Genomic DNA, 55,506 nt, shown 5'->3' with positions numbered 1-55,506 from the left:
TAAAAGACTGCGATCGCTCAGCGCCACTATCCAGCCATTTTTTAGACTTTTTTTGCCTATATCGGCTGAATTAGCTGGTTTGTAGGTTTCGCCGATCGCGATCGCAACTACCGCAAACAGCACTAAAAACGAGATACCATCAATAATAAAGAGCGATCGATAATTACCCGTTACCTCAATCAACAAACCGCCCAAAATAATCCCAACTTGCAAACCCAAATTATCCGCCAGTCGTGTCAAAGCAAAAGCTTCCTGCCGCTGTTCGCCCTCAGTTAAATCCGCCACCATCGTCTCCGTTGGAGGCCAATACAAACCCACACCAAAACCCATCAGTAAATTGCCCGCAATTAAGTCAGCGAAATCATTAGTCGCCGCCAGTACAAAAGAAGCGGCAGCCGAAATAATTGTCGCCAGCAGTAAAGTTCGGCGCCTTCCCCAAAATTTGGAATCGCAAAAAGAACCGCCCAAAATTCTGCCGAATATTCCTGAAACTGAACCGCTACCCAAACCAATCCCAACAGCAGTAGCAGATAAACCGACGAGATCGACAAAAAATATCGGCGCGTAAAATAAAGTAAAACCGGTGCCGCTTTGGGAGAGGAATCTGCCAGCGGCAAGAATCCAGACTTGAGGGGGGAGACGGGGCAACCAAGAGGATAATTGAAATTTAGGCATATACACTTAAATTAGGAGTTATTTCTGGACGCTGAAACCTGGTTTTTTATAAAAAATACGTTACGGTGTTTAATCAGGATCAAAACCAGATGTCTTTGGTCGCAGTGCATAAGTCCTATGAGGAATTATTAATTTATTCCGTACTTTTTCGGAATTAGTATTAATTAACCGAGGTGAGGACAAACATAAGTGAGCTTAACAATTCTTCAGCGTCTGTTACAGAAAAGTTACCATTAATTTAAAAATACTTAACACGATTTGATAAAAAAGTTAGTTAAACTCTAGAAAAGGCAGAAGAAAATTTTAGAGGGTCTAATTATATGACAGCTATTACAACATCAAGAGTGGAATCAATCAAACCGCGCTGGCAAGCAATTGTCATGGTTGCTCTAATTTTCTGGCTCAGCGTTAGCCTGATTTTGGATCTAGTAATTATGCCCAGTCTCTACGTATCTGGCATGACGACATCTGCCGAGTTTGCAACTGCCGGGAATTTAATGTTCTGGGGATTCAACCGCGTTGAGTTAATCTGTGCGGGCCTGGTGGCAACGGGTTTGATGGTTTTGAGCAATTTAGTTGGTGACTTCGGCAAGCGCAGCCGCACAGCAATCTTATTATCATTGGTACTTCTGACGATCGCCCTGATTGACACCTACGCCCTGACACCCCAAATGAGCGCCTTGGGAATGCAGCTAAATCTGTTCGATTCCGCAGCAGAAGTCCCGGCTGGGATGAATCTACTGCACCAAGGCTATTTTGCCTTGGAAGCGCTGAAGTTGGCTGTCGCCGGTACGCTGCTGGGCTGGTGCTACCAAAACCAAGTTTAATCGACATAATACTCAGAGGTTGAGTGGAGAAAAAAGACTCAACCTCCAGCGGGGGGCGTGAATTCACGCCCCCCGCTAATTTTTAAAATTTTAGCGATCGTAAACACCGGATTTGATATTCATCGGCGTTAATCTGTGTTGATCTGCCCTAATCTGCGGTTCAAAAAAGAGAATTTCTTGGGCCGCAGATGACAATGGATTGACGCTGATTCACGCAGATGAAGATCAGAGAGATATAAATAATCTCCGATGCTAACTGATTTGATACAACTATACGGTCAAGTTTCCTGAACCAGCGCAAAAACGGATACTTGCGAACTCCTCCCGTGGAGAAAGCAAAATTTTAGACTCTTGTTCACCCTCCCAGATTCATCTGTAGAGTAAATCTAAAATCTAAAATCTAAAATCTAAAATCGACTGCCCTACTCGGATGCTTCCGGTAAATCTGCTTTTGGCCACAGCAAGCGCAAGCCCATTACCGCAAATCCGATCGCCGCGAGTCCCTTTACCAGTCGTTCCGGCAACACCTCTGCTGTGCTAAAGCCAATGGCCACGCCGATTAAACTCGCCAGCAGCAGCGCCGACGCCGTACCGAAAAATACAGCCCGCGGCGAGTTACAACTACTGCCCAGGGCGATCGCAGCTAATTGACTTTTGTCTCCCAATTCTGACAAAAACACTGTAATAAAACTGATGCCCAAAAGTTGCCAGTCCATGTTTTTTTAGTTTTTAGTTAGGTATTGTAGAAATCTAGGACTTACCGACAAGGCAGACAGTTAACCCAGCACTTCCCACAGCAGAACCGCCGAAATCGCCAGTAAAATCACTCCGGCTGCTCTCTCCAAAGTTCTCGGAGCAATCCGACTAGCCAGCCACCTTCCCAGCAACACCCCCAGCAAACTGGTTGCTATCAAAGCCGAACCCGCACCTGCAAAAACGATCCAAGGATTTCGAGATTCAGCCGTCATCAGCAAAATCGCGAGCTGAGTTTTGTCTCCAATTTCAGCTAAAAAAATAGTTGCAAAAGTCGAAGCAAAAATTGCCCAGTGCTTGGGCTTCAGTTTCTTTTGTTCTTGACAAATATCGGGATTTACAGTCACTGAGAGTTCAGCGGGCTCCGGGGTTAAAGCAGCACAAATCTCAGTAACCTCTTTTATTTGTAGTTGTACCTGTTGTGGCAAATCATAATTGAGGTTTACTGAGTCAGAAGCAGACAAGCTTGGCGGAACAGAATCAAGTTTCACGGGCAATGAGTGCTAAACGCTATTTATTTTTGACTTGTACTTTTGATTCTAACTCTCTCTGTGGCTGGTTTTAGCAAACCAGGGTCAATCGATTTTAGATTTTAGATTTTAGATTTTAGATTAAAGAATTGAAGCATTAACCCCACGGATAAATTCGGGGGGCAAGTTTTATCGGATACAGGTTTTTTATTCCTCCAGGGATGAATCCGGGGGCTTGTATCCTAGATGCTTTCGGTCATCTTTTTCCCCGGAGATTTCAGCAACTCATTCCTGAAACACCTCACCGCGCCCAAAAAGGGATACAAGCCCCCAGATTAATCTGTCGAGTCAATCTAAAATCTAAAATCTAAAATCTAAAATCTAAAATTGACTGACTGACTGGTTCATGTGCCGTAAGTTCGATCGCCCGCATCTCCCAAACCAGGTACAATAAAGCCCTGTTCGTTGACTATTTCGTCGATCGTTGCCGTGTAAATCATCAAACTCGGGTACTCTGCACTCAGCCTCTTCAAAGCCGGAGGAGCAGCCACCACAGAGATAATCCGAATCAAGCTCGGATCAATTCCCCGTGCAGTCAATTCCTGCATAGTCGCTATAATCGTCCCGCCAGTCGCCAGCATCGGCTCGCTAATTATCACCCGCGTTTGCGGGATAAACTGCGCCGGCAATTTGTTCAAATAACAAGTCGGTTCCAGCGTCTCCTCATTTCTTGCCATGCCGAGGTGGTAAACCGAAGCCAGCGGTACAACCGTCTGAATTCCTTCGAGCAGCGCCAAACCCGCCCGCAAAATCGGTACCACAACTAACGGAGCTTCCGGGTTGATAAAAGCCGCCGGACATTCGCCCAAAGGAGTCTGCACCGTTGTTTCCACTGTCGGCAGCCATTCTCGAATCGCCTCGTAAGCCAGCCACCTTCCCAATTCTGTCATCGCAGAACGAAAAAGTACCGAGGGGGTGGCGGCGTCGCGGGCAACAGCCAGCCAGTGTTTAATTAATGGATGCGGAGGAACGTAAACGCGCAGTTGCAGGGACATTAGGAAATTGGGGAGATTGCTAGGTTTGAGGGATTTTATGCGGTGCGATCGATCTTCTTCGAGGGCTTCGCCAACCCGCGATTGATCGCTCTGTGCAACTTATCACATCCTTGAGGGCGCATACAAGCCAGAGATTGAGAATCGACCGAAGAGCACTATTTTTAAGATTGCCATCACAGGCTCAAACCCCCGCCGGACTGCCGGACTATTGCGACAACCACCAGCCGTCGGTTAGAACTGACATCTTGCACCATTATTAATAAGCCTTTCACGGGCGGGCTCTATGCCCACCCCACAAGAAAACTCACTCTTTGTGGAACAGGCATCTTGCCTGTTCTTGAGAATTGTGCAACATATGAGTTAGAACCCGTTTGCCGATCGACCTCCATTAGCTTATTGAAATATTTTTCCAATAGTATTGACATTAATTAGCAACAAGGATATAGTGATTTTTAGTGTTCTCCTCTCAAAGGATCGGCAGACGGGGGCAGTCGGCAATGGTAGACTGTTCCCGCATTTTTTTGGGAAGCAGGGGCATCGGGCGTTGGGCATCGGGCATTGGGCATCGGGCATTGGGCATCGGGCATTGGGCATCGGGCATTGGGCATCGGGCATTGGGCATCGGGCATTGTCGAACTTCGGTCTTCCTGACATCCGCTACAGCCGCTACATAATCCGTTGCCGAACTTCTTGCTTCTGGAGCGATCGACTGTAAAATCATAGAAATATTAAGATTTTTAACCGAATGTCAGCTCCTACCCAATCCCAGTTATTTTCTCCCAACTCCCGCCCAACAGAGCAAGAGTTTGATGTAATTGTCATCGGTTCCGGCATTGGTGGACTGGTGACAGCCACCCAGCTAGCCGCTAAGAAAGCCAAAGTTTTAGTGCTCGAAAGCTATACAATTCCGGGGGGTAGCGCGGGATATTTCGATCGAGAAGGCTACAGATTCGATGTCGGCGCTTCTATGATTTTTGGTTTCGGACAGCGCGGCACCACCAACCTCCTCACCCGCGCCCTGAAAGCAGTCAACGTCACCTTAGAAACCATTCCCGACCCCGTACAGCTTCACTATCACTTACCCAGCGGCTTGGAACTTGAAGTTCCCCAAGCTTATGACAAATACTTGCAAGAATTAACTGACAGGTTCCCTCACGAACGCGAAGGAATCCACAAATTTTACGGCGAATGTTGGAGCGTCTTCAACTGCCTCAACGGCATGGAATTGCTATCTCTAGAAGAACCTGGATATCTCGTTCGAGTCTTTTTTCAGAATCCTTTAGCCTGTTTGGGATTAGTAAAATATCTGCCTCAAAATACTGGCGACATTGCGCGGCGCTACATAAAAGACCCTACTTTGCTGAAATTTATCGACATGGAATGCTACTACTGGTCTGTAGTACCTGCCGATTTGACCCCGATGATTAATGCCGGAATGGTATTTTCCGACAGACATTATGGTGGCATAAATTATCCTAAAGGCGGAGTCGGTCAAATCGCCCAAAAGTTAGTAGAAGGATTAGAAAAATGCGGCGGAAAAATTCAATATAAAGCTAAGGCTAAAAAAATTATCACAGAAAACGGCCGCGCTGTCGGAGTCGAGCTAGCAACCGGCGAAGTTTACCGGGCAAAGCGCATAGTTTCTAACGCCACGCGGTGGGATACTTTTGAGAAATTGCTGCCGGCAGAAGAGATGCCCGCTAGCGAGAAGAAATGGCAGCAGCGCTATCAAAAAGCCCCCAGTTTCTTGAGTTTGCATTTGGGAGTGGAAGCAAGCGTAATCCCTGCTGGTAGCGCCTGCCACCACATTTTGTTAGAAGAGTGGGACAAAATGGAAGCGCCGGAGGGAACAGTTTTAGTGTCAATTCCGACCGTACTCGACCCGGATTTAGCTCCCGCAGGATATCACATCGTTCACGCTTTTACTTCGAGTTGGATGGAAGAGTGGGAAGGACTTTCGCAGCAGGAATATGAGGATAAAAAAGAAGAGGCGGCAGGGAGAATTATTGAAAGATTAGAAAAGATTTTTCCCGGTTTAGACGCCGGTTTGGATTATATGGAAGTTGGGACAGCGCGTTCTCACCGCCGCTTTTTGGGGCGCGAAGATGGAACTTACGGGCCGATTCCGCGACAGAAGCTAATGGGTTTGCTGGGAATGCCGTTTAATCGAACTTCTATGCCTGGTTTGTATTGTGTGGGCGACAGTACGTTTCCCGGACAGGGTTTAAATGCGGTGGCGTTTTCTGGGTTTGCTTGCGCGCACCGAATAGCGGTTGATTTGGGTTTTTAGTGGTAATGGTAGGGTGCGTCAATCGATTTTAGATTTTAGATTTTAGATTTTAGATTGACTTGCGCGAGATAAATGCGGGGGGCTTGAGGATTTTCGATTTTCGATTTTGGATTGATTCCACGGATAAATCACGTGGTGGGTACCACCTTTGAAATTCGTGGTCAGATTGTTCGCTTGAAATACGACATAAAATGTGAGGCTCCGGGGCAGCCTACAAAAAGACTAAAAACCCGGTTTCTGGGGAGAAACCGGGTTTTTAACCTCAAAATTGGTGTTTTCCATTCTTGTTAATGAGTTTACTGGTCGTAGCTGCCGCCGACGCCGATTTGGGTATTGTAGATTTTCGCATCTGTGATGGTCATATCTTCCATTGAGGCGCCGGATACGTCAGCGGTGTTAATGATTGCTGCGGTCAGATCTGCCCGATCGAGGTCTGCGTCATTTAAACTGGCATTAGTCAGGAAAACTGCGGTTAAGTTAGCACCCGTCAAGTTAGCACCCGTCAAGTCAGCACCTTCGAGGTTGGCCTGAGATAGGTTTGCTCCTTGCAAATTTGCTTCTCTCAAATCAGCACCAATTAAATGAGTTCCCCTTAAATCTGCTCCAGACAAGTCGCACTTAAAACATTGCCCGGTTGACAATAACTGTTCGACGTGAACGGGATTTTCAGCGCGAGCCGGGCCAGCCAATAGTAGGGGAGTAATTAAAAAAGTAGCGGCTAATAGATTGCGTTTCATAATCCTTTTTTCCTCACCAGACTCTGTATTTAACTTCTTGTGTTGATATCTACAATCTTACCACGGTTGTTTTCGCAAGTTGCGATCTAATTCACAGATGGGCTGTGATATCGATTGCCCTCAACAACGCATAGATGGTCTCGACAAGCTAGCAAAACATAATTTCGCAAAACTTAACACTGCCGAACTTTATAAAGTGCACTTTTGTAGTAACCTTTTCTAGGTTAGCTAATATAGCCAACCGATGTGTCTTTCTGAAGATGGAGATAATTCGCAATACGAGGGATGATTTTAGGGATGATCCTATCGCAAAAAGTTTACATAAAATACTTTGTTTTTAATAAAAGTGTCACGAGACTGAAAAATTAATTTAAAATAAAGATAAGCTTATACCTTTATAGGTAGAGGAAAAGCAGTCACTGGCTTGATCCCCAGTCCAATCTCGGCTGCATTTTTAACAATAAATTTTAATTAGGTCTCAGCAGCGCCGTAAAAATCCACCTAGTGCTTGGAAATCAGCACTTTTTTGGAATGTCGCAGAGTCCACGCGATCGCAAAACTCAATTAAATATGCTCAAAAACGATTCATCCAAGTATCTGCCAACCTTAGCTCAAGTAATAGACCGCTACCCCTTGACAGTGGCGCCCGATACCCCACTAGCAGACGTAATTACCCTGATGGGCCAACGACGCCCAAGTTGCTCTCTAAACGCAGAGATTCCACCAACCGATATCTATCAGCAACTAACAGAAATCGCAAATCTCCCCACTAAGAGTGCATTCAGAGACGCGACAGGTGTCTGCGTCTTTGTCGTGGAAAAATCACTCTTAAAATTATCCTCGCACTCTGATCCACATTCTCAATTGCAAGGAATCTTCACAGAAAGGGATCTTGTCGATTTGATTGCCTCGGGCAAAAACTTAAAAGGTGTCACCATCGCACAAGTGATGAGGCAGCCGACAGCAACTCTGACAAAATCCGAGACTCAAGACATTTTCAGCGCCCTAATTCTGCTGGGGCAACGAAGAATTAAGCATTTGCCAATATTGGATAGTGAAGGTCAACTATTAGGAGTAATTACGCCGGAAAGCATTCGCCAAGCCATGCTCAAACCGGCAAATATCTTAAAAATGCGGCGCGTGAAAGAAGTAATGACCGCACAAGTCATTCAAGCGCCTCGCTCCGCGTCAGTTAGGAGTTTAGCCGAGTTGATGGCGCAGCACCGCGTTAGCTGCGTAGTAATTACGGAATCAACAGAATTATCGAGGGATTTACCGTTCCCAATTCCAGTAGGTATAGTCACAGAACGGGATATTGTCGAATTTCAAGCTTTAGATATAGATTTGTCGCAAACGATCGCCCAAACTGTGATGAGTACCCCCTTATTTAGCCTCAAGCAAGAAGACTCGCTGTGGGTAGCTCATCAGGAAATGCACCAGCGTTTAGTCCGTAGGTTGGTAGTAACGGGGGAACAGGGAGAACTCCTGGGAATAGTTACTCAAACCAACATACTGCGCGTACTTGACCCGATGGAAATGTCCGGGGCGATCGATGTTCTGCACGATTCAGTGACAGAAAGAACTAGGGAATTGCAACAAGCGATCGCCTCCCTCAGCTTGACTAACGCCAGACTAGAAAGCGAAATTGCTATCCGCGTTAGGGCCGAGGCCAGACTCCACCTTTTAGAATCTGCTGTAGTGAACGCTAACGACGCAATCGTGATTATGGATGCCGGAGACAGCGATATCTCCGACCCCACCATCATCTATGCCAACGAAGCTTTTACCCAAATGACGGGCTACCTACCCGAAGAAATCATTGGACAAACCCCCAGTTGCTTGCGCGGCCCAGAAAGCGACCCCACCCAAGTCGCTAAAATTCGCCGTGCTTTCTCTCGCCGAGAACCCCTACGCCTGGAATTGATTAACTACCGCAAAGACGGTTCAACTTATTGGGTGGAACTCAACAGTGTACCCATTGCCGATACCTCCGGGAACGTTACCAACTGGGTGTCTGTGCAGCGAGATATTACCGATCGCAAGCGCATGGAACAAGCATTTTTTGAAGAAAAAGAACTCGCTCAGGTAACACTACAATCGATCGGCGATGCCGTCATTACTACTGACGCCGACGGCTGCATTTCCACCCTGAATCCAGTTGCCGAAACACTCACGGGTTGGTCTACATTGGAAGCTAAAGGTTTGCCCCTCGCCAGGGTGCTGAGAATAGTTGACGAAACTACCAGGCTGCCGATCGAAAATATCGCCGAAATCGCTTTGTCCGAAGGTCGGATTGTTGACCAAGGGCGCAACAATTTGCTGATTGCCCACAACAACAGCGAATTTGCGATCGACCACTGCGTCGCCCCCATCCACGCTAGCAGCGGCGAAATTGTCGGCGCCGTCGTTGTGTTCCGAGATGTCACACAAGTGCGAACTCAAGCGCGGCAACTCACCTGGCAGGCAACTCATGACCCCCTGACGCAATTAGTCAACCGCCGGGAATTTGAGTACCAGCTAGAGCACGCCCTACACGGCGCTCAAGGTTACGGGCAAGAACACGTGATGCTTTACCTGGATCTCGATCGCTTCAAAATAGTTAACGATACCTGCGGTCATGCGGCAGGGGACGAACTGCTGCGCCAAGTCAGCCAGCTATTTAAAAGCAATATCCGCAAAACCGATATTTTGGCGCGTTTGGGTGGCGATGAATTTGCCGTACTCCTGTACCATTGTCCCGTCGAACGAGGATTGAATGTTGCAGAATCGCTGCTGCGAAGCATTCAACGATTCCGCTTTGCGTGGCAGGATAAAACTTTTGCGATCGGCGTCAGTATCGGTTTGGTAGCAATCAATCCCAAAACAGCCTCGACATCTGCGATTTTGAGCGCGGTCGATATGGCTTGCTACGCTGCTAAAAATAAAGGTCGCAACCGGGTACAGGTTTATCAAGCCGGCGATCAAGAATTAATCAAACAGCATGGCGAAACCGAGTGGGTGGTGCAAATTCATCAAGCTTTAGAAGAGAATCGCTTTTGCTTGTACTCTCAGCCGATCGTACCTTTGCTCAACTCTCCAACCACCGGAACCCACTGCGAAATCCTCCTGCGCCTCCAGTTGGAAACTGGTGAGTTGGTGTCGCCGATGGCGTTTATTCCGGCAGCCGAACGCTACAACTTGATGCACGCGATCGACCGCTGGGTAATTAGCACTTTATTTAGCCATTTATCTAAAATTTTCACGGCCAATTTATTAGTCCAAAACCCTGGGGTAGACAGCGATAAAATAGTTACCTTCCCTGCTTGCTCTCTTTCTGAGCTGCAATCGTCATTTGGCAAATATCCCAACCTTTATTCCATCAACCTTTCTGGGGACAGCCTCAACGAAGAAAAGTTTATCGAGTTTATTCAGGAGCAGTTTTCTATCCATCAAATACCGCCGCAAATAATTTGTTTTGAAATTACCGAAACCGTTGCCATTGGTAATCTCAGTAAGGCAGCCAGCTTGATTTGGCAACTCAAAGAACTAGGCTGCCAGTTTGCCTTGGACGACTTCGGCAGCGGGATGTCTTCCTTTGCTTACCTAAAAAACTTGCCGGTTGATTATCTCAAAATAGACGGCAATTTTATTAAGCATATTGTAGACAATCCTATTGATGTCGCTATGGTGGAAGCTATTACCAAAATCGCTCACGTCATGGGAATTAAAACTATTGCCGAGTATGTTGAAAATCAAACGATTATGGATAAACTCAATGAACTTGGGGTAGATTACGCTCAAGGTTATCATTTGGGAAAGCCTCAACCTTGTAACTTCACATCTCCTATTTTAGAGGAATTTTTGGGGGAGTTTCCTGTTAATTCTTTGGCTTTTGAGGCTAAGCTGGCTTGTTGAAGAAGGATGTGGGGCAACGATCAAGCCATAGGATTTAACCAATTTAAGGGAGAGATGTTGAGGGAACAAGGAAAAGGGAGATGTTAAGTGGTGATCTCAATTCCCCATTCCCCCTTTTTCCATTACCCATTACCTTCTACAATTGTTTCCGCTGCTTCAATGTACTGACTGTCTAACAGAAAAGCACCTTTTTCAAAGCGAATTCCCCAATAATTGCCGGGACGGCGATCGATCACAATGCCTTCAGCGCCGATCGCAATTAAATTCGCAGGCCGCAGCATCGGCATCGGTTCGGCAGTTTTGACGTAAGGCGGCATCGCCACAACTCTGACTTTTTGACCGATGGTAAATTCTTTTTCCATGATTTTATTTCCTAAAAAAACACAGCGATAAAGGAATTTCAACAAGAAATGTTTCTGTTTAATTGATTGATTGATTAGGGATGGATAATAAAATGGGAAATCATGGATCATTATCAAGGGAATTACGGCTAAATTATTGATATTTTAGGCTTCCATCTTCGTTATATTCAAGTTCATGATATTTTCCCCCTAACCCTAAGTCATGAATACATCGTTGGTAGTTTTTGGCTCCCATATCGAAAGGGTTAGTCCTGTTCAATCTGGCCCATTCCGCTATCCTTAGCTGGTTAGTTACCCCTGAAGCATCGGCTACGGTTTTGACAATCCAATCAAACATTTTTTTCCTCTAAGCTGTCTCTCACTCTACATCTCTATATTAGCTATATATTCGCCTATGGCAATTAAACATTTTTTTCCTCTAAGCTGTCTCTCACCCCTAACTCGGACGATCGCCCGTAACACCCCTGACCGATCGCGCTACAATTGTCAATCGGGATGAAAATGGCTGATTAGGAAAGTAGAGGAGTAGGTGTTATGGCTACAAGTCGTCGCATTGAGCGTGTAGCTTCAATGATTAAACGGGAAGTCAGCCTGATGTTGCTGAATGGAATCAAGGACGACCGGGTAGGTGCCGGTATGGTTAGCGTTACCGACGTAATTGTTTCTGGAGACCTTCAGCATACAAAAATTTTTGTCAGCATCTACGGTACTGATGAGGCGAAGGCTGAAACTATGGAAGGGTTGAAATCTGCTACTAGCTACGTCCGCAACCAGTTGGGCCAACGATTGCAACTGCGCCGGACGCCGGAGGTGATTTTTCTGGAAGACCGTTCTTTGGAACGGGGCGATAAAATGTTGATACTGCTGAATCAGCTTTCTGCCGATCGCAAACCGGGTATGTTTGATGACGAAGAATTGGCCGATGGCAATGAAAATGATGATGATTTAGAAGCAGACGAGGATTAGGTCTGAAGGTAGTCAACAACCCAAAGTCAACAGTCAACAGTCAACAGTCAACAGTCAACAAACAATTCCTAATTTCCCATGATTGACAATCTTTCCTTACCCGAACTGGTGGCCCAGATGTTCGTGGTGCGCGCTTCTGGCTGCTTGTTCGACCACCAAATTCGCTATCCCGAATGGGAACCAACTGCTAGCAAACTCCGCTATTATCTGGAAAAGTTGGGCGTCGCTGGGGTGATTTTGGTCGGGGGAAGTGCTGCGGAGTTGGCAGTTCGATCGCACCAATTGCAGTCTTGGGCTAAGTTTCCGCTACTGCTGGCTGCTGATATTGAAGAAGGTGTCGGCCAGCGGTTCGCGGGGGCGACTTGGTTCGGGCCGCCGATGGCAATTGCTGAAATTGCGCGGCACGATGCAGGTAAAGCCGATCGATATGCTGAACAAATGGGCGCTGTCACTGCGATCGAAGCTAGGGCGATCGGTCTAAATTGGATTCTCGCACCAGTGGTGGATGTTAACAACAATCCCGACAATCCTGTGATTAACGTCCGCGCTTTTGGAGAAACACCGGAAATTGTCGGGAAATTAGCCGCTGCTTTTATTCGAGGTGCAGGTGAACACCCGGTTTTGACTACAGCTAAGCATTTTCCCGGTCACGGCGACACGGCGGTTGATTCTCACTTGGAATTGCCGGTTTTGCCACATTCCCCAGCGAGATTGGCCCAGGTTGAATTGCCTCCTTTTGTCGAGGCGATGGCTGCTGGGGTCGATGCTGTGATGAGTGCTCACTTGCTGATTCCGGCTTGGGATGCGGAGTTTCCTGCTACTCTTTCTCGCAAGATTTTGATCGGGAAGCTGCGAGAAGAGTTGGGATTTGAAGGTTTAATTGTGACGGATGCTTTGGTGATGGGTGCGATCGCCAATAAGTACGGCGCTAATGAAGCTGCTGTTTTGGCTGCTGAGGCTGGTGCTGATGTTTTGCTGATGCCGCTTGACCCGGAAGCGGCGATTCTCGCGGTCTGCGAAGCTGTCACTCAAGGGCGGATTTCAATATCACAAATTAAGGAATCTGTCAAGCGCATTTGGAAAGCGAAAATAAAGGTGGGTATGTTGATTTCTGACCCCCCCCAACCCCCCCTTAGCAAGGGGGGGAGCAAGAATCTAGAATCCCTGGAGTCGATCGACTTAAGTTTGCTGGCAAACCCACAGGCAAGGGCAACTGCTGCCGATATTTTGCGAGATTCTTTGAAATTTGGTGGCAATCTACCTTTGCAGGTTGCAAAACCCCCAGAAAACCAGCTTTTGCGGAATTTGATTGTTGTAGATGATGTTTTGGGGTGCGAGTTTTTGGGCAACCACACTCCGGCGATCGCCCTTCCCGAACAGTTTGGTTACGAATTGCAACTGATTGACGATCGCACAGGGGCGATCGCTGATAATACAGGTGCAGAGCATTTTTATCCGACACTGCTGCAAATTTTCATTCGCGGCAATTGCTTCCGAGGCAGTGCTGGTTTGACCGAAGCAGCTCAAGATTGGTTTAAGAAATTATTAAAAACTGGAGAACTGCAAGCTGTGTTAATTTACGGCAGTCCCTACGTTTTAGAGCAATTTTTGCCACACTTGCCTCCGAGTATTCCTTATGTATTTTGTTATGGGCAAATGTCGGCCGCGCAATCTCTCGTTCTAGAAGTGCTATTCGGCATTGACGGGACTGGTAGTGCTTGAGTTGCCGGACTCCTAAATCTTCCCTTTGTTGTTTCCGTCAGGACTTAAATTCATCAACCCGGTTTCTCGCAAGAAATGTTGCCTTTGGTGGCAAAGCATCGAGAAACCGGGAATCCGATGCGGGCTCCTAAGTTCTGAATTGAACTTTCCAGCAGATCCGCTTCCTCGTCAGGAAAATGTGCTGTTTATCAATATCCTAAGACTGATCTCATCACTTACTGATGATTCGTATAATTTATTTTTATTTACGGCAGTGAATTGTATAGCTGGATACGGACAAAATTTAACTTCCATATTCGTAAGTTTGGACTATATTATTACCAGGGCCATAAAACTTTTTAGTAAAACATTGAGGGCGCATTATGATTCACTCCACTATTCCCCAAATCCAATACTCTTTAGATGTCATCCAAGATGAAGCGCGTCACCTCGTCCACGAGGGCGTACTGAGCCGCCAACAGCCTATATACACGCTTTGCCAATTCATTCCGCCCCGGGAATGGGCTTGTGTAGAGTGCGAATTAGAAAAATGCGACTTCTTGCTGCGCGATCGCATTGCCGACCTGATAGGTTCTGAAAAATGGGACAATGACTAAATTTTGGTTCTCTTAAATTAAGTTGGCAAGTAAACTCCGGCTGTGTTAAAGATTCTTGATTCTTTAGTACTGGGAATTTTCGGCGCGCAAATTTTCCAACTCGGCCCTCAGCGCTGCCATATGTGCAGTTAATTCTTGAATCTCTAGCTTTACGTTAGGCTGTACAACCGAATCGGGAGGAGCATCAGTCGCTGCATCTGATTGCTGGGGCGAGACAGATTCATTGTCTGCATTCTCCCGATCGCCCGGTTGAGAGAAAATAGTATCTACAAAATTCCGGGCTTCTCGCTCTGTCATTTCTCCTTTTTCGAGCAGCTCATCGGCTAGCTGGCCAAAATCTGACTTCAGTTTGTCAAGATTTTCTTCTCGCTTCAGAGGATCTTGCAATGTCTCAATTAAAAAGGAAGTTGCACCTAAAGTTAGGTGAAATCCTGTTTGCAGCATTTGAGGCAGGTTGTCGGGATTCATCTAAAAATGCCGCTAGAACGTTTTTCTGAGTTTTTAGTTCGCTAGTTGCTCCCAAGTCGGGGCGTAAAGCCGCTTCTTAGCGCGAAGATGCTGGCGTTGTGGGTCGCGATCGCCCCGATTCAGGAAATATCAGCTTTTGGGGGGACGTTTTACCATTGTGCCAATACTAATCGTATCATTACTGCGTAAATTAATAAATGTCAAGTGTAAACTTTTGTAACTACGAATCGAGACTTTCCAACAGGAAGGCTCAGTCTATTTTAGATTTTAGATTTTAGATTGAACAGGACTTAGGCACTGCGACTAAAAAAAACCTGGTGGCTGATTACCCGTGCGTAAATCCTGTTCAAGCCCATTAAGGATACAGCGCCTCACCGGTGGAGGGGTCAAATATAAATAGTCGATCAAAGTCAAGCTGTACCGTCAGCCGATCGCCCGATCGCAAGCGAACACTCGCAGGTATTTGTAACTGTACAGTAGTTTCAGCGCTCAGCAAAGGCAAACTCGCCCGAATTAAAGTTTCTCGCCCCAGAGGTTCCACTACTTTTACCTCTACATCAAGAGGGACTTTTTCTAAAGCCCAAACATCGGTTTTCAAATCATCATCATCATCTTCTACTGTTTGTGGCGTAAAGATTTCTATATTTTCTGGACGGATGCCCAAATCAAATCCTTGTCCTTCTCTCGCCTGCAATTTTTTCTGAATCGAGGGCGGACAGACTAAAGATTGATCTCCTATTTGAAAGGATTCGTTAGTATAAATAGCCGGCAAAATGTTCATGGTGGGATTGCCTAAAAAGGTGGCCACCATGCGGTTAGCTGGTTTGGCGTAAATGCTTTGCGGGTCTCCAATTTGTTGAATCTTTCCCCCATTTAAGACTACAATCTTATCAGCTAAAGTCATCGCTTCCACTTGGTCGTGGGTGACGTAAATTGTGGTAATTCCCAGCCGTTGATGCAGTTGTTTGAGCTCGGCTCTAGTGTCATCTCGCAGTTGAGCGTCGAGGTTAGAAAGCGGTTCATCTAAAAGAAACACTTTCGGTTCGCGGGCGATCGCCCTTCCCAGTGCTACCCGCTGCTGCTGTCCGCCTGATAGCTGTTTGGGCTTACGCTTGAGAAGGTGGTCGATCGAGAGCGATCGGGCTACTGTTTCGACTCGTTCTTGAATTTTAGTCGGGTCCACATTCCGCATCCGCAATCCAAATGCCAAGTTTTCTGCGACAGTCATGTGCGGGTAAAGCGCGTAATTTTGAAACACCATTGCTACATCCCGCTGTCTCGCCGGAATGTTGTTAACTAAATTATCTCCGATGTAAAGATTGCCGGAAGTGGCGGTTTCTAAACCTGCAATTGTCCGCATAATTGTCGATTTCCCGCAGCCGGAGGGCCCGACTAATACCCAAAATTCCCCGTCCGGGATTTTGAAGCTGATGTTTTCGATCGCGGTGACGTTTTGGTAGCGTCGGGTAATATTTTCTAAGCGAACATTTGCCATTTTTTAATTGTAATTGGTAATTGATAATTAGTGCTTTTTACCTTCAGCCTTCAGGGTTCAGAAAACTGTTCTAATTCTAAAATTGTGCGGTCTAATTCTTCAACTATAGGCGTTAACTCAGCTTGGCGGAATGCTTCTACTAAAGAACGATAATACCAGAGAGAACCGTCTTTGCCACCTTTGAAGCGTTCCCAAACAGTATCTCCTAATTGACGGGAATCTTTCAGGATAGATCGAGCATTATAAAGTTTATCAGCAGCCGAGACTAATCTGACCGAGGCAGAAGCTGTAGAAATGCGATCGATATAAGCTTGTTTTCGCTGTCGCCAAGGGGGTTTCGGCGTCTCGTCACTGTCGGTACACCCGTCTACAATCGCTGTGACAGTATCCCCAAAGCGGCGACGGATGGCTTCGCGGGTGGTGGCGCCGCCTTGATCTTCGATCGCATCGTGAAGCAAAGCTGCGATCGCCTCATCTTCATTTGCCCCATATTCTAAAGCTATACTAGCAGTGCCCAACAAATGGGCAATGTAGGGAACGCCGGAACCTTTGCGAACTTGGGTAGCGTGCAATTCGGCGGCATAGGTGAGGGCTTCAGAAAAACGGTTTGAGAGAATCATGAAAGTCACCTTTCTGAATTGCTATGATATATAAATTGTCGGGCTAAGTGGAAAAGACAAAATCTACCACGTTCAATCATGTCATCGAATGCGATCGAGAGCGATCGCTTGTAAACTTATAATCGTTAAACAGAGGTTGCGAGCATGACAGCTACTATAATTATACCAAAAAATGCCGACCAAAACTCAGAGCCAGAATTACCGCAAAAATCCGAAAATATAGCAGAAATTCCGCCAAAATCTGAGCCTAAAAAAGTCATATCTCTTGAAGATTTTTTAGTCAGACCTGCTGATAGAATGGAATGGGTTGACGGCAACTTAGTGGAGAAAACAGGAATGACATTCAAGCATGGTCTCGCTCAATCTAAATTAGCCCGTTACTGGGGAAATTACAAAGACTCCAGCGGACAGGGAGGAGAAGTTCTCACCGAAATACTTTGCCGCACTAACAAACAGGGTCGCCGTCCCGATGTTGCTTACATCACTCCTGAATTGTTGCCACAATCCGGCAATTTTACAGCATTTTCCCAAAGTTTTCCTTTGATAGCGGAAGTTGCTTCCCCCGAAGATAGCGGCGAAGAGTTATTCGCAAAAGCTCAAGAATATTTGGAATCGGGATGTTTAGAAGTTTGGTTGTTGTTTCCTGAAGCTAGATTAATATTTGTGAATGTAGGGCAACGCTGGCGGTTGTTTAATGCCGATGAAGTTGTTAATACTCAAAGTGTGCTTGCAGGTTTTAGCGTAGCTGTGAGTGAATTGTTGGCTTGAGGTATTTGTTAAACTAATTTATTAAAACCATAAAAAGAGAAACTCACGGTGAGAAATTTTAGCTTAAGACTGGGTTTAATGAGAATGTGGGAACGCTCAAATCGAGTTTAAGCTCGACCTACAGGTAACTTTGAAGTATTGATACAATTAATATCTGATTAGGGGACTGCGGCATAGACTGAAAAGGGCTGGACCTAAAGGGTAAGCAGATTCATCCCACGACTAAAAGCCCAGGGCTTTCTTTGGGATTTTCTGTAAACGGTAGTCTTCGATGGGAATTGGGTTGAGAGATTGTTGGTGGAGTGCGATCGCCTTTAAATTTGAGCCAGAACGATCGCCCGATTTACTAAAAAAAACCCTCGGCCAACAGATCGCCCGCTGATCACAACCTCCGGGCAACTCCACCAACCAACGGCACATCAACCAACTCAGCGATTGTTGCACTTGCGTCAGAAAGAGAAAACCACTGGCAACTTGCTAATGGGACTGCTGGTTGGAGGTACGACATTAATTGTTAGCGTCGGTGTCTAGCCAGGAATTTAAGCGCCTTGAAAGCTTTACCAAGGTGGATTGAATATCAAGCTAGCAATTCCTCAAAGTCTATTTTATAGAGAAGCTACTACCATGTCTCTGCCAAACTCATCCCTGAATCTATTTAAACTTAAGCGCAAACTTTCCCTGCGATCGCTCTTGATAGTCCCGTTTGTACTACAAATCTTCGTAGCAGTTGGACTAACGGGATATATTTCCCTGCGGAATGGACAGAAGGCAGTCAATGATGTTGCCAGTCAGTTACGACAAGAGATGAGCTATCGCCTCAACCTGCAAGTTCTAAACTATTTAGAAAAACCTTATATTGCCGGACAAGTGATCGTAGTTGCGGCCCAAGAGGGTCAGCTTGATTTAACAGATTTCACCAAACTGGAACGAACTTTGTGGCGGTTAGTCAGCCAAAATACCCTCGAAGACGTGCAAATTGGTTTAGAGGATGGCACGAGTATTGCCCTAGATACAACAATCAATGACGGCATCGTTTCTCGCCTCAGTGACAAAGCGCGTCTACCTCAACGCCGATTCTACAAACTTGATAATCAAGGTCAACGGGTCGCATTGCTCAAAACTCAGGCAGAGTTTGACCCTCGGACTCGACCTTGGTATCAAGTTGTACAGCAAGCTGGAAAACCAGCCTGGACATCTGTGCCCTACGTCAGCAGTTCGTATAAATCGGCTACGCTGGCTCTATCCCAGCCGATTTACAATCGCTATGGAACGTTACTAGGGGTGGAAAAAAGCACCTTTCGACTCGACAAGATTCATCGTTTTCTGAGCGAGTTGAAGGTGGGTCAAACGGGACAAACGTTTATCGTCGATCGAGCAGGCAATCAGATTGCCAGTTCAACGATCAAACAGCCTTACATTATCGATCTTAAAAAAGAGGAGTTGCAACAAATTCCTGCCGTCAAGTCTGAAAGTTCTGTAATTCGTGCCACAGCGCAAGCTATCCTCGATCGATTTGGCAACTTCAACGCTATTGCACAGAGTCAACAGCTTGATTTTATGCTGGCAAACCAACGGCAGTTCGTGCAGGTTTCCGCCATTCGAGACGAACGAGGTATCGATTGGTTCAGCGTTGTTGTGGTGCCTGAATCAGATTTCATGGCACAAATCAATGCCAATACTCGTACTACAATTTTGCTGTGTCTAGGGGCTTTGGTAGTGACGACTATACTGGGTCTTTTTACTTCGCGTTGGATTATCAAACCGATTTTGCAGCTACAAAAAGCCAGTCAGGCGATTAGTTCGGGACAGTTGGATCAAACACTTCAGGTGCAAGGTATTAGTGAATTAGAATCGCTGGCAGATTCCTTTAATCAGATGGCGGGTCAACTCAAAACCTCCTTTATCGAACTGGAAAGCCGTGTCGAGGAACGCACCGCAGAACTGAAAGAAGCAAAACTTGTAGCCGATGGCGCAAACCAAGCAAAAAGCGAATTTCTTGCCAACATGAGCCACGAACTCCGCACTCCCCTCAACGGTATTTTGGGCTATGCTCAAATCCTCAACCGCAGCAGCGCATTGCCAGCGAAAGAACGTCATGGGGTAGAAATCATTCACCAGTGTGGTTCTCATTTGCTGACGCTGATTAACGATGTGTTGGACTTGTCCAAAATTGAAGCCGGTAAATTAGAACTCGCACCTCAAGCGATTCACTTTCCCTCATTCATCCAAGGTGTCGCTGAAATCTGCCGCATTCGTGCCGACCAAAAAAACATTGACTTCGTTTACGATCCCGATCCACATTTGCCTGAAGGGATTTTTGCCGATGAAAAACGGCTACGTCAGGTGTTACTCAACTTGGTGGGAAATGCAATTAAATTCACCGACAAAGGTTCTGTCACGCTGAAGGTTGCTGTAGTTGAGAACCCTCTCAATCCATCCACTCGCTCTTTCAAATTTCAAGTTCAGGATACGGGTGTAGGAATTGCGCCCGATCATTTGGAGAAAATTTTCCAGGCTTTTGAACAAGTGGGCGATCGCCAGCGCCAAGCCGAGGGAACGGGTTTAGGACTCGCGATCAGCCAAAGGATTGTCCAACTCATGAACGGAAAAATCCAAGTTAATAGCCAACCCGGAGTCGGCAGTGAGTTCTTTTTTGAGGTGGAACTGGCGATCGCCACCGATTGGGTACAGCAAAACTCCTTCACAACAGGAAAACAAATTATTGGTTACGAAGGACAACAACGCAGCATACTTGTAGTAGACGATCGTTGGGAGAACCGAGCCGTTCTCGTCAACTTGTTAGAGCCACTAGGATTCCAAGTTAGTGAGGCCGAAAATGGACAAGCAGGATTGGAAAAAATACGACAGTCTCAACCGGACTTAGTGATTACAGACTTAGCAATGCCAGTCATGGACGGCTTTGAGCTGCTCAAACAAATTCGCAGTGTAAAGGATTTGCCCCACCCTAAGATCATTGTCTCTTCTGCATCAGTTGCACAAGCCTATCAACAGATGAGTTTAGATGCAGGGGGAAATGATTTCCTGGCAAAGCCAGTGGAAGTCAGTGAATTATTTAACCTCTTAGCCACTCATCTGGAATTAAAATGGAAATATGAAATGACAGGCTCCAACGAGTCTGAACCATCCACTCCAACCACTGCATTAGAGAACCCAGAAGGGATGATTATTCCTTCTGCGGTAGACTTAAAAAAGTTACTAGAATTGGCGCAACAAGGCAACTTAAAACGGCTACGATCGCACACAGAGCATATTGCTCAATCTCACCCTCGCTACGCTAATTTTGCCTCAGAAATTCTTCAGTTGGCCAAGCAATTTAAAGCCGAAGAGATTGAAGAGTTGCTACAACAACATCTCACAGAGAAGAAAGCCGATGTCTAGTCCTGAATTAATTCTGGTGGTGGATGATACCCCTGCAAACTTAGAAGTAGTTTGTGAAACTTTAAGTGATGCGGGGTACGAAGTAGCAACCGCAATCAATGGCGATCGCGCTCTTAAGCGAGTCCAAGCTTATCCTCCCGATCTGATCTTGCTCGACGTTCAAATGCCAGGAATTGACGGCTTTGAAACCTGTAAACGTCTGAAGGCAGATCCGAAAACAGCCAGTATTCCGATCATTTTTATGACCGCTCTCTCCGATGCCGACAGTAAGGTGAAAGGATTTGTCCTGGGTGCTGTGGACTACATCACCAAACCCTTTCAAGAACAGGAGGTGCTAGCACGGGTAAAAACTCATTTGCAGCTACGACAGTTAACTAAAAATCTCGAACAGCGTGTAGCTGAGCAAACGGCTGATTTAGAAGCAGCACTCACACAACTGCAACAGTCTCAGCTTCATTTAGTCCACACCGAAAAGATGTCTGCTTTGGGAAATTTAGTCGCGGGTGTCGCGCACGAAATTAATAACCCGCTTTGCTTTATTGCTGGCAATCTGAAACCCGCTCAGGACTATATTAAAGACCTCTTTCAACTAATTGATTTATACCAAAAAGAACTCCCTTATCCAAGTGCCTCACTACAGGAATTCGTGGAGGAAATAGATTTGGAATATTTACAAGAGGATTTACCCAAGTTAATCGATTCGATGCAAGAAGGAGTCGAGCGCATTCACACAATCAGCACCAGTTTAAGAAACTTCTCGCGTTCTGATTGCGATCGCCCCATTCATTACAACATCCACGACGGCATTGACAGCACAATCTTGATTCTCAAGCATCGCCTCAAAGCCAACGAATGTCGCCCGGAAATTGCAGTCATCACAGACTATGGCGATCTGCCACCGGTAGAATGCTTTGCCGGACAGTTAAATCAGGTATTTATGAATGTGCTGGCAAATGCGATCGATGCCCTAGAGGAATCAAATAAAGGACGCAGTTTTGCTCAGATCAAAGCCAACCCCAACCAGATTACTGTCAAAACCCAATTGTCGGAATCTCAGGCAGTGATCCGAATTCAGGATAATGGGATTGGCATTACGGATGCGGTGAAGCCAAAAATCTTTGAGCATCTGTTCACCACCAAAGGCGTGGGGCAAGGAACAGGGCTGGGATTGGCGATCGCTCGTCAAATCGTAGTTGAGAAACACTCTGGAACTCTAGAAGTTAACTCAACTTTAGGTCAAGGTACAGAGTTTGTGATTTCAATTCCGGTGAGGGCGATCGCTGTAAAAGACATTCAGGCAAAGATTTGCGTTGACGCAGCATAACAAATCGTTGCAGCGGTGCCATAAAAATGATTGATAGCGCCCCTTCAAACCATCCAAACTATTGATATAGTAGTACGCGGTGCAAAAAACGGTAAACCATGACAGCCACAAATCTCGTCAATAAATTTGAGTACAAACCCCTATACAAACCCAATCAGTTAATTTGCGGAACGGGGCAAACAGCCATTGTCAGCGGCTGGACAGTAAAAAGTGCGATCGGCAAACATTTACAACCTCAAGAATATGCTGCGATCGGACAACTATACTCTCCTACTCGTGGCATCAACTTCTTAATTAGAAACTTGCTGTGCAATCCCCACGTCCGCTTTTTAGTAATTCTCAACGCTACCAAAGAAGACCGCAATTCGGGTGCGGCAGCCTGCTTACTCGACTTTTTTCGCAACGGCTTTGAAGCGGGAAAAAGCGATACTGGTAGAGATTGCTGGCTAATTAAATCTTCAATATTTGGCTACATTGATATTGAAATAGCAGCAGAAGCCTTAGAACTATTGCGTCATAAAATAGAATGGATAGAAGCAAAAACCATAGCAGAAACTGTGACTTTTGTCAAGTCTTTTGCCCAAAAAGAATCTGTTGAACCTTGGGGAGAAACCGTAACTTTTCCGTTAGTCGAAATCGTCCCGACTGTACTCCCCGGTCAGAAATACGGACATAGAATCGAAGGCAAAACTATCGCCGAAACTTGGGTAAAAATTATCCACCGAATTAAGACCACCGGCACCCTGCGGCCGACTGGTTATGACGGACAGTGGCAAGAATTAATCGACTTAATGGCAGTCATTACAGATGAACCTGCGGAGTTCTATTTTCCTGAACCCAATTACTTACCAATAGACCGCGATTTCCTCGAACAGTACAAACCGCAAATGCTCGAAGATGCCCCATATAACGAAGGCATTAAATATACCTACGCCCAGCGGATGCGGTCGTGGTTTGGACGCGATCAAATTGAAGAAGTTATTACCAAACTAATTAAAGAAATTGACGCAGCCAGTGCTGTAATTAGTTTGTGGGATGCGGGCGGAAATATTAACAGAAGACGTGACGGTTCCTCCGACCACCAGCACAGCGGCAGTCCTTGTTTAAATCACATTTGGGTGCGAGTTGTAGACAGTGAAATATCGCTAACGGCAACTCTCCGTAGTAATGATATGTTTGCGGCTTGGCCGGCCAATGCAATGGGTTTGCGGGCTTTGCAGCAGCATATTCGAGATGAAATTGCGAGGCGTTCCGATTATAATTTGACAATGGGCCCGTTGGTAACGTTGAGTCAATCTGCTCACTTGTATGACGATACCTTTGAAAATGCCGATCGACTAATTCAAACCCAATATGCTAAAATCTGCGAAGATCGAGACTTTTTCGATGCAGCGGGCAATTTTTTAGTTGAAGTAGCCGACAATCAAATAGTTGTCACGCAAACCACCCCCGGCAGCGGCGAAGTTGTCACCTGTTATTCTGGAAAAAACCCTCTCAAGTTAGTGCGAGAAATTTGTGCGGCTTCCCCTGCCATCCAACCCGATCATATTGGTTATTTGGGAATAGAATTGCAAAAGGCGGCCGAGTGTCTGAAAACCAGCAACCAATACATTCAGGATAGAAAATGAATCTAGAAGAAGAAAGACCGACTTGGGACGAATACTTCTTAATGTTAGCAAAATTGGCTGCTACTCGATCGACTTGTCTGGCTTTTCCTGTAGGCGCGGTGATAACTAAAAACAGGCAAGTTTTAGCAACCGGTTACAACGGTTCGCCGTCAGGTTCGGCACACTGTACAACTCAAGGCTTCTGCTATCCTGGTTTGAGTAGTTGCGACGCCAGCAAAACTTTGCCCTCAAGGGCGGTTCACGCGGAAGCAAATGCGATCGCTAAAGCTGCTAAACACGGTATATCTACTGCTGGGGCTAGTATTTACGTCACTTTAGAACCCTGCATCTATTGTTTGAAATTAGTCATTGCCGCTGGAATTAGAGAAGTGTTTTACGAAACGAGTTTTAACAGCGGAGAAAAAGCTGCTTTGAGAGATACTTTTATCAGTGAAGGTATTGTTGAGTTAAAACAAATTCAGTTATCTGAAGAGACAGCAAAAAAAGCCGCTTTGTTTTTGTTGCATCCTACATCGGTGGCCAAAAATTTAGTATAGGCTCAATCCTCCCCGTGGTTGTCGCAGCCACAGGAAATAACTGTGCGGTGTCCCTATAAATGATATTTATGTGCTGGCAATTTGTAGGGATACGGCACTGCTGTGTCCTAAATACCGCGTGATACAAAGGATATTTATTGCACGTCTTGCAAAGACACAGCACTGCCATACCCTTACAACAAATAGAGATGACAATTAACCAAAAAACGTCCTGACTAATTGTGAATACCGTGTAGTTCAATCAATCAAACTCATTCACCGCTTGCAAATAGTCGATCGCCGCATCTATCCTCGAAGAATACTTAAAAGCAAACTGATCGAACCAATATCCCTCATCGGAATTCTTATCCAACTTTTTCAGCCAAACCTGAGCTTGCCTAACTTTCTGTCTGTGCGTTTGTACGTCCAACTGCAGCCCCGCGACTTTTTCTGCGGGCCGCGGTTCCAGTGAAGCTACTTCCTGAGCTTGATTTTGTGCTTCGTGCTCAGGCTTAAGCGGTTGCTGTGAAGCGACTGCCTGAGCTTGATTTTGCGCTTCGTACTCAGCCTTAATTTGAGCTAAATCCTTATCCAAAGGACTAGCATACAAATTTATATCTGATGTTTTAAATGTTTGATTTGACGGCACTGCTGCTTGTGGTACAGGCGCTTGTGCTTGCACTGGTGTCTGACTTTTTAACTCAGCATTTTTTTGAGATGCTTGATACTCTGCCTTAAGTTCACCTAACAGGCGATCGATAGATTCCATAACTTAAACCCCCTAAAAAATGCTGCTGGGCCAACTAGCCCAAATATAATCGCGTGAACTTCGCCCGCCTCCTCAATCAGTTATTGCATTCAGCAATACCTCTGTCAGGGTCATTCCTTCAATATCATCCATCGTGACAGTATCAACGATATCGAATTTAGCCCCAGCGCTTTGCAGTTCGTCATCCAATATCTTGAGAAACTTAGTAGCTTCCGGCGCATTTCCTACTTGAATGAAAGAAATCGCCAACTCTTCATCTCGATCGAGCTTTCGAGACGCCTCTATAATCGTTTTCATCACTTCTTTGCGATCGTCCGGTTCCCCGTCCGTCACCACTAATAATGTTTCCCCATTTTGCTTGGTCTTACCGGATGCTTTGCGCTGAAAATAACTGTTCAGGGCGTCTTGCAGAACAGCAGCTAAATTCGTAGTCCCCGAAGGTTCGTTTTCTTGGAAAATTTGCACGACTTTAGCTGATGTTACGTTGTCGTAGCGCTTGAAGCGACCGGAAAACACATAAACTGTTATGCCATCAGGATCGAGTTCTTCGCATTTATTCGCCAATGCGATGGTCGATTCTTGCATGAGCGCCCACCGACTTTTACCGCCCATCTGGTCTTTTGTGTACATACTGCCGCTTTTGTCAATAATGATGGTATAATCGCGGTTCTGAAGCATAAGATTTTTCCTGTTAATTAAGTTCCAAAAATATCAAAACCAGCGAGCAGAAGCTGTTGAGCTTTAGTTGCTCGCTGCGTTTTTTAGTTGATTTGCGATCGCAAATACCGGAATTTAAGCTGCAACTAAAGCATCTTTGAGTGGCTTCCAGCTAAAAGCTCGATCGCCCCCCATCTCAACTGCTATTTTAACTCGCGGTTCTAACGTCGGCAAAACAGTCAAATACTCAATCTCCTGACTCGACAAAATCTGCCCTTCAATAATCCACAGCACCAGTCCTTTTGCTTTAGGTGGCAAATTGTCTAATTGAGTTTTCAACATCGGCGGCACGTAGTACGTATAACCCACAGCCGATTCATTGCCAGTAGTTTTTTTGCCCAAATGCGGTGGCCGCACCCCGTGAACCCCGGTCAAATACATCGCCAAATCACCCAAACCCCGCGCCGAAATCGTGTACGCACCGTAGCCCGCAGCCCTCAGCCGCCGCAGGTAGCGCCCCTCAAATCCTCCCTCTAAAGGAACGTACAGGGCCAGCGACCCCGACTTTTCCAAATCCCGAATTAGATCCGATCCCGTCGTAATCAGTCCCATAAATTTGTGTTTCCTGCTGTATCAAAATTTGGTCGATCGCTGCTTGCGAGCTGGAAATATTATAAATCCTAAAGTTGAGCCGAAAAATTCTCATCGTGGCCTTGACAAACGGCAAACACTTCATGTACTATTGTGAATTGTCGCCGTAAAGGATACTGAGTGGTTTGCTGCTCAAGTCCTGGTGCAAACAAGCAAGACCGAGACAAAACTCGGAGATAAAGTCGGTAAAAAGCCGCGAATCTCAACCCTTGCAAGACTTCCACAAGCTCGCTCCCAAATTTAAAACTCAAATTTTAAACACCGAGGAAAGCTGTTGGTTGATAACAGTTAATTGCAGGAACACTGAAATAAATGTTTCTGCACAAGAGCAAGCGGATTGACGTAAATTTCGCAATCCGAAACCTCTTGCGTAAATAAAAGGAAGAAAATCCGTGTCTGTAGGCATTCTTGGCACTAAACTAGGCATGACTCAAGTGTTTGACGACCAAGGGAGAGCCATCCCCGTCACCGTCATACAAGCAGGGCCTTGTACAGTAACTCAAATCAAAACAAAACAAACTGACGGCTACGGTGCCGTTCAAGTTGGATACAACGAAGTTAAACCAAAGGCTCTCAACAAGCCAGAACTAGGACACCTTGCCAAGTCGGGGGCGAATCCATTGCGCCACTTGCAGGAATACCGATTGGAAGACACCAGTTCCTTTGAATTAGGTCAACAACTAAAAGCAGATACCTTTACACCGGGACAAATAGTAGATGTCATCGGTACCAGCATCGGTAAAGGTTTTGCAGGTTTTCAAAAGCGCCACAACTTTAAACGAGGCCCCATGTCTCACGGTTCCAAGAACCACCGCGAGCCTGGATCGATCGGGCCTGGAACTACTCCGGGTCGCGTTTATCCTGGGAAAAGAATGGCAGGACGTATGGGCAACGTTCAAGTCACCGTCCGCAAACTAACAATTGTCCGGGTGGATACCGAGCAGAATTTGCTGCTAATTAAGGGAGCAGTTCCCGGCAAAGCTGGCGCCTTAGTCAATGTTGTGCCTGAGAAAAAAGTAGGACGTTAGTCAGTAGTCATTAGTCAGTAGTCAGCAGTCAGTAGATAGTGGTTGGCCGTTAGTAGCAAGCAATAACTAAGAACTAAAAGCTGAAAACTAAGAGCTGAAAACTAAGACCTGAGAACAGACAACAGACGACAGACAACAGACAACAGACAACTAACAACAGACAACTAACAACAGACAAAGGACAAAAGATATGGTTAATTGTGTAGTGCGAAATTGGCAAGGCGAAGAAGTTGGAGAAACAACTTTAGAACTGCGCGTAGCCAAAGAAGAAAATGCGTCTCACATCGTTCACAGAGCATTGACGCGGCAACTGAATAACGCTCGTCAAGGAAATGCTTGCACCAAAACTCGATCGGAAGTCAGAGGCGGTGGCCGCAAACCCTGGCGTCAAAAAGGCACGGGTCGAGCCAGAGCAGGTTCAATCCGTTCTCCGCTGTGGCGGGGCGGCGGTGTCATCTTCGGACCAAAACCGAGAGACTTTGAAGTCAAAATGAACAAAAAGGAACGCCGTCTCGCTTTGCGGACAGCATTCCAAAGTCGCACCGAAGACATCATTGTGGTTGAAGAATTTGCAGAGCAATTTCCGAGACCGAAAAGCAAAGAATTGCTCAGTGCGATCTCCCGCTGGGGTATCGAACCCGATACAAAAGTTCTGTTAATCTTGCCAGAACCGCAACCAAACGTCTACTTATCAGGACGCAACATCGAATTAGTAAACGTCATCTTGGCAACCTCCCTGAATGTTTACGACGTTCTCGCGGCTGACAAAATTATCGTTACATCTACAGCCATAGCTAAAATTCAGGAGATTTACGGTGAGTAAAATCGACCCCCGCGACTACGCAGATTTGATCCAGCGTCCGATTCTCACCGAGAAAGCTACCCGAATGATGGAATTAAATCAATTCACATTCGACGTAGCCCCCAAAGCGACCAAGCCTCAAATCAAAGCTGCAATCGAAGAACTATTTAAGGTCAAAGTCATCGGCGTCAACACCCAAAACCCGCCGCGCAAAAAGCGTCGAGTTGGCAAATTCGTCGGCTTTAAACCTTGTTACAAGCGAGCAACCGTAACTCTGACCGACGGAGACTCGATCCGCAAACTCCTATTCCCAGAAGTCTAGACGATTTTGGATTTTAGATTTTAGATTTTAGATTTTAAATTGCGGTTAACTGGTGGAAATTCTCGAACCAGAAAACTCGTAAGTTAACCAAAGATCGCCAATCTTCAACCTAAAATCTAAAATCGATAAACGTCAAATCCAAAATCCAAAATCCAAAATCTAAAATAGATCGATTATGGGCATCCGTTCTTACCGACCTTATACCTCCAGCACCCGAGAACAAACCGTCTCGGACTTCGCTGAAATTACCAGATCAGAGCCAGAAAAGTCTCTAACCAGCAATAAGCACACCAAACAAGGCCGCAACAACCGAGGCGTCATCACCTGTCGCCACCGGGGAGGCGGTCACAAACGGCTGTATAGAGACATCGACTTCCGCCGCGACAAACACAGCATTCCCGCTACCGTCAAGGCGATCGAGTATGACCCCAATCGCAACGCCCGCATCGCCCTCGTGTTCTACAAAGACGGCGAAAAACGGTACATCTTGCACCCGCTCAACTTAAACGTCGGTACAGTAATTGTCTCAGGCCCAGACGCGCCGATCGAGATCGGCAACGCCCTCCCCCTGAAGAACATTCCCCTTGGTACCAGCATCCACAACGTCGAGCTAGTACCCGGAAAAGGCGGACAAATCGTTCGCTCCGCCGGCTCCAGCGCTCAGCTAATGGCAAAAGAAGGTAGCTACGTCACCCTCAAACTGCCATCCGGCGAACAGCGCAAAGTCCGCGCCGACTGCTACGCCACCATCGGTCAAGTCGGCAACACCGACGCCAGAAACATCAGCCTCGGCAAAGCAGGCCGCACCCGCTGGAAAGGTCGCAGACCCACCGTTCGCGGTAGCGTCATGAACCCGGTAGACCACCCGCACGGCGGTGGCGAAGGCAGAGCTCCCATCGGACGTCCGGGGCCTGTCACTCCTTGGGGTAAACCAGCATTGGGTGCAAAAACTCGACGCAAAAACAAGCGCAGCGACGCTTTAATAGTCCGGCGCCGCCGCAAAGCTTCCAAACGCGGCAAGGGCGGCAGACAAAGCTAGTCATCAGTCAGCAGTCTTCAGTGCTTAGTTATTAACTGCTAACTAATGACTGAGGACTGATGACCAATGACTGCTGAAAGCTGACTAATGACTCCTGAATTACTAAAAAAATCATGTCTCGATCGCTAAAAAAAGGCCCCTTTGTCGCAGATCATCTGATGACAAAAATCGAAAAACTCAACGCCGCCGGCCAAAAACAAGTAATTAAAACTTGGTCGCGCTCTTCCACAATCCTGCCCCAAATGGTAGGTCACACGATCGCCGTTCACAACGGCAGACAGCACGTACCCGTCTACCTCACCGACCAAATGGTAGGTCACAAACTCGGAGAATTTTCCCCCACTCGCACCTTTAGAGGTCACGCGAAAAGTGGTGATAAAAAGGCAAAAAGATAGCCGAATTAGGTGACAGGTAATAGGTAATCGGACAAACTTTTTCCCAATTACCAATTACCTTTTTCCCAATTACCAATTACCAATTACCCAAATCGAAATGGTTATAGATACCACATCCGAAATTAAGGCGATCGCCCGTTACATCCGGACATCCCCCTTCAAAGTGCGCCGAGTCCTCGACCAAATTCGCGGCAAAAGCTACCAAGAAGCGCTGATTTTACTCGAATTCATGCCCTACCGCGCCTGCGAACCAATCGTCAAAGTTTTGCGATCGGCAGTAGCAAACGCCGAACACAACGCAGGATTGGATAAATCCAAGCTAGTAGTGTCTCAAGCTTACGCAGACCAAGGCCCAGTCCTCAAACGCTTTAGACCCCGCGCTCAAGGTCGCGCCTACCAAATCCGCAAGCCAACCTGTCACATTACCGTAGTAGTAGCTCCGCTCGTAGAAAACTAAACCAGGGAAAAACGTAAGAGGTAATAAACAGCTTAAAGTTGAAAAAAATGGGTAATCACCAATTACCAATTACCAATTACCAATTACCAATTACCAATTAACTCATCAACTATTATGGGCCAAAAAATACATCCAATTGGTTTTCGCCTCGGCATTACCCAAGAGCACCGCTCTCGCTGGTTTGCCGATCCCAAAAACTATCCAGAACTCTTGCAAGAAGACTATAAAATTCGCAAGTACGTTCGTAAAACCCTCAGCAATGCCGGTATTTCATCGGTCAAAATTGAGCGGAAAGCCGATCAAATCGACCTAGAAGTGTTCACAGCCAGACCAGGCGTTGTCGTAGGCCGCGGCGGAGCAGGCATCGAAACCTTGCGCGTCGGTTTGCAGCAGCAACTCGGTAGCAACCGCCAAATCCGCATCAACGTCGTCGAAGTTCAGCGAGTAGATGCCGATGCCACATTGATCGCAGAATACATCGCTCAGCAACTAGAACGGCGCGTATCCTTCCGCCGAGTAGTCCGCCAAGCAATCACCCGCGCCCAAAAAGTCGGCATCCAAGGCATCAAAATTCAAGTCAGCGGACGCCTCAACGGTGCAGAAATTGCCCGTACCGAATGGACGCGCGAAGGAAGAGTCCCCTTGCACACGCTGCGGGCCGACATCGACTACTCTTACTGCACTGCTCAAACCATCTACGGTATTCTGGGCATTAAAGTTTGGGTTTTCAAAGGTGAAATTATTCCCGGACAGGAACAAGAGGCAGCACCAAATGCCGCAGTGCCCCGTACCAAACAAAAGCGCCGCCGCCAGAACTTTGAAGATCGATCGAACGAAGGCTAGCTAATTGTTAACTGTTAGTTGTCACTTGTTAATTGTCAGTTGTTCCAAACCAATTAGCAATTAGCAATCACCAATTACCAATTACCAATTACCAATTACCCAACTCCCTTTCGCCATGTTAAGCCCTAAAAGAACCAAATTTCGCAAACAACAGCGCGGGCGAATGAGCGGTGTTGCCACCCGCGGCAACACAGTTAGCTTTGGCGACTTCGCGCTCCAAGCCGTCGAACCCGCCTGGATCACTTCCCGCCAAATAGAAGCCGGACGGCGCGCCATGACCCGCTATATCCGTCGGGGTGGCAAAATCTGGATTCGCATTTTTCCCGACAAACCAGTCACCCAGCGCGCAGCAGAAACCCGGATGGGTTCTGGTAAAGGCTCACCAGAGTTTTGGGTTGCCGTGGTCAAACCGGGCCGGGTAATGTTTGAAATTGGCGGCGTAAGTGAAGAAACTGCCCGCGAAGCAATGCGTTTGGCATCTTTCAAATTACCAATTAAAACCAAGTTCATCACTCGCGAAGAAGACCAGTCATAGCGAAGAGCGAAGGTAGAATTAGGTCTGTATTAATCAGCATTTTAAACGGCTACAGCATTTTAAAATCTGGCTTTCATAACTTTTCTTTCCTTCGACCTTCAGCCAAGCGAGACAATTCTGTCTTCTGTCATACCGCTCGCTAACGATAAAGCACACAATTATGTCTTTGACCAAGATTAAAGAAGCTAGAGAATTAAGCGATGCTGCAGTAGCAGAGCAAATTTTAGCCGTCAAGCGCCAACTAATGGAATTGCGGCTCCAGCAAGCTACCGGCCGCATGGAAAAGCCTCACCTGTTCAAGCACGCCAAACACCGGCTAGCTCAATTGATGACAGTTGAACGCGAGCGCCAAATCCTTGCTGAGAAAGAAGCTGCAGCAAAATCAGCCCCAGCTAAAGAAACAGCAGATTCTGCTCCCAGCCCAGAAGTCAGCCCAGAGTGAGCAGCAGCCTAGCCTCGGCTCGCACAGTAGCTAAAAACAAGTCAATTGCACAACAAAAATAGGTAGCTATGGCAATTAAAGAACGAGTTGGCGTAGTAGTCAGCGACAAGATGGATAAAACCGTCGTGGTAGCAATCGAAAACCGCTCCTCCCACACCAAATACGGCAAAATCGTAGTCCGCACCAAGCGGTACAAAGCTCACGACGAAGAAAATCAGTGCAAATCCGGCGATCGCGTCCGCATCACTGAAACTCGCCCACTGAGCAAAACCAAACGTTGGACGGTTGCTGAGATTTTTGGGACAAAAAACGGCTAAGAGTTAATTGCGATCTCGCGCTCGCCCGATCGGTACTTGATTAATCAATTAGCCGTCAACAGTCAACAGTTAACAGTCAACAGTTAACAGTCAACAGTTAACAGTCAACAATCACCATGATTCAACCCCAGACATACCTCAATGTCGCCGACAATAGCGGAGCCCGCAAACTGATGTGCATCCGCGTATTGGGAGGCGGCAACCGTCGCTACGGCGGAGTCGGCGATGTCATCATTGCCGTCGTCAAAGACGCCATCCCCAATATGGCCGTCAAAAAATCAGATGTCGTTCGGGCTGTCATTGTCAGAACCCGCAAAGGTTTGCGCCGCGACAGTGGCATGAGCATTCGTTTTGACGATAACGCCGCCGTTATTATCAACGTAGACGGCAACCCCAAAGGCACTCGCGTCTTCGGCCCCGTCGCCCGCGAACTGCGCGACAAAAACTTTACTAAAATCGTTTCCTTAGCCCCGGAGGTACTTTAAAATGTACGGAAAAAAGGGTAAACCAACTAGCGAGCCGCAGCGCTACAGAATGCACGTCAAAGCAGGCGACACCGTGCAAATAATTACTGGCAAAGAGAAAGGAAAAGTCGGAGAAATCTTAAAGACATATCCTAAAGTCAGCAAAGTAATTGTTAAAGGTGTAAACATCAGAACAAAGCACGTCAAGCCCCAGCAAGAGGGAGAGTCCGGGAAAATACTCACGTTTGAGGCTCCCATTCACAGCTCCAATGTCATGCACTATTCCGAAAAAGAAAAAATAGCTAGCCGCGTTTGCTATACATTTAGCGAAGACGGTCGGAAACTGCGACAGCTCAAAAAAACTGGAGAAATCATCGATAATTAGTCATTAGTCTTTAGTCATTAGTCATTAGACAAATGCTTTCCTGACAACAGTCAACGGACAACAGTCAACGGACAACTGACAACAGTCAACTGACAACTAATAATTCCCTGACCAAGCCCAGGGACAGTTAACGAAACACAAAAACTATGCCGGACAAACTCAAAGTTCTTTATCAAGGAAAAATCGTTCCCACACTGATGGATCAGTTTAAATATACTAATATCCATCAGGTTCCTAAACTCGTCAAAGTCACAGTGAACCGCGGTTTGGGAGAAGCATCTCAAAACGCTAAGGCACTGGATTCGTCGATCAACGAAATTGGCATCATCACCGGTCAAAAACCAGTGGTGACGCGGGCGAAAAAAGCGATCGCAGGCTTCAAAATCCGCAAAGGAGTACCCGTCGGCGTTATGGTGACGCTGCGCGGCGATCGGATGTACGATTTTCTCGATCGGCTGATCAACCTCGCACTCCCCCGAATCCGCGACTTCCGCGGCATCAGCCCCAAAAGCTTCGACGGGCGCGGAAACTACAGCTTGGGTCTGAGAGAACAGCTAATTTTTCCAGAAATAGAATATGACCGCATCGATCAAATTCGAGGCATGGACATTTCAATTATCACCACAGCAAACACCGACGAAGAAGGACGCGCCTTGCTTAAAGAAATGGGAATGCCGTTCCGGGACAACTAAGCACTAGAGTAAGAAGCAAAAGATGGCAGCTAACGATACCATAGCAGATATGTTGACGCGCATTCGCAATTCTTGCATGGCGCGCCACCAAACAACGCAAATTCCAGCTACAAAAATGACCCGCAGCATCGCCCAAGTCCTCAAAAGTGAAGGCTTCATCGGCGAATTTGAAGAAGCAGAAGCAGAAGGGGTCAAGCGACATTTAGTGCTTTCTCTAAAGTACAAAGGTAAAACTCGCAAGCCCATTATCACGGCACTTAAGCGAGTCAGCAAACCAGGACTGCGCGTTTACTCGAACCGTAAAGAATTGCCCAGAGTATTAGGCGGAATTGGCATTGCCATTATTTCCACCTCCAGCGGCATTATGACGGATAGAGAAGCTCGACGCCAAGGTTTGGGCGGTGAAGTGCTTTGTTATGTTTGGTAGTCATTAGTCATTAGTCATTAGTCACTGGTCGTTGGCAACAGACTCAAAAATCAATCACTAAGGACTAATAACTAAGCACTAATAATCAAGGACTAATAACTAAAAACAAAGGACAAAAAACTATGTCGCGAATTGGCAAGCGTCCGATTAGCATCCCCACGAAAGTCACCGTCACCCTAGACGGTCAAAAAGTAGCCGTCAAAGGCCCTAAAGGTGAACTTTCCCGAGTTATCCCAGCCGAAATCCTCATGGGAATTGAAGGCGAGACTTTACTCGTTACCCGCCGAGACGAATCTCGCGTCGCCCGACAACTGCACGGCTTGTGCCGCACCCTAGTGGCCAACATGGTCGAAGGTGTATCCCAAGGTTTTCAGCGGCGTCTCGAAATTATCGGCACAGGTTATCGGGCACAGGTTCAAGGACGGAACCTGATTTTAAACGTCGGTTACAGCAAACCCGTTGAAATGCCCCCTCCAGAAGGCATCACAATGGCAGTTGAAGGCAACACCAACGTCATTGTCTCCGGCATTGACAAAGAACTCGTAGGCAATACAGCAGCCCGCATCCGCGCGGTGCGTCCGCCCGAAGTCTATAAAGGCAAAGGCATACGCTACAGCGGCGAAGTCGTCCGGCGCAAAGCTGGTAAAACAGGCAAAACAGGTAAGAAGTAACCATGAAGCTTACTCGCAAAGAATCAGTCCAGCGCAGACACCGCCGTGTTCGGCGCAAGGTGTTCGGCACCTCCGAACGTCCCAGACTAGCGGTATTTCGCTCAGATCAGCACATCTACGCTCAAGTAATCGACGACACCGCCCAGCACACTTTAGCCGCCGCGTCAACCCTCGATCCCGAATTGAAGTCAACTCTCAGTTCTGGCGGCAACTGCTCCGCGAGCGTGCAAGTCGGTCAGTTGATTGCCAAACGCTGTTCCAGCGCTGGCATAGTCAAAGTCGTATTCGATCGGGGGGGCAACCTCTATCACGGTCGTGTTAAAGCCCTCGCAGAAGCAGCTCGCGAAGCGGGGTTAGACTTCTAGAGGGGGTAATGGGTAGCGGGTAATGAGTAATTAAAAAGTAAAAAGTCAAAAGTTGAAAGTTAAAAGGCAAAATCCAGATTTCTTCTATTTTTACTTTTTACTCAAACAATTACCACTTGCCGATCGCCTTTCACCAATTACTAATTCCCACAGGACAAAACTATGGCAGAACAAAAAGAACAGCGCAACAAGAAAAAAAGCAGCAGCAACAACAAAGGGCGCGAAAAAGAATCCGAATGGCAAGAACGGGTTGTTCAGATTCGGCGCGTTACCAAAGTAGTCAAAGGTGGTAAAAAACTCAGCTTCCGCGCCATAGTCATTATTGGCAACGAACGCGGTCAAGTTGGAGTAGGAGTCGGCAAAGCTAGCGACGTAATCGGTGCCGTTAAAAAAGGCGTCGCTGACGGCAAAAAGCACCTAATTGAAGTCCCCCTCACCAAATCTAACTCCATCCCTCACCCCATCAACGGTGACGGTGGCGGAGCTAAAGTGATGATGCGGCCGGCCGCTCCAGGAACCGGGGTAATTGCAGGGGGAGCAGTGCGAACTGTTCTCGAACTAGCAGGAGTCCGCAACATCTTAGCCAAACAGCTAGGTTCTGGAAATCCCTTAAACAACGCCAGAGCCGCAGTCAATGCCCTCTCCACCCTCCGCACCTTGTCCGAAGTTGCTCAAGAGCGCGGAATTCCAGTAGAAAATCTCTACGGTTAGGGCACGCGAGAATGGGAAACTGTAAGTTTTGAGTGTTAAGTGCTTGCGGTGAAAATAAAAAAATCCGCAACTTAAAACTCACGCACTCAAAACTACTGCATACCCCTCTCTAAATACCAATTACCAATTACCAATTACTAAAACTATGAGATTGCAAGACGCCCGACCCAAAGCAGGCTCCCAAAAGCGCCCCCGACGCTTGGGCAGAGGTATTTCTGCCGGTCAAGGCGCGAGCTCCGGCAAAGGGATGCGCGGTCAAAAATCTAGAGCCGGTAGCGGCACTAGACCCGGTTTTGAAGGAGGTCAAAATCCTCTCTACCGCCGTCTCCCCAAGTTGAAAAGCTTCCCTCTAGTGAACCGGAAAGAGTACACTACCATTAATGTGAGTAAATTAGCATCGCTGCCAGCAAACACCGAAGTTACTCTCACCTCTCTGATCCAAGCAAAAATTGTCACCACAGACGACGGGCCGCTGAAAATCTTAGGAGATGGCGAACTGAATGTACCTTTGCAAGTGCGCGCCTCGGCTTTTACCGCAGGTGCTCGCACCAAAATTGAAGCTGCAGGCGGAAGTTGCGAATTAGTTGCGTGAAGATTTGAGGTTTGAGAGTCTGTCCAAATCTCAAATCCTCAAGCTTGCTATCAGAAAATGATTTAGTCGAAAATCCCAAATCTAAAATCCAAAATCGTAACTATGGACGTTAGTAGAGAGAAAGCGCCAACTGCACAAGAGACGTTCATGCAGATGGCTCAAGCTGCTGGTTTGCGAGGCCGCATCCTCGTAACCGTTGGCTTACTGATTTTAGTACGCCTGGGTGTCCACTTGCCAGTCCCCGGCATCGATCGAGTCGCCTTTGCCCAAAACGTCCAAAATAGCCCTTTAATTGGCTTTCTGGACTTGTTTTCCGGAGGCGGCTTGTCAGCGTTGGGGATTTTCGCGTTGGGGATTTTGCCCTACATTAATGCTTCAATTATTGTGCAACTTCTAACTGCGGCTCTGCCAAGCTTAGAAGACTTGCAGAAAAATGAAGGAGAAGCAGGGCGACGCAAAATTTCTCAAATTACTCGCTACGTTTCATTGGGCTGGGCAATTCTGCAAAGTATTGGCATTGCGATTTGGGTCAGCCCTTTTGCTCAATCTCCAGCGCCTTTATTCATAGCACAAACTGCTTTGGCTCTGACAGCCGGCTCAATGTTTGTGATGTGGATATCGGAAGTGGTGACGGAACGAGGTATCGGGAACGGAGCGTCGCTCCTGATTTTTATCAATATTGTGTCGGTATTGCCGCGCTCTTTGGGACAAACTTTTGAATTGGCTCAAAGTGGGGACACGCAAGTTGTCGGCCGCGTAGTCGTTCTGCTGCTGGTCTTTTTGGTAACGATTGTTGGGATTGTTTTTGTTCAGGAAGGTACTCGCCGCATTCCGATTATTTCGGCACGTCGCCAAGTCGGCCGCAAAGTTTATCGGGAGAGCCGGAGTTATCTGCCCCTGCGCTTGAATCAAGGCGGAGTGATGCCGATTATTTTTGCATCTTCGGTGTTGATTGTGCCTTCTTTCCTCGCTCAGTCTCTCAATAACCCGTTTTTGGTTCAAGTTGCTAATGTTTTGAGTCCGAACGGCCCTGCCCCTTGGGCTTACGCGCTGTTTTATCTAACTTTGATTCTGTTCTTCAGCTATTTCTACGCTTCGTTGATTGTAAACCCCGTAGATATGTCTCAGAACTTGAAGAAAATGGGCGCTAGCATTCCTGGAATTCGTCCGGGTCAGAAAACGAGTGATTATGTGGAGAAGGTTTTGAACCGTTTGACTTTCTTGGGAGCGATTTTTCTCGGTCTGGTGGCTATTGTACCAACTGCTGTAGAAAGCGCGATCGGTGTGCAAACTTTTAGAGGTTTTGGCGCAACTTCCCTACTGATTCTAGTAGGTGTGGCGATCGAAACTGCTAAGCAAATTCAAACTTACGTCATCTCGCAGCGATATGAAGGAATGGTGAAGTAATCGTAATGCAATTTATTTTCATGGGGCCTCCAGGGGCGGGAAAGGGAACTCAGGCTCAGATATTAGCCGCTCTTTGGAAAATACCCCACATTTCTACGGGCGAAATCCTACGCGCCTGCGTGGTGGCTAAAACTGCCTTGGGCATAAAGGCGCAAGCTTACATGGACAGGGGTGAGTTGGTTCCCGACCAATTGCTGATGGATATCGTACAGGAACGCTTGAATGAACCGGACGCGAATGCGGGCTGGATTCTCGACGGCTTTCCCCGCACTGTTTCCCAGGCAACGTTTTTAGACAAACTGCTGCAGGAGCTTAGCGGTGCCGAGGAGAGTACATCAAACCCGAAATTTGGTCTCAAAGCTGTTAATCTCGACGTGCCTGACGACATTTTGGTGTCTCGCCTGCTGTCGCGGGGCCGGCAGGATGACAATGAGGAGACGATCCGCCGCCGGTTGCAAGTTTATCGCGAGCAAACTGAGCCTTTGATTGATTTTTACAGCGGCCGTCAACAATTAGTTGCGGTTGATGGCGATCGAGCAATGGAATTAGTCACCGCAGAACTCCAACAATCTCTCTGTGGCGACTCTTGAACCCTCTCAATACAGCTTGTTACTCACCAGCTTTTGCTAAGATATGTTAACTAGGAGCTTTTTGTGCTATCAGGTTTTGTGAGGGTTGCTAGAAACAGGATTGAACTCGATACTAATTGCCAGAACTTTACTCAAGGAAAGCCAAAGTGAGCGGTTAATTGAGTCTTTAAGTGGATCGAGTCGCCCTAATTATTGCCCCCCGTTCCCGTTTGACTCCTACCAGTAAATAGGTTTTGAGACCAACGCCGGGACACTCCTAGTTAATCAAATGTAGAGTTGAGGTAAATACCAAATTGTCTAAGCAAGATTTAATTGAAATGGAAGGGACAGTGACGGAATCCCTGCCCAATGCGATGTTTCGCGTTGACCTAGATAACGGGTTTAACGTGCTGGCTCACATTTCCGGCAAGATCCGCCGCAACTACATCAAAATTCTGCCTGGCGATCGCGTCAAAGTAGAATTGACTCCCTATGACTTGACCAAAGGCAGGATTACTTATCGCCTTCGGAAAAAATAGGCTTAGATAAAACTTTCTAAAAACTAATTCTAAGTTTAATTTAGAGAGAATTTGGTAAAAAGCTTCAAATTTATGCTATAATGCTACGTTTGTAGTGTTGCCGAGAAGGGCGTCAACAACCTACCGATGTACCGGGTTAAGTCATTGTTACACCGTAAAAGTATCGCTCGCCAACACTCTGGCACAGGCGAACTTTACCCAGCAATGGGAGTGGGTGCAAGCGGGCTCCTTCATGAAACAACCCGCACTTTATACAATTTAATCGAGGAGAGGTCTACACCTTGCCCAGCCTCTCCTCCCACCGCTCTACGGGCAGTCCCAGCGTGCCTGCTCTCCGGTAGAGCGGGGTTCTCCAGGCAGGAAGAAAGATGAAAGTTCGAGCATCTGTCAAAAAAATTTGTGAGAAATGTCGCGTCATCCGCCGTCGCGGTCGAGTGATGGTGATATGCACTAACCCGAAACACAAACAACGCCAAGGTTAGAAAAAACGAAGATTGGGCACTGCACGCAGGTGCATCCTAATTGAACATTGTAGCCAAACAGGAAAACTAGGGAGACAAAAAGTGTGGCACGGATTGCCGGGGTAGACCTTCCACGCGATAAGCGCGTCGAAATAGGTCTGACATACATTTACGGAATAGGCTTGTCGCGGGCCCAAAAAATTATCGCTGCAACAGGCGTAAATCCTGACACTCGCGTCAAGGATTTAACAGAGGCCGACGTGACAGCTCTGCGGGCTCATGTAGAAACCACATACCAAATCGAAGGAGACCTCCGGCGCTGGGAGTCAATGAACATCAAGCGCCTGATGGACATCGGAACTTATCGCGGTAGGCGTCACCGTTTGGGTCTGCCGGTGCGGGGACAACGAACCCGTACCAACGCCAGAACCCGTCGTGGCGTCCGCCGAACAGTTGCGGGCAAGAAAAAGGCACCTTCCAAGAAGTAACATCTTTTTGGGAAAAATACGCTGGGGGCTGCTGGCTCCTAGCGCTTCGGGACATTAGTTGAGAGAAACGTTAAAGAGACTAATATGGCGCGACAACAAACAGGCAAGAAATCTGGTGCAAAAAAGCAGAAACGGAATGTACCCAATGGGGTAGGCTACATCCAGTCTACCTTTAACAACACGATAGTAACTATTACCGACCTCAACGGCGAAGTCATATCCTGGGCATCGGCAGGTTCTAGCGGTTTTAAAGGAGCTAAAAAGGGAACTCCCTTTGCAGCTCAAACAGCAGCAGAAAGTGCGGCCCGCAGAGCCAACGACCAAGGAATGCGCCAAATAGAAGTAATGGTCAGCGGGCCGGGAGCAGGTAGAGAAACTGCAATCCGGGCGCTGCAAGGGGCGGGACTGGAAATCACCCTGATTAGAGATGTTACCCCAATTCCTCACAACGGCTGTCGCCCTCCCAAGCGGCGTAGAGTCTAAAACGATTTGAGATTTTAGATTTTAGATTTTGGATAATGGCTAACTGCTTAAAGTCAAAAACTAATGGTTCTAACTGTTGCCCCGTCCATCCAAAATCCGAAATCCGTTCAGGGGTATGCTCTGCAATCTAAAATCCAAAATCAAAAATCCAAAGTGGAAAAGGGAGGTCACTCCGTGGCGCAGTTTCAAATTGAATGTATAGAGTCTAACACTGACAAAGACCGCAGTCAGTACGGAAAATTTGTCCTGGAACCGCTCGATCGCGGTCAAGGAACAACTGTTGGGAATGCGCTTCGGCGAGTTTTGCTGTCAAATTTGGAAGGAACAGCAGTAACTTCAGTCCGAATCGCGGGCGTCAATCACGAGTTTGCCACGATCGAAGGGGTACGTGAGGATGTTCTAGAAATTCTCCTGAACATGAAAGAGGTGGTTCTCAAAACTCATTCTCAGCAGCCGCAAATCGGAAGGTTGCGGATTGAGGGGCCTGTCACAGTTACAGCCGATCGATTCGATTTGCCCTCAGAGGTGGAATTGATCGATCGCTCCCAGTACATTGCAACTCTCTCGCCCGGCTCAGTTCTGGAAATGGAATTCAGAATTGAAAAAGGCATCGGATACCGAGCAGTAGACCGCAGTCGCGATGATGGATCGGCTTTGGATTTTCTCCAAATTGACGCCATCTTTATGCCGATTCGCAGAGTCAACTACAGCGTTGAAGATGCTAGGGTAGGCGGCACGGTCGAGAAAGACCGGCTGATTATGGAAATCTGGACTGATGGCAGTGTGACGCCTCAAGAAGCTTTGAGTCAATCTGCCCACATCCTGGTAGATTTATTTGCACCTCTCAAAGACATCACCCAAGATTCTCTAAAACCAGAGTATCCCGGTGAAGCCGATCCTACTAGCCAAATTCCGATCGAAGAATTGCAGTTGTCCGTCCGGGCTTACAACTGTCTCAAGCGGGCTCAGATCAACTCAGTCGCAGACTTATTGGATTATACCCAAGAAGACTTGCTCGAGATCAAGAACTTCGGGCAGAAGTCTGCAGAAGAAGTGATTGAAGCTTTACAAAAACGCTTGGGCATTACCTTGCCACAGGAAAAATCAGCTAAAAGTTAATCAACGGGTAACGGGTCAAAAAGTTTTGAATTTTAAGTAGGTGAGTTTTTAAGTTAAAGAATTCACCGCTCAAAACTCGCGGACTATCCCGGCACCCAATTACCAATTACCAATTACCAACTGCTATGCGTCACCGCTGTCGCGTTCCCCAACTCAGCAAACCGGCTGACCAGCGCCGCGCCCTACTGCGCTCGCTGACCACCGAATTAATCCGCCACGGTAAAATCACTACCACTCTAGCCCGCGCCAAAGCGCTGCGCTCAGAGGCGGACAGGATGATTACCCTGGCGAAAGATGGCTCCTTGGCCGCTCGCCGCCAAGCTATGGGCTATATCTACGATAAACAGTTAGTACACGCCTTGTTTGAGGCGGCACAAGAACGGTACGGATCGCGCAACGGCGGCTACACCCGCGTCGTGCGAACAGTCCCCCGTCAGGGAGACAATTCCGAAATGGCGATCGTTGAACTGGTTTAATTCAATTTTGGGTTGGAGATTTTTGATTTATGACTGACAATCCAAAATCCCCAATCGAAAATCCCCAATCGATACAGCGCGTTGCTCTAGTAATCCAATACCTCGGCACTAACTTTCACGGTTGGCAGCGACAGCCGAACCAACGTACAGTACAAGAAGAAATTGAAACAGCAATATCGACTGTTCTGGAACGCCCGGTAACGCTGCACGCTGCTGGGAGAACCGATGCGGGAGTTCACGCTGCTGCTCAAGTAGCCCATTTTGACGCCCACGGCCCAATTCCGGCTCACCGTTGGGCAAGCGTTCTCAACTCTCGACTGGCAAAAGATATTTTAATTCGAGCTTCGGCAAAGGTGGAACCTACCTGGCACGCTCGGTTCTCAGCCAGTTGGCGGCGCTATCGCTACACCCTTTATACAGACCCGACACCTAATTTGTTTGTGCGTCCTTTTGCTTGGCACTGCTATCACGCTCCTGTGGATGAATCTTTGATTCAGACAGCATTGACACCGCTCATCGGGCGGCATCACCTGGCTGCTTTCCACCGCGCTGGTTCTGCCCGCCCCCATTCCTGGGTGGACGTACAAGCGGCAGAGTGTCAGCGTTCTGGGCCTCTTATCTATATAGAGGTTCAGGCAAGCGGGTTTCTGTACGGGATGATGCGGCTGCTGGTGGGGTTGCTGGTGCAGGTGGGTCGAGGGGAAAGGCAGATCGACAATTTCACAGATATCTGGGTCAACGAACGCCGAGAAATGGTAAAATATGCCGCCCCCGCTCAAGGTTTGTGCCTGCTGCGGGTTGGCTATTCAGAATTTCCCTTTCCCCCAGAGGTCTGGTACGACACTCAGCCAAAATTAGTCATTAGTCATTAGTCATTAGTCATTAGTCATTAGTCATTAGTCATTAGTCATTAGTCATTAGGTAACTACTAATAAAAAACTAAGGACAACTAACAATTAAAAACTGACAACTGACAACTGACAACTGACAACTAACAACAGTTAACAGTTAATAGACAACTCACCATAAACAATGAACAAAACTTACGTCCCTACTCAAGACTCCCTAGAGCACAAGTGGTACGTGGTCGATGCCGCCGACCAGCGGCTGGGCCGTCTGGCAACTGAAGTTGCCATGTACCTCCGGGGGAAACACAAACCGACTTACACTCCTTCTATGGATACCGGCGACTTCGTAATTGTCATCAATGCTGACAAAATCGCTGTTACTGGCAAAAAACGCACCCAGAAAATCTACCGCCGCCATTCTGGAAGACCGGGCGGCATGAAAACAGAAACTTTTGCCAAATTGCAAGCACGTTTGCCCGAAAGAATTGTCGAAGAAGCTATACGAGGAATGCTGCCTCACACTTCTCTGGGCAGACAACTGTTTACTAAACTGAAGGTGTACGCTGGCCCCAACCACCCGCACCAAGCTCAAAAACCAGAAGAATTAATTGTTCACACGATTCCGGGAGGAAATGAGTAATGCAAGCAACAGATACCGGCCGCGCTGTGTACTGGGGTACCGGTCGCCGCAAATGTTCAGTAGCGCGGGTGCGCTTGGTTCCCGGCACTGGCATACTGACTGTCAATGGTAAAGAGGGGGATTTGTACCTGCAATTCAATCCTACTTATTTGGCTCTGGCTAAAGCCCCTCTGGAAACTTTGGGTCTGGAAAATGAGTACGACATTTTGGTAAAAGTCGAAGGCGGTGGCTTGACAGGTCAAGCTGACTCGATTCGCCTAGGTGTCGCTAGAGCACTTTGTCAATTAGACCCGGACAACCGCAAGCCTCTGAAGACTGAGGGCTATTTGACTCGCGACCCGCGGGCCAAAGAACGGAAAAAGTACGGTTTGCGGAAAGCTCGCAAAGCTCCTCAATACTCGAAGCGGTAATCGAGGGAAGTTCGGCAACGGATTTTTTAACGGATGTAACGGATGTAATGGAAGTTCGGCAACGGATTTTTTAACGGATGTAACGGATGTTCGGATTGACGGATTGACGGAAGAAGGAAGAAGGAAGAAGGAAGAAGGAAGGAAGAAAAGGCAAGAATCATTCAGATTTTATCTGCCTTTTTTCAAGTTTATTTCCGATTCCTGATTCCTGGTTCCAAAAGGTATAAGACAAAATTGGTGCTGTTGTTGGTTTAGAAGTCCTGCGGCAGCTAAAATGGTTGTAAAGTCAAAAATTAGAGAGTAAAAAACAATGGCAAAAGATGGCATTCACCCTGAGTGGTATCCCGAATCTCAGGTTTATTGCAACGGGGAACTCGTGATGACTGTGGGTTCCACTAGACCAAAGCTTCAAGTTGATGTCTGGTCGGGAAATCATCCTTTTTATACTGGCACTCAGAAGATTATTGATACTGAAGGTCGTGTGGAGCGCTTTATGCGGAAATACGGCATGACCGAGGTAGAAATGCCGAAGGCAGATGCTTCCTCTGGACCGCTGAAAATGGAAGATCCGAAAGCAGATGCTGCTAAGGCTGCTGGTAAAGGCAAAAAGAAGAAGTAGCCGGATTGTCATTTGTCCGCAGTTTGTTGAGAGTAGTTCTTTCTACTGGCAACTTACCGCCCTCGGATTTTAGATTTTAGATTGAAGACTTGCTACGGCTGGCAGTTGACTTCGATCGAGTAGAGTTCGATCCTAACTGCTCTTGAGTTCTAAAATCTAAAATCTAAAATCTAAAATCGATCCGCCCTCGCATTGGAGAGTTGAGATTGAAGACTTGCTACGGCTGGCAGTTGAGTTCGATCGAGATTCTATACCAACTGTGCTTCAAATCTAAAATCTAAAATCTAAAATCTAAAATCGATTGACAAAGGACAACTGACAATGGCTGAATCTTATTTGCTGGATAAATTGAAGTCGGTAGAGCAAACTTTTAATGAGCTGACTCGCCGCATGGCTGACCCGGATGTGGCTAGGGACAATCAAGAGTTTCAACGGGTAGCGAAAGCTCGATCGTCCTTGGAGGAAGTGGTCGATACTTTTGCTCTGTGGAAAACCACTCAGGAAGATTTGGTGGGCGCGCGACAGGTTCTCAAGGAAGCCGCGGGCGATCGAGATATGCAAGAAATGGCTGCGCTGGAAGTTCAGGAACTTGAGGCGAAGCTGGAGAATTTGGAAAGTCGTTTGAAGGTTTTGCTGCTCCCCCGCGACCCGAACGATGATAAGAATATTATGCTGGAAATTCGGGCGGGTACTGGCGGAGATGAGGCTAGTATTTGGGCGGGAGATTTGCTGCGGCTGTATTCGCGCTACGCTCAAACTCAAGGGTGGCAGGTGAAGTTGGTGAGCGAGTCGCTGGCTGAAATGGGCGGCTTTAAAGAGGTGATTCTGGAAGTTACGGGCGACAGCGTTTACAGCAAGCTGAAGTTTGAGGCTGGAGTACACCGGGTGCAGCGAGTGCCTGTGACTGAGGCTGGCGGCCGGGTGCATACTTCGACGGCGACGGTGGCTGTGATGCCGGAGGTGGATGATGTGGAGATTCACATCGATCCGAAGGATATTGAGATGAGCACGGCTCGATCGGGCGGCGCTGGCGGTCAAAATGTGAACAAGGTGGAAACTGCTGCGGATTTGTTTCACAAGCCGACGGGAATTCGGATTTTCTGTACTGAGGAGCGCAGTCAGTTGCAGAATAAGGAGCGGGCGATGCAGATTTTGCGGGCTAAGCTCTATGAGATGAAGTTGCGGGAGCAGCAGGATGAGGTGAAGTCGCGGCGTTTGGCTCAGGTTGGTACTGGTTCGCGATCGGAGAAGATTCGCACTTACAACTATAAGGACAATCGGGCTACCGACCACCGTTTGGGGGAAAATTTCTCGCTCAATAGTGTTTTGGAAGGGGATATTGAGGGGATTATTCAAACTTGCATTTCCCAGGATCAGCAGGAACGTTTGGCTGAGTTGGCTGCTTCTACTAATTGATGGAGTGATGGGGGGCTAGGCGCATTGTTTGCTCAGCCTCAGTTCCCTTGTTACGCGGGAGATATGGTTGAGTAGGGCTTCCCAAATTGCATCGGCGCTTTGGACGGGATATTTGAAATGTTCGAGGTCGTATTGTACAATGACTTCTAGGGGTGCTAGGATTTGCTGGTTTCGACAACTGGCAATTGCTGCGATCGCCTCTTGTTGCCATCTGGCAAATAGTCTGTAGCTGAAAAAGGAACTGCATTTTTGTCCTTTCTTGTTCAGATAAACGACTATTACTTGATGTTGTTTGGGGTAGACTTTGACTATGCGGTTGACGGGGATTTTCAGGGCTTCGGCTGCTTCCGTTTTGGAGATTTGCCAGCGCTGGGGTTTTAGCCAACCCGAGGCTGTAAGGCTTTGACGTGTGTGGCTGGGCTTGTGAGTTTTTTGAGTGCGTCTCTTGGTCATTGGTATTTCTCCTAAATCTGTTTTCATTAAAATTAAAACTTTCAATCTAATTAAAATAATATCTGCTAAATCTTCTCCTGTCAAGCAAGACAGGTAAATTTGTTGGTACACAAGTAAACTAGGAATTGTGGTTATCTCGTGGCTGATATCGTGGACGCAGAAGCTAAGAAAAAACTGAGTGAGGTTGTTAAATTAGCGCGGGGCTCGATGAGTCTGACTGCTTTTGGCAAGCTGTTGGGAGTATCTGCTGCTTCTGTCTTGTATTGGGAAAAGGGGCAGGTACTTCCAGATACGAAAAATTTGACTCAGATTGCGACAAGAGCAGGCTTTACGATGGAAGAGCTCATGGCTCATCTTGAAGGCAAGCCGGTGCAGGAACCCGTAGATACTAACGATCTGCTTAAAAAAATTCAATGTATACCAATTAGTGAGTTGGCAGTGATTGGTAGAGCTGTGATGGATAGACTCGCGGCGGCGGCTGAGTCGTCTGGGAAATATAGTTGATGTATCAGTTGGCAAGTAGACTGCTATGTACGATCGCATAGCTTTTAAGTCGTGAACATCCAAAATAGACAAAAACTTAGTGAAATCATCAAAACTGCTCGCGGAACAATGAGTCAGCGAGCCTTTGGCAAGCTTTTGGGCGTTTCTGCTACTGCTGTTCAGCTTTGGGAAAGGGGCGATACGGTTCCAGAGACGGAAAACTTGGGTAAGCTCGCAGCGAGAGCAGGCTATACTCTGGAAGAGTTTCTCAGCTTTTTGGATGGCAATCCAGTCTCGCAACCACCAGAAATTAACGATATTCTCAAAAAAATTCAGTTTTTGCCTCTGAGTCAGGTGGCGCTAATTGCTAAAGCTGTAGCGGATAGATTTGCTGCCTCGGCTGAGGCTGCTGGGGAATGAGTTAGGATCGATCGCGATCGCCCGTTTTGCAGAAGTAGATCCCGATCGCCCTTAAAAATTTCCACAACTCGTGCTTATCACAAATCGAGTAATTTGTCAAGGCAAAATCTACTTTGTTACGGAGTGCGATCGCCCTTATGCACTTACGCACTCCAAGCAAAGAAACCGGGTTTTTTATCAAGTTTGCGGGATACAACGCGTGTTATCGTAAAAAACCCGGTTTCTGGGCCCCTATGCGATCGCCCTTATGAAAAAACCACTCGCCCTATTCCTGAATCAAGATGTCTAAAAACTCTTGGACAACGCGATCGGGTTCTTCTGTGCATCTGTTAGCGTCGCAGTAGTGGATGATGCTGATACCGTGAGATGCAAACAGTCGATCGCGCGTTTCATCTTTTTCTGTGTCGGGATGCCATATTTCCAGAATTCCCCATTTGCCTTGGTGGAATATGAGGAAATCTGGTTCTTGGTTTTGTCTACCTGCGGATGTTGTGAGGCGGGCTTTGGAGTTGGGGAAGAATAGGGTGTTTGTGCGATCGAGGGCTTCGGCAATTTTTACTTGTTCTTGGCTGTGAAAGCGCAAATCATTCCAGTGATAAATGCGTTCTCTTCTGCTCGACAAAATTCCCTGGTTATGTGCGTCTTCAACCTTGATAATTTCCTCGGATACTGTATTATAATCAGATATAATTGCACCGTGTAAATCAGTTGACGAATCTGATTCACTTAAGTTTGCGAATGATACTCTGGAGCCGCTTAAGTTAGCACCGCTGAGATTAACTCCAATAACTTGAGTTCGATGTAAAGTCACTTGATGTCGCCGCAAGTATCGTTTTATAACTGCTTTAATATTACTTTTTTTTACTTTTTCGTCAAAAGCGTCTGAGAGTAGCTTCCAGAGTTTATAGCCAGCCGCTTTAATATATTCATCATCATATTTAGAAAATTTAGCAATTTCCTCATAAGACTGTCTGCCTTCCCAGGACTGTTTGAAGATTAGCTCTTGCACGTCGTTTAACTGTTCGTCGTCATCTAGGACTGTTTCGACAATGGCGAGAGCTTCATCCACAGTCATAGGTTAAATCCTCTTAAAGGTAGTGTCCGAGTGGAGGTTGTGCTGGCATGGTTTATGACACTTTGACCGTGCGCGCACATTGCTGTAGATAGATTTTATCACAATCTCCAAGATGTTGCTACTATTTCTCACTTTTTGTCACTTTTTCTCACTGACAAAGATGAAGTTGACTCATTAGAATACTTAAATGTCAGCAAATGGCTGGCGTTCATAATTTACAAATTACCGTAGCATAGGAGTTAACAAAAGTGAGTTTACCATACAACCTTGCCGAGACAATTCGGAATATTATGGCTACTTTGGCTTTGGCTCAAGGAATTTTATCCCCCTCACAGGTTTCTGATATTCCCAACTCGACAATAATAGCTCAATTTGAAGAGCAAATCGGAATAGCAGACCAGGCAGAAAGAGAGAGAGTAGAAAGGGAACTAAAAAAAGTAAAATCAAGTCAATCGACTATGCTAGAGATAGCTAAAGAAACAGGCTATGGTAGCGGTAATTATGGCGGATAAAGCAATTTTGATTAATTTTTACCAGTAGACACAACCATCAGGGGATTGAGTGGCAATTCCCCTGATTACCTAATCAAGGAAAGTATCAATGTGGATTTTAATTTTAATTGTGCTGGCTGTAGTTGTCTACTTCGTGGTGTCACAAGCATCAAGCAGTAATCCAGCTAGTAAGGCATCAAGTAGGACTCAAGCTAGTAAAGCATCAAGCCAGAATTACACTAATCAAGTAGATTATTCAAATCTTGAAGTAATATCACTTGACAGCAGCGTGTCTATTCACTATAACTACACACACCTTCGTGACCTACTAGCAGAGGGCAAATGGAAAGAAGCTAATAAAGAAACAGGACGGCTGATGCTCGCCGTAGGATATCTAACAGCAGAGAAAAAAGTCCGGGATGGAGAATGGACGCACGCTGATCCGAGGACGGACTGTTTAGATTTCCTACATTTGATGTACTTCCCTTGCGCTGACCTTGGTACTATAGATAGACTGTGGCTTAAATATAGCAATGGTCGCTTTGGATTTAGTATACAAAAGCGAATTATGTCAGAACTAGGAGAGGATATCATATCCTTTATAGGTAACTTCAACGACTCCTATCAGGAACGTCAGAAAAAACGTGAATTAAGAGGGAGCTTCGAGAGACGGATAGGATGGTACACTCCTGACAGTGAGGACAGTGCTGGTAGAATGACTCTTAATTTAAAAACCTATAACGATCTTACTTTTTCAATGCAGGCTCCACATGGACATCTTCCCACGGCGAATTATTGGCAGGAAGGAGCTAGGGGCAGTCGCGATGTTGGGCCATTTGAAACTCAACCGCTGTTAGATTGTTACGACTTATTACATCTCTTGGATAGGCTTTCAAGTTGCGGTATTGCTCTGTAGTCAAAATCCTTGTCACATAAACTTGTTTACACGCTTGTAGAGAAGATGAGATTGAGTGACGATCGCCCTTTCACTCCTAAAAGCGATCGCATTTCCTCACCCTCACTTTTCTAAAACCTTCTCCGATCGCCTACTTTGAAAGTTTTTGAAGTACGTGAAGCGAAGCTATCCCCTAGGGAATCGCCCTCCCACTCAAATCGCTTCCAGTCCATCATACTTTCAAAGATTCTCGCTGCTGCTCCCTAGTAGGCACTCCATAAGCAGTATAAGGTCTAAGATCAGGCGGTTGAAGCCCCAAAACAATTGATTTAGCCGGAACTCCCGCTGAAACTAACTCCTCAGCAATCAGGCGATCCGTATTATTTGCTTGAATCCACACCTGACCGTCAATAATATCAATATGAATCACGCAATGGTGAATGCGCTGCTCATTAAACCAACCTATATTTATTAACATATAACGGTCATTTTCCAATACTTCGGACAGTTTTTAAGCAGCGAGAGTACCATAGGATAGGACTGACGGAAGGTTAGGGTGATTTAAAATTAAATTCCGGTCTAAATCTAACTTATCAATAAAGGTGTAAAGTATATGCCTATTGAATTCACGGCGTTTATAAGAGGTCATGGAAAACACGAATGGCTTGGGAGATGAATGACGATTATAAGCTTCATATTTGGCTAAATTTAGAGCAATTAGACTGGCGTTAAAATGAAAATCAAGGCATTGACCACTACGAGATTGACAATTGGATAAGCCCGTAAATTGTTTGGCATCACGAAAAATAAACTCAATCTGAAAACGAGCCTGATAATACTCAAGTATTTGCTCACCTGTCAGCTCGATATCAGTGCTGAATAATAAAATATTTTTGATTTTACCATTGGGTTGGAGTTCTGAAAGACAAGCTAAACGTATTTTGCATTTTAAAGAAACACTCCATACTACTAATGAGTAAAGCTTAACTCCCGGTTTAACTTCTTTGATGAAGGTTAAGTTTTTTAACTTATTACATTCTACTTTTCCATCGTATTTACGAGGTGCACATATTTTATTTTTTTCACCTGTATAGAGGTACTTTAAGTTGGCATCTGAGCGTAATTTACTAATCAAATTTAAATTTGAATTTCGTACAGCATCCCAGAACTTAGCGCGGCAATAATAACCATCAGCTACCAAATAGCGTACAGATTCTGGCAATAAAGAACGGGTTTTTTTTAAATGTTGAGCATAGTCTTCAACTCTTGTTATCTCAGGCGTTGAGCATAGTCGTGCTTTTTTTTTAGTTGGTTTTTTTGATTTTCTTTTCCTTTGAGCAGTGAGGGGATTTTTGGGTAGTTCTGTGGGAGGACGCCAGGGTGTTTGTTGTACACTCACACTATAAGACAAATGAGTTTCGACTTCGACCACAGAAATTACAGAAATTTCTAATCCCTCTTCCGGTCTGCCAGCTACACCATTATAAAAGCTAGCTTTCCCTTCAGTTTTTTTGCCACTCTTGTCAATAAATGAACAATCGATTACAGCAATAATAGTTTGCTCAGAATCCAAGGCTTTATTGATAAAGTATTGATTAAATTCTGCGAAATCAAAGTTTTTCAAAAAATGCCGACGATAAGTTTTTTCACTCAACGAACTGTAACGGCTCAGATTGGTAAAGTTTACCTTGCCATAAACAAGCAATATGGTGGAAAACAAGGTCACCATAAACTTTTTTTGGGATTGACTAATCCCTGACATTTGTTGTAAAATTGATTCTAGAATATTCATCAGGCATTTTTTTAAGTTCGTCTATTTTTTGAGCTTAATCTAAAAAGTGCCTTTTTTTGGGAGTTTCGGTTAAAATTCCAGGGATTTTTTGTCTCTGTTCGGGGAGCGTCCCTGTTCCAAAACTGTCCGAAGTATTGATTTTCCAAATCAAAAATTATTTCATTTTAGATCCCACTGTCAAAAACGGGAAGCTCAGCGTATTCAGTAAGGAGCTGCTTAACAAGTTTGCGATAATTATTTAAGCTATCCATTGTACTATTTCCTCTATTTTTGGGTTGAAAACAACCAAATTTAGGCGGTTATGATCTAGTAATATCTGACCAAAACTTTCTCCTTCAAAAAGCTCTGTAAAAGCATTTAGTGGAATCGCAAGATACAGTTGTCTTTCTGATTCCGTCCGTTTTAAGATGTCATAGTAAAGAGTATATTGGCCCAAAGCTTGCTCTAAATCTGCAATTCTAGACTCTCTGATCAAACTTTTAACTTCAACCGCTATCTTGCGATCGTTGTTCTCAGCAGCTAATAGCTGTTCGGCACCAAGATCGATAGGTTTCTATTCGCCCAAGCCAAGGGATACGGATCGCGGGTAATTGTCCAGCCAGCCTTAATCAGAGCCTGTTTGACAACTTGAGGATAAATGTCTCTTGCTGGCACGATCGCTCTCTTTTGCTATCGAGGTTGACACTGACTATTATAATTTGCAGAAGTCTCAACCATTATTCGAGAAATTCAATCTGAAACAACACGATCGCCCGTTAGCGAAGCCCTCGAAGAGGATCGCCCCACCCAAATAGTCCTGAACCCACATCGAGGCCAGAAACCGGGTTTCTTCCTATATCTCTAGCCCAGAATCTGCGATTTTTCAGAGAAACCCCGTTTCTTCGCGTAACTCCTACCAAATCAAAATCTGGCAATACGCTAAATATAATTAAAATTTGTTAAGATTAACTCGACCTCAGCGCCGGCATCCCATCCGCCGCTAAACCTGCCCTTCCCCAGTCCCCACAACAATGCTGCGACTCGAACACATCAGTAAAATTTACCCCACAGGCGTCGTACTCAAAGATGTCACCTGGGAAGTCAAACCGGGCGATCGCATCGGCTTAGTCGGCGTTAACGGTGCCGGCAAATCCACCCAACTCAAAATCATCGCCGGCGAAATCGAACCCACCGCCGGCGAAGTCATTCGCCCCGCCAGCCTCCACATCGCCTACCTCTCCCAAGAATTTGAAGTAGATCCGACTCGCACCGTCAGAGAAGAATTTTGGCGCGCCTTCAGCGAAGCCAACGAAGTCCACGAATCCCTGATGCAAGTCCATCGAGACTTGGAAGCCTCCACCCCAGAAAATCTCGACGAACTGATCCACAAAATGGATCGGCTGCAACGGCAATTTGAAGGCTTAAACGGCTACGGTTTAGAAGCCCAAATCGAGAAAATTCTGCCCGAAATCGGATTTGAACCCGAAGACGGCGATCGATTAGTCAGCGCCTTCAGCGGCGGCTGGCAAATGCGGATGAGTTTGGGCAAAATTCTACTGCAAAAACCCGACATCCTGCTGCTAGACGAACCTACCAACCACCTCGACTTAGAAACGATCGAATGGCTGGAAGTATACCTGAAAGGGCTGATCACCCCGATGGTAATCGTATCCCATGACCGGGAATTTCTCGATCGGCTCTGCACCCAAATCGTCGAAACAGAACGCGGCGTTTCCAGCACCTACCTCGGCAACTACTCCTCCTACCTGCTGCAAAAAGCAGAAGCCAGAGAAGCCCAACTCAGCGCTTACGAAAGCCAGCAAAAAGAACTCGAAAAACAGCAAGCATTCGTAGAAAAATTCCGCGCCAGCGCCACTCGGAGCACCCAAGCCAAAAGCCGCGAGAAACAGTTAGACAAAATCGAACGCATCGAAGCCCCCACCGGCGGATTAAAAACTTTGCATTTCCGCTTTCCCCCCGCACCCCGCAGCGGTCGCGAAGTGGCAATAATTGAAGATTTGGTGCACACCTACGGCGAAAAAATCCTATTTTTGGGAGCAGACTTATTAATTGAAAGAGGCGATCGCATAGCCTTTCTCGGCCCCAACGGCGCGGGCAAATCCACCCTGCTGCGACTGATTATGGGTTTAGAAAAGCCTTCGGAAGGTACAGTCAAATTGGGAGGCCACAACGTCATCCCCGGTTACTTTGAACAGAATCAGGCAGAAGCCTTAGATTTGAATAAAAGCGTGATCGAAACCATTCACGACGAAGTTCCCGACTGGAAAAATGAAGAAGTTCGGACTTTGTTGGGCCGTTTCTTATTTACCGGCGAAACTGTATTCAAACAGGTTGGCGCTTTAAGCGGCGGCGAAAAAGCCCGCCTAGCTTTGGCAAAAATGCTGTTGACTCCCGTGAATTTGCTGATTTTGGACGAACCGACAAATCACCTCGACATTCCGGCGAAAGAGATGATGGAAGAGGCGATTCAGAATTATGAAGGTACCGTAATTATCGTTTCGCACGATCGCTATTTCATCTCCCAAGTCGCTAACAAAATTGTCGAGATTCGGGATGGAGAATTTCGCCCTTATTTGGGAGACTACCACTACTATCTCGATAAAATAGCTGAAGAAAAAGAGCTAGCACAAATCGCTAAACTTGAAGCAGAAAAAGCAGCTAAAAAAGCAGAAAAAGAAGCCAAGAAAAAAGCTGCGGCTAAGCAAAAATAAACTTGCGTCCCTCGCAGATAAACCTTAAATCCGCGTTTATCTGCGTGCATCTACGGTGAAACAAGAATCAGATTCTTAACTAGGGCTTGCTGAACAGGGTAAGAGCATCTCAATCAGTCTTGACAAAAGGATTTGAGAAGAAGCATCATGTATTCATCATTCATTGCAGCGAGTTTCCTTTTCTGTCGCAAGCTACGCTTGAGAGTAGTTTCTTGATTGACAGCATTCAGGGACATCCGTCTGATAGCAGCCAAGTTCCGAGGGCTATTCAACGACCGAATGCGACATCGATCGGCTCTTCTGAACTTATGGTTATAAGTTTCTCTAATCAGAAAAGCAAGCTAATACGCGATTCCTAAAATTATTAAAATTAGAAAAACCATACCCTTGCCGCATTATCAACTTAATCCGATTGTTGATTCCTTCCATGACTCCACTTGTGGTGCGATGAAGAAAGTAGTTGCAAATGCCCTCAAAATGATTCTCAATTGTTGATGCAGATTCTCTCTGTCGGGGCGACAAGTCGCCTATAACGCTGATAGAATAAGCCTCATAGCTCTTATGCCTTGTTGATAATTAGGTA

65 protein-coding genes and 2 pseudogenes (1 of these 67 only partly in view) are annotated in these 55,506 nt (G+C 46.5%); 47 read left to right on the top strand and 20 right to left on the bottom strand.

The features are described from left to right. Window positions 1-675 carry the 5' portion of an MFS transporter gene (locus QT979_RS16015; protein ID WP_333310973.1) on the bottom strand. 588 nt of this gene lie to the left of the window's left edge, so only the first 675 of its 1,263 coding nucleotides appear in the window; it begins with the start codon at window positions 673-675; the stop codon falls past the left edge of the window. 320 nt (window positions 676-995) lie between these two features. On the opposite strand from QT979_RS16015, the gene QT979_RS16010 reads away from it, so the two are divergent. Beyond that, a complete protein-coding gene (locus QT979_RS16010) occupies window positions 996-1,502 on the top strand; it encodes a hypothetical protein (protein WP_333212663.1) in 507 nt (168 codons plus the stop codon). A gap of 422 nt (window positions 1,503-1,924) precedes the next feature. Here the strand turns inward: QT979_RS16010 and QT979_RS16005 are convergent, their stop codons facing one another. The 4 genes from QT979_RS16005 to QT979_RS15990 all read right to left on the bottom strand — a co-directional run bounded on the left by QT979_RS16005 (window position 1,925) and on the right by QT979_RS15990 (window position 4,501). Next, window positions 1,925-2,218: a TMEM165/GDT1 family protein gene (locus tag QT979_RS16005; protein WP_190658036.1), complete on the bottom strand. Its 294-nt coding sequence runs from the start codon at window positions 2,216-2,218 to the stop codon at window positions 1,925-1,927. 60 nt (window positions 2,219-2,278) lie between these two features. Beyond that, window positions 2,279-2,746: a TMEM165/GDT1 family protein gene (locus tag QT979_RS16000; protein ID WP_333035444.1), complete on the bottom strand. Its 468-nt coding sequence runs from the start codon at window positions 2,744-2,746 to the stop codon at window positions 2,279-2,281. 383 nt (window positions 2,747-3,129) lie between these two features. Further along, complete coding sequence (gene upp, locus QT979_RS15995; protein ID WP_333310970.1) at window positions 3,130-3,780, bottom strand: uracil phosphoribosyltransferase; 651 nt, start codon at window positions 3,778-3,780, stop codon at window positions 3,130-3,132. A gap of 466 nt (window positions 3,781-4,246) precedes the next feature. After that, window positions 4,247-4,501 (bottom strand): hypothetical protein, encoded by a 255-nt coding sequence (locus QT979_RS15990; RefSeq protein ID WP_333310969.1) that lies wholly within the window; start codon window positions 4,499-4,501, stop codon window positions 4,247-4,249. Window positions 4,502-4,525: 24 nt separating this feature from the next. Between QT979_RS15990 and crtH the strand changes: the two genes are divergently transcribed. Next, a complete protein-coding gene (gene crtH / locus QT979_RS15985; RefSeq protein WP_333310967.1) occupies window positions 4,526-6,070 on the top strand; it encodes a carotenoid isomerase in 1,545 nt (514 codons plus the stop codon). Between the two features lie 296 nt (window positions 6,071-6,366). On the opposite strand, the gene QT979_RS15980 is transcribed toward crtH, so the two are convergent. After that, window positions 6,367-6,807 (bottom strand): pentapeptide repeat-containing protein, encoded by a 441-nt coding sequence (locus tag QT979_RS15980; protein WP_333310965.1) that lies wholly within the window; start codon window positions 6,805-6,807, stop codon window positions 6,367-6,369. A 531-nt stretch (window positions 6,808-7,338) separates the two neighbouring features. Here QT979_RS15980 and QT979_RS15975 point away from each other — a divergent pair. Continuing rightward, window positions 7,339-10,701: an EAL domain-containing protein gene (locus QT979_RS15975; RefSeq protein ID WP_333310964.1), complete on the top strand. Its 3,363-nt coding sequence runs from the start codon at window positions 7,339-7,341 to the stop codon at window positions 10,699-10,701. 122 nt (window positions 10,702-10,823) lie between these two features. Here QT979_RS15975 and sipA read toward each other — a convergent pair whose 3' ends face one another. Further along, window positions 10,824-11,063, bottom strand: coding sequence for a regulatory protein SipA (gene sipA, locus QT979_RS15970; RefSeq protein WP_333202698.1), 240 nt, complete (start codon window positions 11,061-11,063; stop codon window positions 10,824-10,826). A gap of 534 nt (window positions 11,064-11,597) precedes the next feature. On the opposite strand from sipA, the gene rbfA reads away from it, so the two are divergent. From rbfA to QT979_RS15955, 3 genes are all read left to right on the top strand, one after another. After that, window positions 11,598-12,029 carry a 30S ribosome-binding factor RbfA gene (gene rbfA, locus QT979_RS15965; protein ID WP_333212654.1) on the top strand — a complete coding sequence of 144 codons (432 nt, stop codon included), beginning with the start codon at window positions 11,598-11,600 and terminating at the stop codon, window positions 12,027-12,029. A gap of 78 nt (window positions 12,030-12,107) precedes the next feature. Next, window positions 12,108-13,751 carry a glycoside hydrolase family 3 N-terminal domain-containing protein gene (locus QT979_RS15960; protein ID WP_333310961.1) on the top strand — a complete coding sequence of 548 codons (1,644 nt, stop codon included), beginning with the start codon at window positions 12,108-12,110 and terminating at the stop codon, window positions 13,749-13,751. A 362-nt stretch (window positions 13,752-14,113) separates the two neighbouring features. After that, window positions 14,114-14,347 carry a DUF4327 family protein gene (locus tag QT979_RS15955; RefSeq protein ID WP_333057778.1) on the top strand — a complete coding sequence of 78 codons (234 nt, stop codon included), beginning with the start codon at window positions 14,114-14,116 and terminating at the stop codon, window positions 14,345-14,347. Window positions 14,348-14,410: 63 nt separating this feature from the next. On the opposite strand, the gene QT979_RS15950 is transcribed toward QT979_RS15955, so the two are convergent. The 3 genes from QT979_RS15950 to QT979_RS15940 all read right to left on the bottom strand — a co-directional run bounded on the left by QT979_RS15950 (window position 14,411) and on the right by QT979_RS15940 (window position 16,930). Continuing rightward, window positions 14,411-14,815 carry a hypothetical protein gene (locus QT979_RS15950; protein ID WP_333310959.1) on the bottom strand — a complete coding sequence of 135 codons (405 nt, stop codon included), beginning with the start codon at window positions 14,813-14,815 and terminating at the stop codon, window positions 14,411-14,413. Window positions 14,816-15,170: 355 nt separating this feature from the next. Then, the gene (locus tag QT979_RS15945; protein ID WP_333310957.1) at window positions 15,171-16,310 is read right to left on the bottom strand and encodes an ABC transporter ATP-binding protein; all 1,140 of its coding nucleotides are present in this window, start codon (window positions 16,308-16,310) and stop codon (window positions 15,171-15,173) included. A gap of 50 nt (window positions 16,311-16,360) precedes the next feature. Next, window positions 16,361-16,930: an HD domain-containing protein gene (locus tag QT979_RS15940; protein WP_333310995.1), complete on the bottom strand. Its 570-nt coding sequence runs from the start codon at window positions 16,928-16,930 to the stop codon at window positions 16,361-16,363. A 144-nt stretch (window positions 16,931-17,074) separates the two neighbouring features. Here QT979_RS15940 and QT979_RS15935 point away from each other — a divergent pair, with 144 nt between their 5' ends. Beyond that, complete coding sequence (locus tag QT979_RS15935) at window positions 17,075-17,698, top strand: Uma2 family endonuclease (RefSeq protein ID WP_333212645.1); 624 nt, start codon at window positions 17,075-17,077, stop codon at window positions 17,696-17,698. A gap of 222 nt (window positions 17,699-17,920) precedes the next feature. Here QT979_RS15935 and QT979_RS15930 read toward each other — a convergent pair whose 3' ends face one another. Next, window positions 17,921-18,142 carry a hypothetical protein gene (locus QT979_RS15930; protein ID WP_333212643.1) on the bottom strand — a complete coding sequence of 74 codons (222 nt, stop codon included), beginning with the start codon at window positions 18,140-18,142 and terminating at the stop codon, window positions 17,921-17,923. Between the two features lie 126 nt (window positions 18,143-18,268). On the opposite strand from QT979_RS15930, the gene QT979_RS15925 reads away from it, so the two are divergent. From QT979_RS15925 to QT979_RS15910, 4 genes are all read left to right on the top strand, one after another. Further along, the gene (locus tag QT979_RS15925; RefSeq protein WP_333310955.1) at window positions 18,269-21,097 is read left to right on the top strand and encodes an ATP-binding protein; all 2,829 of its coding nucleotides are present in this window, start codon (window positions 18,269-18,271) and stop codon (window positions 21,095-21,097) included. Continuing rightward, window positions 21,090-22,421 carry a response regulator gene (locus QT979_RS15920; protein WP_333310953.1) on the top strand — a complete coding sequence of 444 codons (1,332 nt, stop codon included), beginning with the start codon at window positions 21,090-21,092 and terminating at the stop codon, window positions 22,419-22,421. Before QT979_RS15925 ends, QT979_RS15920 begins: the two co-directional genes overlap by 8 nt. Window positions 22,422-22,519: 98 nt before the next feature. Beyond that, on the top strand, window positions 22,520-24,049 hold the full coding sequence (locus QT979_RS15915; protein ID WP_333310951.1) for a thymidylate synthase: 1,530 nt from the start codon (window positions 22,520-22,522) through the stop codon (window positions 24,047-24,049). Further along, entirely contained in the window at window positions 24,046-24,585 is a 540-nt protein-coding gene (locus tag QT979_RS15910; RefSeq protein WP_333212636.1) for a dCMP deaminase family protein, read from the top strand. Before QT979_RS15915 ends, QT979_RS15910 begins: the two co-directional genes overlap by 4 nt. Window positions 24,586-24,826: 241 nt before the next feature. On the opposite strand, the gene QT979_RS15905 is transcribed toward QT979_RS15910, so the two are convergent. From QT979_RS15905 to QT979_RS15895, 3 genes are all read right to left on the bottom strand, one after another. Further along, window positions 24,827-25,333, bottom strand: a complete 507-nt coding sequence (locus tag QT979_RS15905; protein ID WP_333212634.1) for a salt stress protein, Slr1339 family — start codon at window positions 25,331-25,333, stop codon at window positions 24,827-24,829. 72 nt (window positions 25,334-25,405) lie between these two features. Beyond that, window positions 25,406-26,011 (bottom strand): VWA domain-containing protein, encoded by a 606-nt coding sequence (locus tag QT979_RS15900; RefSeq protein ID WP_333101807.1) that lies wholly within the window; start codon window positions 26,009-26,011, stop codon window positions 25,406-25,408. Window positions 26,012-26,125: 114 nt separating this feature from the next. Further along, window positions 26,126-26,602 carry an NAD(P)H-quinone oxidoreductase subunit N gene (locus QT979_RS15895; protein ID WP_333160374.1) on the bottom strand — a complete coding sequence of 159 codons (477 nt, stop codon included), beginning with the start codon at window positions 26,600-26,602 and terminating at the stop codon, window positions 26,126-26,128. Window positions 26,603-27,033: 431 nt separating this feature from the next. Between QT979_RS15895 and rplC the strand changes: the two genes are divergently transcribed. The 31 genes from rplC to prfA all read left to right on the top strand — a co-directional run bounded on the left by rplC (window position 27,034) and on the right by prfA (window position 46,603). Continuing rightward, on the top strand, window positions 27,034-27,669 hold the full coding sequence (rplC, locus tag QT979_RS15890; protein WP_190657996.1) for a 50S ribosomal protein L3: 636 nt from the start codon (window positions 27,034-27,036) through the stop codon (window positions 27,667-27,669). 190 nt (window positions 27,670-27,859) lie between these two features. After that, the gene (gene rplD, locus QT979_RS15885) at window positions 27,860-28,492 is read left to right on the top strand and encodes a 50S ribosomal protein L4 (protein ID WP_006635000.1); all 633 of its coding nucleotides are present in this window, start codon (window positions 27,860-27,862) and stop codon (window positions 28,490-28,492) included. Further along, complete coding sequence (locus QT979_RS15880) at window positions 28,485-28,793, top strand: 50S ribosomal protein L23 (protein WP_006634999.1); 309 nt, start codon at window positions 28,485-28,487, stop codon at window positions 28,791-28,793. Before rplD ends, QT979_RS15880 begins: the two co-directional genes overlap by 8 nt. Before the next feature lie 175 nt (window positions 28,794-28,968). After that, a complete protein-coding gene (gene rplB, locus QT979_RS15875; protein WP_333045754.1) occupies window positions 28,969-29,832 on the top strand; it encodes a 50S ribosomal protein L2 in 864 nt (287 codons plus the stop codon). Window positions 29,833-29,945: 113 nt separating this feature from the next. Next, window positions 29,946-30,227, top strand: a complete 282-nt coding sequence (rpsS, locus tag QT979_RS15870) for a 30S ribosomal protein S19 (protein ID WP_041623488.1) — start codon at window positions 29,946-29,948, stop codon at window positions 30,225-30,227. A 97-nt stretch (window positions 30,228-30,324) separates the two neighbouring features. After that, window positions 30,325-30,684: a 50S ribosomal protein L22 gene (gene rplV / locus QT979_RS15865; RefSeq protein ID WP_006634996.1), complete on the top strand. Its 360-nt coding sequence runs from the start codon at window positions 30,325-30,327 to the stop codon at window positions 30,682-30,684. 114 nt (window positions 30,685-30,798) lie between these two features. Further along, a complete protein-coding gene (rpsC, locus tag QT979_RS15860) occupies window positions 30,799-31,527 on the top strand; it encodes a 30S ribosomal protein S3 (protein ID WP_006634995.1) in 729 nt (242 codons plus the stop codon). Between the two features lie 115 nt (window positions 31,528-31,642). Continuing rightward, window positions 31,643-32,062, top strand: coding sequence for a 50S ribosomal protein L16 (gene rplP, locus QT979_RS15855; protein WP_333057788.1), 420 nt, complete (start codon window positions 31,643-31,645; stop codon window positions 32,060-32,062). Between the two features lie 160 nt (window positions 32,063-32,222). Continuing rightward, a complete protein-coding gene (gene rpmC / locus QT979_RS15850) occupies window positions 32,223-32,504 on the top strand; it encodes a 50S ribosomal protein L29 (RefSeq protein ID WP_333057789.1) in 282 nt (93 codons plus the stop codon). Between the two features lie 68 nt (window positions 32,505-32,572). Then, window positions 32,573-32,821: a 30S ribosomal protein S17 gene (gene rpsQ / locus QT979_RS15845; RefSeq protein WP_006634992.1), complete on the top strand. Its 249-nt coding sequence runs from the start codon at window positions 32,573-32,575 to the stop codon at window positions 32,819-32,821. 116 nt (window positions 32,822-32,937) lie between these two features. Further along, window positions 32,938-33,306, top strand: coding sequence for a 50S ribosomal protein L14 (rplN, locus tag QT979_RS15840; protein WP_006634991.1), 369 nt, complete (start codon window positions 32,938-32,940; stop codon window positions 33,304-33,306). A gap of 1 nt (window position 33,307) precedes the next feature. Next, a complete protein-coding gene (gene rplX / locus QT979_RS15835) occupies window positions 33,308-33,670 on the top strand; it encodes a 50S ribosomal protein L24 (RefSeq protein ID WP_333057790.1) in 363 nt (120 codons plus the stop codon). Window positions 33,671-33,816: 146 nt separating this feature from the next. Next, window positions 33,817-34,362, top strand: coding sequence for a 50S ribosomal protein L5 (gene rplE, locus QT979_RS15830; protein WP_006634989.1), 546 nt, complete (start codon window positions 33,817-33,819; stop codon window positions 34,360-34,362). A 22-nt stretch (window positions 34,363-34,384) separates the two neighbouring features. After that, window positions 34,385-34,789: a 30S ribosomal protein S8 gene (gene rpsH, locus QT979_RS15825; RefSeq protein WP_190657976.1), complete on the top strand. Its 405-nt coding sequence runs from the start codon at window positions 34,385-34,387 to the stop codon at window positions 34,787-34,789. Between the two features lie 122 nt (window positions 34,790-34,911). Then, window positions 34,912-35,460 (top strand): 50S ribosomal protein L6, encoded by a 549-nt coding sequence (gene rplF / locus QT979_RS15820; RefSeq protein ID WP_333039622.1) that lies wholly within the window; start codon window positions 34,912-34,914, stop codon window positions 35,458-35,460. A gap of 2 nt (window positions 35,461-35,462) precedes the next feature. After that, on the top strand, window positions 35,463-35,825 hold the full coding sequence (gene rplR / locus QT979_RS15815; RefSeq protein ID WP_333101803.1) for a 50S ribosomal protein L18: 363 nt from the start codon (window positions 35,463-35,465) through the stop codon (window positions 35,823-35,825). 162 nt (window positions 35,826-35,987) lie between these two features. Next, window positions 35,988-36,536: a 30S ribosomal protein S5 gene (gene rpsE / locus QT979_RS15810; protein WP_190745441.1), complete on the top strand. Its 549-nt coding sequence runs from the start codon at window positions 35,988-35,990 to the stop codon at window positions 36,534-36,536. Between the two features lie 145 nt (window positions 36,537-36,681). Further along, the gene (gene rplO, locus QT979_RS15805; RefSeq protein WP_006634984.1) at window positions 36,682-37,128 is read left to right on the top strand and encodes a 50S ribosomal protein L15; all 447 of its coding nucleotides are present in this window, start codon (window positions 36,682-36,684) and stop codon (window positions 37,126-37,128) included. A gap of 102 nt (window positions 37,129-37,230) precedes the next feature. Next, window positions 37,231-38,535 carry a preprotein translocase subunit SecY gene (gene secY, locus QT979_RS15800; RefSeq protein WP_333082087.1) on the top strand — a complete coding sequence of 435 codons (1,305 nt, stop codon included), beginning with the start codon at window positions 37,231-37,233 and terminating at the stop codon, window positions 38,533-38,535. Between the two features lie 5 nt (window positions 38,536-38,540). Continuing rightward, a complete protein-coding gene (locus tag QT979_RS15795) occupies window positions 38,541-39,125 on the top strand; it encodes an adenylate kinase (RefSeq protein WP_333310945.1) in 585 nt (194 codons plus the stop codon). A 293-nt stretch (window positions 39,126-39,418) separates the two neighbouring features. Next, on the top strand, window positions 39,419-39,643 hold the full coding sequence (gene infA / locus QT979_RS15790) for a translation initiation factor IF-1 (protein ID WP_006276978.1): 225 nt from the start codon (window positions 39,419-39,421) through the stop codon (window positions 39,641-39,643). Window positions 39,644-40,011: 368 nt separating this feature from the next. Next, the gene (gene rpmJ, locus QT979_RS15785; RefSeq protein ID WP_015178722.1) at window positions 40,012-40,125 is read left to right on the top strand and encodes a 50S ribosomal protein L36; all 114 of its coding nucleotides are present in this window, start codon (window positions 40,012-40,014) and stop codon (window positions 40,123-40,125) included. Window positions 40,126-40,208: 83 nt separating this feature from the next. Beyond that, window positions 40,209-40,592, top strand: coding sequence for a 30S ribosomal protein S13 (gene rpsM / locus QT979_RS15780; protein ID WP_006634981.1), 384 nt, complete (start codon window positions 40,209-40,211; stop codon window positions 40,590-40,592). A gap of 84 nt (window positions 40,593-40,676) precedes the next feature. Continuing rightward, complete coding sequence (gene rpsK / locus QT979_RS15775; protein WP_006634980.1) at window positions 40,677-41,075, top strand: 30S ribosomal protein S11; 399 nt, start codon at window positions 40,677-40,679, stop codon at window positions 41,073-41,075. A gap of 174 nt (window positions 41,076-41,249) precedes the next feature. Continuing rightward, window positions 41,250-42,194 (top strand): DNA-directed RNA polymerase subunit alpha, encoded by a 945-nt coding sequence (locus QT979_RS15770; protein ID WP_332958426.1) that lies wholly within the window; start codon window positions 41,250-41,252, stop codon window positions 42,192-42,194. A 125-nt stretch (window positions 42,195-42,319) separates the two neighbouring features. Then, window positions 42,320-42,670, top strand: a complete 351-nt coding sequence (gene rplQ, locus QT979_RS15765; protein WP_242719721.1) for a 50S ribosomal protein L17 — start codon at window positions 42,320-42,322, stop codon at window positions 42,668-42,670. Between the two features lie 29 nt (window positions 42,671-42,699). Beyond that, entirely contained in the window at window positions 42,700-43,542 is an 843-nt protein-coding gene (truA, locus tag QT979_RS15760) for a tRNA pseudouridine(38-40) synthase TruA (RefSeq protein ID WP_333212626.1), read from the top strand. Window positions 43,543-43,702: 160 nt separating this feature from the next. Further along, window positions 43,703-44,158 carry a 50S ribosomal protein L13 gene (gene rplM, locus QT979_RS15755; RefSeq protein ID WP_015178725.1) on the top strand — a complete coding sequence of 152 codons (456 nt, stop codon included), beginning with the start codon at window positions 43,703-43,705 and terminating at the stop codon, window positions 44,156-44,158. Beyond that, window positions 44,158-44,568, top strand: coding sequence for a 30S ribosomal protein S9 (gene rpsI, locus QT979_RS15750; protein WP_106147490.1), 411 nt, complete (start codon window positions 44,158-44,160; stop codon window positions 44,566-44,568). The genes rplM and rpsI overlap by 1 nt, the downstream gene beginning before the upstream one ends. A gap of 310 nt (window positions 44,569-44,878) precedes the next feature. After that, window positions 44,879-45,187 (top strand): 50S ribosomal protein L31, encoded by a 309-nt coding sequence (gene rpmE, locus QT979_RS15745; protein ID WP_333059812.1) that lies wholly within the window; start codon window positions 44,879-44,881, stop codon window positions 45,185-45,187. A 321-nt stretch (window positions 45,188-45,508) separates the two neighbouring features. Then, complete coding sequence (prfA, locus tag QT979_RS15740; RefSeq protein ID WP_333310943.1) at window positions 45,509-46,603, top strand: peptide chain release factor 1; 1,095 nt, start codon at window positions 45,509-45,511, stop codon at window positions 46,601-46,603. 15 nt (window positions 46,604-46,618) lie between these two features. Here the strand turns inward: prfA and QT979_RS15735 are convergent, their stop codons facing one another. After that, window positions 46,619-47,167: a hypothetical protein gene (locus QT979_RS15735; protein WP_333310941.1), complete on the bottom strand. Its 549-nt coding sequence runs from the start codon at window positions 47,165-47,167 to the stop codon at window positions 46,619-46,621. A gap of 27 nt (window positions 47,168-47,194) precedes the next feature. Here QT979_RS15735 and QT979_RS15730 point away from each other — a divergent pair, with 27 nt between their 5' ends. Together QT979_RS15730 and QT979_RS15725 are read left to right on the top strand one after the other, a co-directional pair. Continuing rightward, window positions 47,195-47,560, top strand: coding sequence for a helix-turn-helix domain-containing protein (locus QT979_RS15730; protein WP_333310939.1), 366 nt, complete (start codon window positions 47,195-47,197; stop codon window positions 47,558-47,560). 108 nt (window positions 47,561-47,668) lie between these two features. After that, a complete protein-coding gene (locus QT979_RS15725) occupies window positions 47,669-47,959 on the top strand; it encodes a helix-turn-helix transcriptional regulator (protein WP_333310937.1) in 291 nt (96 codons plus the stop codon). 265 nt (window positions 47,960-48,224) lie between these two features. Here the strand turns inward: QT979_RS15725 and QT979_RS15720 are convergent, their stop codons facing one another. Further along, complete coding sequence (locus tag QT979_RS15720) at window positions 48,225-49,034, bottom strand: pentapeptide repeat-containing protein (protein WP_333310935.1); 810 nt, start codon at window positions 49,032-49,034, stop codon at window positions 48,225-48,227. A 248-nt stretch (window positions 49,035-49,282) separates the two neighbouring features. On the opposite strand from QT979_RS15720, the gene QT979_RS15715 reads away from it, so the two are divergent. Further along, the gene (locus tag QT979_RS15715; protein ID WP_333310933.1) at window positions 49,283-49,546 is read left to right on the top strand and encodes a hypothetical protein; all 264 of its coding nucleotides are present in this window, start codon (window positions 49,283-49,285) and stop codon (window positions 49,544-49,546) included. A gap of 88 nt (window positions 49,547-49,634) precedes the next feature. Further along, on the top strand, window positions 49,635-50,441 hold the full coding sequence (locus QT979_RS15710; protein WP_333310931.1) for a GUN4 domain-containing protein: 807 nt from the start codon (window positions 49,635-49,637) through the stop codon (window positions 50,439-50,441). A 211-nt stretch (window positions 50,442-50,652) separates the two neighbouring features. On the opposite strand, the gene QT979_RS15705 is transcribed toward QT979_RS15710, so the two are convergent. From QT979_RS15705 to QT979_RS15695, 3 genes and pseudogenes are all read right to left on the bottom strand, one after another. Further along, window positions 50,653-50,916, bottom strand: coding sequence for a XisI protein (locus QT979_RS15705; protein ID WP_333310929.1), 264 nt, complete (start codon window positions 50,914-50,916; stop codon window positions 50,653-50,655). A 15-nt stretch (window positions 50,917-50,931) separates the two neighbouring features. Beyond that, on the bottom strand, window positions 50,932-52,212 hold the full coding sequence (locus tag QT979_RS15700) for a transposase (protein ID WP_333310927.1): 1,281 nt from the start codon (window positions 52,210-52,212) through the stop codon (window positions 50,932-50,934). Window positions 52,213-52,450: 238 nt separating this feature from the next. Beyond that, window positions 52,451-52,866: pseudogene (locus QT979_RS15695) on the bottom strand (element excision factor XisH family protein). A 356-nt stretch (window positions 52,867-53,222) separates the two neighbouring features. Here QT979_RS15695 and QT979_RS15690 point away from each other — a divergent pair. Beyond that, window positions 53,223-54,923: an ABC-F family ATP-binding cassette domain-containing protein gene (locus tag QT979_RS15690; protein ID WP_333310924.1), complete on the top strand. Its 1,701-nt coding sequence runs from the start codon at window positions 53,223-53,225 to the stop codon at window positions 54,921-54,923. 324 nt (window positions 54,924-55,247) lie between these two features. Here the strand turns inward: QT979_RS15690 and QT979_RS15680 are convergent. After that, window positions 55,248-55,430, bottom strand: a pseudogene (locus tag QT979_RS15680) (transposase); the annotation flags it as partial. Between the last annotated feature and the right edge of the window lie 76 nt (window positions 55,431-55,506).

It is taken from the genome of Microcoleus sp. w2-18bC1 (genome assembly GCF_036700365.1).
In the GTDB taxonomy this organism is placed as follows: Bacteria; Cyanobacteriota; Cyanobacteriia; order Cyanobacteriales; family Microcoleaceae; genus Microcoleus.
The sequence above is the reverse complement of the archived record's forward strand: the minus strand, read 5'-3'. Positions and strand labels throughout refer to the sequence as shown.

Excerpts from the sequence above, each read along its gene's own strand:
- QT979_RS16010 (WP_333212663.1), top strand. The coding sequence starts at position 996 with ATGACAGCTATTACAACATCAAGAGTGGAATCAATCAAACCGCGCTGG.
- QT979_RS16005 (WP_190658036.1), bottom strand. The coding sequence starts at position 2,218 with ATGGACTGGCAACTTTTGGGCATCAGTTTTATTACAGTGTTTTTGTCA.
- upp (WP_333310970.1), bottom strand. The coding sequence starts at position 3,780 with ATGTCCCTGCAACTGCGCGTTTACGTTCCTCCGCATCCATTAATTAAA.
- QT979_RS15990 (WP_333310969.1), bottom strand. The coding sequence starts at position 4,501 with ATGATTTTACAGTCGATCGCTCCAGAAGCAAGAAGTTCGGCAACGGAT.
- crtH (WP_333310967.1), top strand. The coding sequence starts at position 4,526 with ATGTCAGCTCCTACCCAATCCCAGTTATTTTCTCCCAACTCCCGCCCA.
- QT979_RS15980 (WP_333310965.1), bottom strand. The coding sequence starts at position 6,807 with ATGAAACGCAATCTATTAGCCGCTACTTTTTTAATTACTCCCCTACTA.
- QT979_RS15975 (WP_333310964.1), top strand. The coding sequence starts at position 7,339 with ATGTCGCAGAGTCCACGCGATCGCAAAACTCAATTAAATATGCTCAAA.
- sipA (WP_333202698.1), bottom strand. The coding sequence starts at position 11,063 with ATGGAAAAAGAATTTACCATCGGTCAAAAAGTCAGAGTTGTGGCGATG.
- rbfA (WP_333212654.1), top strand. The coding sequence starts at position 11,598 with ATGGCTACAAGTCGTCGCATTGAGCGTGTAGCTTCAATGATTAAACGG.
- QT979_RS15960 (WP_333310961.1), top strand. The coding sequence starts at position 12,108 with ATGATTGACAATCTTTCCTTACCCGAACTGGTGGCCCAGATGTTCGTG.
- QT979_RS15955 (WP_333057778.1), top strand. The coding sequence starts at position 14,114 with ATGATTCACTCCACTATTCCCCAAATCCAATACTCTTTAGATGTCATC.
- QT979_RS15950 (WP_333310959.1), bottom strand. The coding sequence starts at position 14,815 with ATGAATCCCGACAACCTGCCTCAAATGCTGCAAACAGGATTTCACCTA.
- QT979_RS15945 (WP_333310957.1), bottom strand. The coding sequence starts at position 16,310 with ATGGCAAATGTTCGCTTAGAAAATATTACCCGACGCTACCAAAACGTC.
- QT979_RS15940 (WP_333310995.1), bottom strand. The coding sequence starts at position 16,930 with ATGATTCTCTCAAACCGTTTTTCTGAAGCCCTCACCTATGCCGCCGAA.
- QT979_RS15935 (WP_333212645.1), top strand. The coding sequence starts at position 17,075 with ATGACAGCTACTATAATTATACCAAAAAATGCCGACCAAAACTCAGAG.
- QT979_RS15920 (WP_333310953.1), top strand. The coding sequence starts at position 21,090 with ATGTCTAGTCCTGAATTAATTCTGGTGGTGGATGATACCCCTGCAAAC.
- QT979_RS15915 (WP_333310951.1), top strand. The coding sequence starts at position 22,520 with ATGACAGCCACAAATCTCGTCAATAAATTTGAGTACAAACCCCTATAC.
- QT979_RS15910 (WP_333212636.1), top strand. The coding sequence starts at position 24,046 with ATGAATCTAGAAGAAGAAAGACCGACTTGGGACGAATACTTCTTAATG.
- QT979_RS15905 (WP_333212634.1), bottom strand. The coding sequence starts at position 25,333 with ATGGAATCTATCGATCGCCTGTTAGGTGAACTTAAGGCAGAGTATCAA.
- QT979_RS15900 (WP_333101807.1), bottom strand. The coding sequence starts at position 26,011 with ATGCTTCAGAACCGCGATTATACCATCATTATTGACAAAAGCGGCAGT.
- QT979_RS15895 (WP_333160374.1), bottom strand. The coding sequence starts at position 26,602 with ATGGGACTGATTACGACGGGATCGGATCTAATTCGGGATTTGGAAAAG.
- rplD (WP_006635000.1), top strand. The coding sequence starts at position 27,860 with ATGGTTAATTGTGTAGTGCGAAATTGGCAAGGCGAAGAAGTTGGAGAA.
- rplB (WP_333045754.1), top strand. The coding sequence starts at position 28,969 with ATGGGCATCCGTTCTTACCGACCTTATACCTCCAGCACCCGAGAACAA.
- rpsS (WP_041623488.1), top strand. The coding sequence starts at position 29,946 with ATGTCTCGATCGCTAAAAAAAGGCCCCTTTGTCGCAGATCATCTGATG.
- rplV (WP_006634996.1), top strand. The coding sequence starts at position 30,325 with ATGGTTATAGATACCACATCCGAAATTAAGGCGATCGCCCGTTACATC.
- rpsC (WP_006634995.1), top strand. The coding sequence starts at position 30,799 with ATGGGCCAAAAAATACATCCAATTGGTTTTCGCCTCGGCATTACCCAA.
- rplP (WP_333057788.1), top strand. The coding sequence starts at position 31,643 with ATGTTAAGCCCTAAAAGAACCAAATTTCGCAAACAACAGCGCGGGCGA.
- rpmC (WP_333057789.1), top strand. The coding sequence starts at position 32,223 with ATGTCTTTGACCAAGATTAAAGAAGCTAGAGAATTAAGCGATGCTGCA.
- rpsQ (WP_006634992.1), top strand. The coding sequence starts at position 32,573 with ATGGCAATTAAAGAACGAGTTGGCGTAGTAGTCAGCGACAAGATGGAT.
- rplN (WP_006634991.1), top strand. The coding sequence starts at position 32,938 with ATGATTCAACCCCAGACATACCTCAATGTCGCCGACAATAGCGGAGCC.
- rplX (WP_333057790.1), top strand. The coding sequence starts at position 33,308 with ATGTACGGAAAAAAGGGTAAACCAACTAGCGAGCCGCAGCGCTACAGA.
- rplE (WP_006634989.1), top strand. The coding sequence starts at position 33,817 with ATGCCGGACAAACTCAAAGTTCTTTATCAAGGAAAAATCGTTCCCACA.
- rpsH (WP_190657976.1), top strand. The coding sequence starts at position 34,385 with ATGGCAGCTAACGATACCATAGCAGATATGTTGACGCGCATTCGCAAT.
- rplF (WP_333039622.1), top strand. The coding sequence starts at position 34,912 with ATGTCGCGAATTGGCAAGCGTCCGATTAGCATCCCCACGAAAGTCACC.
- rplR (WP_333101803.1), top strand. The coding sequence starts at position 35,463 with ATGAAGCTTACTCGCAAAGAATCAGTCCAGCGCAGACACCGCCGTGTT.
- rpsE (WP_190745441.1), top strand. The coding sequence starts at position 35,988 with ATGGCAGAACAAAAAGAACAGCGCAACAAGAAAAAAAGCAGCAGCAAC.
- rplO (WP_006634984.1), top strand. The coding sequence starts at position 36,682 with ATGAGATTGCAAGACGCCCGACCCAAAGCAGGCTCCCAAAAGCGCCCC.
- secY (WP_333082087.1), top strand. The coding sequence starts at position 37,231 with ATGGACGTTAGTAGAGAGAAAGCGCCAACTGCACAAGAGACGTTCATG.
- QT979_RS15795 (WP_333310945.1), top strand. The coding sequence starts at position 38,541 with ATGCAATTTATTTTCATGGGGCCTCCAGGGGCGGGAAAGGGAACTCAG.
- rpmJ (WP_015178722.1), top strand. The coding sequence starts at position 40,012 with ATGAAAGTTCGAGCATCTGTCAAAAAAATTTGTGAGAAATGTCGCGTC.
- rpsK (WP_006634980.1), top strand. The coding sequence starts at position 40,677 with ATGGCGCGACAACAAACAGGCAAGAAATCTGGTGCAAAAAAGCAGAAA.
- rplQ (WP_242719721.1), top strand. The coding sequence starts at position 42,320 with ATGCGTCACCGCTGTCGCGTTCCCCAACTCAGCAAACCGGCTGACCAG.
- truA (WP_333212626.1), top strand. The coding sequence starts at position 42,700 with ATGACTGACAATCCAAAATCCCCAATCGAAAATCCCCAATCGATACAG.
- rplM (WP_015178725.1), top strand. The coding sequence starts at position 43,703 with ATGAACAAAACTTACGTCCCTACTCAAGACTCCCTAGAGCACAAGTGG.
- rpsI (WP_106147490.1), top strand. The coding sequence starts at position 44,158 with ATGCAAGCAACAGATACCGGCCGCGCTGTGTACTGGGGTACCGGTCGC.
- rpmE (WP_333059812.1), top strand. The coding sequence starts at position 44,879 with ATGGCAAAAGATGGCATTCACCCTGAGTGGTATCCCGAATCTCAGGTT.
- prfA (WP_333310943.1), top strand. The coding sequence starts at position 45,509 with ATGGCTGAATCTTATTTGCTGGATAAATTGAAGTCGGTAGAGCAAACT.
- QT979_RS15725 (WP_333310937.1), top strand. The coding sequence starts at position 47,669 with ATGAGTCAGCGAGCCTTTGGCAAGCTTTTGGGCGTTTCTGCTACTGCT.
- QT979_RS15720 (WP_333310935.1), bottom strand. The coding sequence starts at position 49,034 with ATGACTGTGGATGAAGCTCTCGCCATTGTCGAAACAGTCCTAGATGAC.
- QT979_RS15710 (WP_333310931.1), top strand. The coding sequence starts at position 49,635 with ATGTGGATTTTAATTTTAATTGTGCTGGCTGTAGTTGTCTACTTCGTG.
- QT979_RS15700 (WP_333310927.1), bottom strand. The coding sequence starts at position 52,212 with ATGAATATTCTAGAATCAATTTTACAACAAATGTCAGGGATTAGTCAA.
- QT979_RS15690 (WP_333310924.1), top strand. The coding sequence starts at position 53,223 with ATGCTGCGACTCGAACACATCAGTAAAATTTACCCCACAGGCGTCGTA.